General features: G+C 52.6%; 53 protein-coding genes, 2 tRNA genes, 1 rRNA gene, 1 riboswitch and 1 other annotated feature. Of the genes, 54 read left to right on the top strand and 2 right to left on the bottom strand.

What is annotated here, in order from left to right:
* From rrf to JOD24_RS10125, 11 genes are all read left to right on the top strand, one after another.
* A 5S ribosomal RNA gene (gene rrf / locus JOD24_RS10075) occupies positions 1-95 on the top strand; the annotation flags it as partial.
* Positions 96-622: 527 nt separating this feature from the next.
* Entirely contained in the window at positions 623-826 is a 204-nt protein-coding gene (locus tag JOD24_RS10080) for a sigma factor G inhibitor Gin (protein WP_380166464.1), read from the top strand.
* A gap of 34 nt (positions 827-860) precedes the next feature.
* Positions 861-2,276 carry an aminotransferase class I/II-fold pyridoxal phosphate-dependent enzyme gene (locus JOD24_RS10085; protein WP_380166462.1) on the top strand — a complete coding sequence of 472 codons (1,416 nt, stop codon included), beginning with the start codon at positions 861-863 and terminating at the stop codon, positions 2,274-2,276.
* A gap of 317 nt (positions 2,277-2,593) precedes the next feature.
* Positions 2,594-3,250 carry a dTMP kinase gene (tmk, locus tag JOD24_RS10090; RefSeq protein WP_429246866.1) on the top strand — a complete coding sequence of 219 codons (657 nt, stop codon included), beginning with the start codon at positions 2,594-2,596 and terminating at the stop codon, positions 3,248-3,250.
* Positions 3,247-3,576 carry a cyclic-di-AMP receptor gene (locus JOD24_RS10095; RefSeq protein ID WP_380166458.1) on the top strand — a complete coding sequence of 110 codons (330 nt, stop codon included), beginning with the start codon at positions 3,247-3,249 and terminating at the stop codon, positions 3,574-3,576. The genes tmk and JOD24_RS10095 overlap by 4 nt, the downstream gene beginning before the upstream one ends.
* 21 nt (positions 3,577-3,597) lie before the next feature.
* Positions 3,598-4,620 carry a DNA polymerase III subunit delta' gene (gene holB, locus JOD24_RS10100; RefSeq protein ID WP_429246867.1) on the top strand — a complete coding sequence of 341 codons (1,023 nt, stop codon included), beginning with the start codon at positions 3,598-3,600 and terminating at the stop codon, positions 4,618-4,620.
* Entirely contained in the window at positions 4,580-5,383 is an 804-nt protein-coding gene (locus JOD24_RS10105) for a PSP1 domain-containing protein (protein ID WP_380166454.1), read from the top strand. Before holB ends, JOD24_RS10105 begins: the two co-directional genes overlap by 41 nt.
* Positions 5,384-5,472: 89 nt before the next feature.
* Positions 5,473-5,817, top strand: a complete 345-nt coding sequence (gene yabA, locus JOD24_RS10110; protein WP_380166452.1) for a DNA replication initiation control protein YabA — start codon at positions 5,473-5,475, stop codon at positions 5,815-5,817.
* A gap of 54 nt (positions 5,818-5,871) precedes the next feature.
* Positions 5,872-6,150 carry a GIY-YIG nuclease family protein gene (locus JOD24_RS10115; protein ID WP_429246868.1) on the top strand — a complete coding sequence of 93 codons (279 nt, stop codon included), beginning with the start codon at positions 5,872-5,874 and terminating at the stop codon, positions 6,148-6,150.
* Positions 6,128-7,015 (top strand): 16S rRNA (cytidine(1402)-2'-O)-methyltransferase, encoded by an 888-nt coding sequence (rsmI, locus tag JOD24_RS10120; protein WP_429246869.1) that lies wholly within the window; start codon positions 6,128-6,130, stop codon positions 7,013-7,015. Before JOD24_RS10115 ends, rsmI begins: the two co-directional genes overlap by 23 nt.
* A gap of 167 nt (positions 7,016-7,182) precedes the next feature.
* Positions 7,183-8,685, top strand: a complete 1,503-nt coding sequence (locus tag JOD24_RS10125; protein ID WP_429246870.1) for a PTS transporter subunit EIIC — start codon at positions 7,183-7,185, stop codon at positions 8,683-8,685.
* Positions 8,686-8,829: 144 nt separating this feature from the next.
* On the opposite strand, the gene JOD24_RS10130 is transcribed toward JOD24_RS10125, so the two are convergent.
* On the bottom strand, positions 8,830-9,102 hold the full coding sequence (locus JOD24_RS10130; RefSeq protein ID WP_380166444.1) for an AbrB/MazE/SpoVT family DNA-binding domain-containing protein: 273 nt from the start codon (positions 9,100-9,102) through the stop codon (positions 8,830-8,832).
* Between the two features lie 286 nt (positions 9,103-9,388).
* Between JOD24_RS10130 and JOD24_RS10135 the strand changes: the two genes are divergently transcribed.
* The 31 genes from JOD24_RS10135 (at position 9,389) to JOD24_RS10285 (ending at position 41,666) form a co-directional block, all read left to right on the top strand.
* On the top strand, positions 9,389-10,348 hold the full coding sequence (locus JOD24_RS10135) for a DNA double-strand break repair nuclease NurA (RefSeq protein ID WP_380166442.1): 960 nt from the start codon (positions 9,389-9,391) through the stop codon (positions 10,346-10,348).
* Between the two features lie 29 nt (positions 10,349-10,377).
* On the top strand, positions 10,378-12,210 hold the full coding sequence (locus tag JOD24_RS10140; RefSeq protein ID WP_380166470.1) for an ATP-binding protein: 1,833 nt from the start codon (positions 10,378-10,380) through the stop codon (positions 12,208-12,210).
* Between the two features lie 76 nt (positions 12,211-12,286).
* Positions 12,287-12,534: a binding site (T-box leader), on the top strand.
* Between the two features lie 256 nt (positions 12,535-12,790).
* Positions 12,791-14,773: a methionine--tRNA ligase gene (gene metG, locus JOD24_RS10145; protein WP_380166440.1), complete on the top strand. Its 1,983-nt coding sequence runs from the start codon at positions 12,791-12,793 to the stop codon at positions 14,771-14,773.
* 347 nt (positions 14,774-15,120) lie between these two features.
* Complete coding sequence (gene lepB, locus JOD24_RS10150) at positions 15,121-15,672, top strand: signal peptidase I (protein WP_380166438.1); 552 nt, start codon at positions 15,121-15,123, stop codon at positions 15,670-15,672.
* A 574-nt stretch (positions 15,673-16,246) separates the two neighbouring features.
* Entirely contained in the window at positions 16,247-17,023 is a 777-nt protein-coding gene (locus tag JOD24_RS10155) for a TatD family hydrolase (RefSeq protein WP_380166436.1), read from the top strand.
* Positions 17,024-17,046: 23 nt separating this feature from the next.
* Positions 17,047-17,643 (top strand): ribonuclease M5, encoded by a 597-nt coding sequence (rnmV, locus tag JOD24_RS10160; RefSeq protein ID WP_380166434.1) that lies wholly within the window; start codon positions 17,047-17,049, stop codon positions 17,641-17,643.
* A complete protein-coding gene (rsmA, locus tag JOD24_RS10165; protein ID WP_380166432.1) occupies positions 17,627-18,511 on the top strand; it encodes a 16S rRNA (adenine(1518)-N(6)/adenine(1519)-N(6))-dimethyltransferase RsmA in 885 nt (294 codons plus the stop codon). The genes rnmV and rsmA overlap by 17 nt, the downstream gene beginning before the upstream one ends.
* Positions 18,512-18,565: 54 nt before the next feature.
* Entirely contained in the window at positions 18,566-19,039 is a 474-nt protein-coding gene (locus tag JOD24_RS10170) for a ribonuclease H-like YkuK family protein (protein ID WP_380166430.1), read from the top strand.
* 173 nt (positions 19,040-19,212) lie between these two features.
* Positions 19,213-19,500, top strand: a complete 288-nt coding sequence (gene veg, locus JOD24_RS10175) for a biofilm formation stimulator Veg (protein WP_009710745.1) — start codon at positions 19,213-19,215, stop codon at positions 19,498-19,500.
* A gap of 137 nt (positions 19,501-19,637) precedes the next feature.
* Positions 19,638-19,840, top strand: a riboswitch (cobalamin riboswitch).
* A 226-nt stretch (positions 19,841-20,066) separates the two neighbouring features.
* Positions 20,067-22,316, top strand: coding sequence for a ribonucleoside-diphosphate reductase subunit alpha (locus tag JOD24_RS10180; RefSeq protein ID WP_380166428.1), 2,250 nt, complete (start codon positions 20,067-20,069; stop codon positions 22,314-22,316).
* Positions 22,317-22,329: 13 nt separating this feature from the next.
* Positions 22,330-23,358: a ribonucleotide-diphosphate reductase subunit beta gene (locus JOD24_RS10185; RefSeq protein ID WP_429246871.1), complete on the top strand. Its 1,029-nt coding sequence runs from the start codon at positions 22,330-22,332 to the stop codon at positions 23,356-23,358.
* Positions 23,359-23,510: 152 nt separating this feature from the next.
* Entirely contained in the window at positions 23,511-23,681 is a 171-nt protein-coding gene (locus tag JOD24_RS10190) for a small, acid-soluble spore protein, alpha/beta type (protein ID WP_009710749.1), read from the top strand.
* Between the two features lie 194 nt (positions 23,682-23,875).
* Entirely contained in the window at positions 23,876-24,766 is an 891-nt protein-coding gene (gene ispE, locus JOD24_RS10195) for a 4-(cytidine 5'-diphospho)-2-C-methyl-D-erythritol kinase (protein WP_380166424.1), read from the top strand.
* 40 nt (positions 24,767-24,806) lie between these two features.
* A complete protein-coding gene (gene purR, locus JOD24_RS10200; protein ID WP_429246872.1) occupies positions 24,807-25,655 on the top strand; it encodes a pur operon repressor in 849 nt (282 codons plus the stop codon).
* Positions 25,636-26,016, top strand: coding sequence for a RidA family protein (locus JOD24_RS10205; protein ID WP_380166420.1), 381 nt, complete (start codon positions 25,636-25,638; stop codon positions 26,014-26,016). Before purR ends, JOD24_RS10205 begins: the two co-directional genes overlap by 20 nt.
* 97 nt (positions 26,017-26,113) lie before the next feature.
* The gene (gene spoVG / locus JOD24_RS10210) at positions 26,114-26,401 is read left to right on the top strand and encodes a septation regulator SpoVG (RefSeq protein ID WP_380166418.1); all 288 of its coding nucleotides are present in this window, start codon (positions 26,114-26,116) and stop codon (positions 26,399-26,401) included.
* 198 nt (positions 26,402-26,599) lie between these two features.
* A complete protein-coding gene (gene glmU, locus JOD24_RS10215) occupies positions 26,600-27,973 on the top strand; it encodes a bifunctional UDP-N-acetylglucosamine diphosphorylase/glucosamine-1-phosphate N-acetyltransferase GlmU (RefSeq protein WP_429246873.1) in 1,374 nt (457 codons plus the stop codon).
* A gap of 44 nt (positions 27,974-28,017) precedes the next feature.
* On the top strand, positions 28,018-28,968 hold the full coding sequence (locus JOD24_RS10220; RefSeq protein WP_380166414.1) for a ribose-phosphate diphosphokinase: 951 nt from the start codon (positions 28,018-28,020) through the stop codon (positions 28,966-28,968).
* A gap of 395 nt (positions 28,969-29,363) precedes the next feature.
* A complete protein-coding gene (locus JOD24_RS10225) occupies positions 29,364-29,969 on the top strand; it encodes a 50S ribosomal protein L25/general stress protein Ctc (RefSeq protein WP_380166412.1) in 606 nt (201 codons plus the stop codon).
* Between the two features lie 105 nt (positions 29,970-30,074).
* The gene (gene pth / locus JOD24_RS10230; protein WP_380166410.1) at positions 30,075-30,653 is read left to right on the top strand and encodes an aminoacyl-tRNA hydrolase; all 579 of its coding nucleotides are present in this window, start codon (positions 30,075-30,077) and stop codon (positions 30,651-30,653) included.
* A gap of 69 nt (positions 30,654-30,722) precedes the next feature.
* A complete protein-coding gene (locus JOD24_RS10235) occupies positions 30,723-30,953 on the top strand; it encodes an anti-sigma-F factor Fin (RefSeq protein ID WP_380166408.1) in 231 nt (76 codons plus the stop codon).
* A 154-nt stretch (positions 30,954-31,107) separates the two neighbouring features.
* Positions 31,108-34,653 carry a transcription-repair coupling factor gene (mfd, locus tag JOD24_RS10240; protein WP_380166406.1) on the top strand — a complete coding sequence of 1,182 codons (3,546 nt, stop codon included), beginning with the start codon at positions 31,108-31,110 and terminating at the stop codon, positions 34,651-34,653.
* Complete coding sequence (locus JOD24_RS10245) at positions 34,637-35,668, top strand: peptidylprolyl isomerase (protein WP_380166404.1); 1,032 nt, start codon at positions 34,637-34,639, stop codon at positions 35,666-35,668. Before mfd ends, JOD24_RS10245 begins: the two co-directional genes overlap by 17 nt.
* Positions 35,669-35,818: 150 nt before the next feature.
* Complete coding sequence (gene spoVT / locus JOD24_RS10250) at positions 35,819-36,361, top strand: stage V sporulation protein T (protein ID WP_380166402.1); 543 nt, start codon at positions 35,819-35,821, stop codon at positions 36,359-36,361.
* 200 nt (positions 36,362-36,561) lie between these two features.
* Positions 36,562-38,184: a putative polysaccharide biosynthesis protein gene (locus JOD24_RS10255; protein ID WP_380166400.1), complete on the top strand. Its 1,623-nt coding sequence runs from the start codon at positions 36,562-36,564 to the stop codon at positions 38,182-38,184.
* 17 nt (positions 38,185-38,201) lie between these two features.
* Positions 38,202-39,668 carry a bifunctional methyltransferase/pyrophosphohydrolase YabN gene (yabN, locus tag JOD24_RS10260; RefSeq protein WP_429246874.1) on the top strand — a complete coding sequence of 489 codons (1,467 nt, stop codon included), beginning with the start codon at positions 38,202-38,204 and terminating at the stop codon, positions 39,666-39,668.
* Between the two features lie 78 nt (positions 39,669-39,746).
* Positions 39,747-40,019 (top strand): HU family DNA-binding protein, encoded by a 273-nt coding sequence (locus JOD24_RS10265; protein ID WP_380166396.1) that lies wholly within the window; start codon positions 39,747-39,749, stop codon positions 40,017-40,019.
* Position 40,020: 1 nt separating this feature from the next.
* Complete coding sequence (locus JOD24_RS10270; protein WP_380166394.1) at positions 40,021-40,299, top strand: RNA-binding S4 domain-containing protein; 279 nt, start codon at positions 40,021-40,023, stop codon at positions 40,297-40,299.
* A 62-nt stretch (positions 40,300-40,361) separates the two neighbouring features.
* Entirely contained in the window at positions 40,362-40,658 is a 297-nt protein-coding gene (gene yabP, locus JOD24_RS10275; protein ID WP_380166392.1) for a sporulation protein YabP, read from the top strand.
* Positions 40,658-41,242, top strand: a complete 585-nt coding sequence (yabQ, locus tag JOD24_RS10280) for a spore cortex biosynthesis protein YabQ (protein ID WP_380166468.1) — start codon at positions 40,658-40,660, stop codon at positions 41,240-41,242. The genes yabP and yabQ overlap by 1 nt, the downstream gene beginning before the upstream one ends.
* A 46-nt stretch (positions 41,243-41,288) precedes the next feature.
* Entirely contained in the window at positions 41,289-41,666 is a 378-nt protein-coding gene (locus JOD24_RS10285; protein WP_380166390.1) for an FtsB family cell division protein, read from the top strand.
* A 56-nt stretch (positions 41,667-41,722) separates the two neighbouring features.
* On the opposite strand, the gene JOD24_RS10290 is transcribed toward JOD24_RS10285, so the two are convergent.
* A complete protein-coding gene (locus tag JOD24_RS10290; RefSeq protein ID WP_429246875.1) occupies positions 41,723-43,063 on the bottom strand; it encodes a TrkH family potassium uptake protein in 1,341 nt (446 codons plus the stop codon).
* A 286-nt stretch (positions 43,064-43,349) separates the two neighbouring features.
* Between JOD24_RS10290 and JOD24_RS10295 the strand changes: the two genes are divergently transcribed.
* The 12 genes from JOD24_RS10295 (at position 43,350) to cysK (ending at position 57,609) form a co-directional block, all read left to right on the top strand.
* Complete coding sequence (locus JOD24_RS10295; protein WP_380166386.1) at positions 43,350-44,618, top strand: exo-beta-N-acetylmuramidase NamZ family protein; 1,269 nt, start codon at positions 43,350-43,352, stop codon at positions 44,616-44,618.
* Between the two features lie 40 nt (positions 44,619-44,658).
* A tRNA-Met gene (locus tag JOD24_RS10300) sits at positions 44,659-44,734 on the top strand.
* Positions 44,735-44,811: 77 nt separating this feature from the next.
* Positions 44,812-44,888 (top strand) — tRNA-Met (locus tag JOD24_RS10305).
* 177 nt (positions 44,889-45,065) lie between these two features.
* A complete protein-coding gene (locus tag JOD24_RS10310; RefSeq protein WP_380166384.1) occupies positions 45,066-45,551 on the top strand; it encodes a DUF402 domain-containing protein in 486 nt (161 codons plus the stop codon).
* Between the two features lie 454 nt (positions 45,552-46,005).
* On the top strand, positions 46,006-48,474 hold the full coding sequence (spoIIE, locus tag JOD24_RS10315; RefSeq protein ID WP_380166382.1) for a stage II sporulation protein E: 2,469 nt from the start codon (positions 46,006-46,008) through the stop codon (positions 48,472-48,474).
* A 179-nt stretch (positions 48,475-48,653) separates the two neighbouring features.
* The gene (gene tilS, locus JOD24_RS10320) at positions 48,654-50,081 is read left to right on the top strand and encodes a tRNA lysidine(34) synthetase TilS (RefSeq protein ID WP_429246876.1); all 1,428 of its coding nucleotides are present in this window, start codon (positions 48,654-48,656) and stop codon (positions 50,079-50,081) included.
* Positions 50,082-50,129: 48 nt separating this feature from the next.
* Positions 50,130-50,669, top strand: coding sequence for a hypoxanthine phosphoribosyltransferase (gene hpt / locus JOD24_RS10325; RefSeq protein WP_380166378.1), 540 nt, complete (start codon positions 50,130-50,132; stop codon positions 50,667-50,669).
* A gap of 150 nt (positions 50,670-50,819) precedes the next feature.
* A complete protein-coding gene (gene ftsH, locus JOD24_RS10330; RefSeq protein ID WP_380166376.1) occupies positions 50,820-52,721 on the top strand; it encodes an ATP-dependent zinc metalloprotease FtsH in 1,902 nt (633 codons plus the stop codon).
* A 304-nt stretch (positions 52,722-53,025) separates the two neighbouring features.
* Complete coding sequence (locus tag JOD24_RS10335) at positions 53,026-54,723, top strand: formate--tetrahydrofolate ligase (protein ID WP_380166374.1); 1,698 nt, start codon at positions 53,026-53,028, stop codon at positions 54,721-54,723.
* Between the two features lie 54 nt (positions 54,724-54,777).
* Positions 54,778-55,545 carry a type III pantothenate kinase gene (locus JOD24_RS10340; protein WP_429246877.1) on the top strand — a complete coding sequence of 256 codons (768 nt, stop codon included), beginning with the start codon at positions 54,778-54,780 and terminating at the stop codon, positions 55,543-55,545.
* Positions 55,546-55,605: 60 nt separating this feature from the next.
* Positions 55,606-56,490, top strand: coding sequence for an Hsp33 family molecular chaperone HslO (hslO, locus tag JOD24_RS10345; RefSeq protein WP_429246878.1), 885 nt, complete (start codon positions 55,606-55,608; stop codon positions 56,488-56,490).
* Positions 56,491-56,682: 192 nt separating this feature from the next.
* Entirely contained in the window at positions 56,683-57,609 is a 927-nt protein-coding gene (gene cysK / locus JOD24_RS10350; protein ID WP_429246879.1) for a cysteine synthase A, read from the top strand.
* Positions 57,610-57,671: the final 62 nt, after the last annotated feature.

Consider the following 57,671-nt stretch of genomic DNA (forward strand, 5'->3'; position numbering starts at 1 on the left):
AACCACCCGTTCCCATCTCGAACACGGAAGTTAAGCCCTCCAGCGCCGATGGTACTTAGGGCGCAGGCCCTTGGGAGAGTAGGACGTTGCCAGGCCATACATAAACAGCCCTTGGATTCCACAAAATCCAAGGGCTGTTTGCTATGTTGGCGATCGTAGCCATTTTTTTGTTTTCACTCTTGAGGAGAGCGAATATAATAAATTACCCCTTTGATAATGGCCAAAACGGGGATATATCCCTGTAGAATCCATTGTGCCATCTGTTCAGCCATAGTCTTGCACTTGCCTTTCTTCTATCGTGGATGGACTTGGGTAATCTTGTTTTTCCCCGGTTCGCCTCATGGTATACTTGCCATGTGATCACTGGCCCTGCTCCACTTCCATGGGATACTTCTCCCCGACTTTGTCCCCCTGCTCGACGGTCGATTTGGAGTGGCCTCACCTGGGGCATCGGAGCAATCAACACACCTGCTCCAGGACGTACCTGGTCATTCAATGAAGGAGAAGAAGATCCTTTGCGCTTTTTGCAGGAGATCGGTGTCCATGTGAATGCATGGGATCTGTATAAATGGGGAGCAACCGGGGAACAATGAATTAAAAAATTGAAAAGGGTGGGTCGATCTTGGATAAAAATGATCAGATCCGCTGCATCGTGTGTAATGAATGGCACGAACAAGGAATCGGAGTTCTGGATGGATTTATCTGCGAAACATGTGAACAAGAAATCGTTCAAACCGATGTGAAGGATCAAAAGTATCCACACTTTGTGACGCGCTTAAAGTTGTTATGGATGGATGGGAAGAACCAGATCGAACGGGGACTGTAAACAGTTCCCGTCTCTTTTTTTGGGGGGGAGACATATGAATCAGAAAGAGGCTCCGCTGTTTGAAGCTCTCTGCTTTCATAAAGGTCAGAAACGGGGAAACTACCATGTCCCAGGACATAAGCAGGGACAGGCTTTTGATCCTTTGGGGCGGGATCTCTTCGGGGAGTTACTTACCATCGATCTGACGGAGATCGCGGAGTTGGATGACTTGCATCAACCTGAAGGTGTGATTCAGCAGGCCCAGGAATTAGCTGCGGCGGCCTTTGGTGCCGATCAGACTTTTTTTCTGGTGGGAGGGAGTACAGCGGGGAATATCAGTCTGATCTTGGCCTCCTGTCAACCGAAGGATCAGTTAATCATCCATCGAGCCTCCCACCAATCTGTCTTCAATGGCTGCCACCTGGCCGGGGTTCGTCCGGTTTTTCTGTCTGGAAGGGGAGATGTTCCCTTGGGGGGAGAAATCACCGGAGAAGACCTGGAGGAAGCGCTCCTGCGTCACCCTGGAGTGAAGGGGGTGTTTCTTACAAGTCCCGATTACTTTGGCAGGTTGCAACCGATTTCTTCATTAGCAGAAATATGTCATCATCACGGGGTGCCACTGATGGTGGATGAGGCCCATGGTGCTCACTTCCAATTCCATCCCCAGCTGCCGCCCTCGGCATTGACCCAAGGAGCGGATGGGGTGGTTCAGTCGACTCACAAAATGTTGACAGCCATGACCATGGGGTCCATGCTCCACCTGAAGGGAAGACGGCTGGACTGGGACCGGGTGGCCAAAGCTTTAGGAATGATTCAATCAAGTAGTCCGTCCTATCCTTTGATGGCTTCTCTGGACTTGGCACGGCGTTGGATGGTGATGGAAGGATCCGAGCAACTGCAAAAAACCCTGCACCAGGTAGCACTGATTCGGGAAGAAGTGGCAGGGATGAGACATTTACAAGAAGAGTTGCAACCGGGAAGCGACCCTTTGAAAATGAGCATCAAGGCGGATCGGAGCGTCTCAGGGTACAGAATGCTGAGCTGGTTGGAGAAAAGAGGGATTGACGCGGAATTGGCGGATGATAAGAAGGTGTTATTCGTTCTCTCTCCTGGGATGGAAGAGGGCGAGTCGCTTCGGTTGATCGAGATTCTGCGTCGGTTGGACCAAGTGGTTCCAGAATGGGAGGAAGATCCCTGCCCACCGGTCCCCGAGATCCCGGTGCTGAGTGAAAGTCATATGTCCTGGGAACGTCTCCGGTGGGTGACTGGGGAAACCGTGTCGTTTCCGCAAGCGGAAGGGAGGATCGCCGGGGAGATGGTGGTTCCTTATCCGCCTGGGGTTCCAGCGGTGTTGCCCGGTGAGATATTAAGTACAGAACAGATCCGACACATTCTTCACACACTTGACAAAGGTGGGCGGGTCCGAGGCTTGACCCCCGGTTTCCCCCCAGGTCTGCACGTGATAAAATAATAGTAAATATCAGGGCTGTTGATAAACCATAAAATGGGTGATGGAAGGCGGTTCCTCCCAAGGGATCCTTGATTCGAAGTGAAGATTGACCCTCGGCATTACCATTTCAATGGAGGTCGTGCCCCAGGCACCACCCTTCCGATGGGCTGAAGCTCTGGAATGAGAGCGGGTCGACGTAAATTACAGCACTTCTAGGATGCTAGTTCCCTGGTTGCTTTCGTCACTTGGTGTATCGGAGCGGATCGAATAGGATCTTTCCGCTTAAATAGGGCGAATCAACACGCTCGGCTTAGATTAATAAACTATGGAGGAGCGCTGTGAAAGGTTGCTTTATTACGCTTGAGGGACCTGAAGGTGCGGGGAAGTCCACGCAGGTCACACGGCTTCAATCTTATCTGGAAAAATGCAGAATCCCCTGTGTAACCACTCGTGAACCAGGGGGGACTTCGATAGGGGATCGGATTCGGGAGATCCTGTTGGACCCTGGAGCAAGGGAGATGTCTCTGCGGGCAGAGATGCTCCTGTATGCCGCTTCCCGGGCACAATTGGTGGAGGAAGTTATTCAGCCCGCCCTTGCAAAGGGGGAGACGGTACTCTGTGACCGGTATGTGGATTCCAGTATGGTATATCAGGCATACAGTGCCGGTGCAAACCCGCAGGATGTGCTACAGGTCAACGAGGTGGCCATCCAGGGGCTGATTCCCGATCGGACTTATTTGCTGGACCTCCCTTTGCAAGAGAGTATTCGCCGTTTGGAAAACAGGGGAATTTCGAGGGACCGCATCGAATTAAAAGGACAAGCTTATCATCAAAAGGTGAGAGACGGGTTCCATCATCTGGCCACTCTTCACCCGGAGCGGTTTTGTATCATCGATGGTACCCTTTCCGCCGCCGAGGTTTTCCGCCGAATCGTGGTGGATCTTCAGAAAACGCTGGGTGACAAAATTCCCTTGCGGGAGGATGGTTCAGGATGAGGATGGTAATTGCGGTGGTTCAGGATCAAGACAGCAACCGCTTGTCCGATGCCTTGGTGAAAAATAATATCCGGGCTACCAAACTGGCCAGTACCGGGGGCTTCCTCAAATCCGGCAACACCACCTTTTTGATTGGAATCGAAGATGATCGGGTGGATGGGGTTTTACAAATTATCAAGGAGAATTGTAGCTCCCGGAAACAGCTGATGTCACCGATCTCTTCCATAGGGGGAAATCCGGACTCCTATGTTCCTTATCCGGTGGAAGTGGAGGTGGGCGGTGCCACCGTCTTTATCCTTCCCGTTGATCGGTTTGCGCAGTTTTGAAGGAGAAAACGGGGGCTGAACATGTCTTTTGCAGAGATTCGTGGACAGGACCAGGTGATGCAGTTACTGAAAAACGCTTTGAAGAATGAAAGGGTTGCCCACGCCTATTGTTTTGCGGGTCCGGAAGGCGTTGGAAAGAAAAAGGCTGCCATCGAATGGGCCAAGGCACTCAATTGTGAAAATCAGGATCAAGCACCTTGTGATCATTGCCGATCCTGCAGAAGGATCGGCAACGGAAATCATCCTGATATCACCATACTGGAACCCGATGGATCCTCTATCAAAATCGGACAAGTTCGGGAACTGCAACGGAGGTTTTCCTTCTCCCCACCTGATGAGGTCACCCGAGTGGTGATTCTGCATCAGGCAGAGACACTCACCCTGCAGGCGGCCAATAGTCTTTTGAAGTTTTTGGAGGAACCTGTGACCCGGATGGTGGCTGTTCTCATCACGGAACAGATTCATTCCCTCCTTCCCACGATCCTCTCGCGTTGTCAATTGCTCCGCTTTCGTCCTCTGCCTCCGGCATGGATTGAATCTTCGTTGGTAGATACTGGAGTTGACCCGGCCTATGCGCGGATTGCGGCCCACTTGGTCTCCGGGGTGGAGGCTGCGGAAAGATTAGCAAGGGGCGACAAATTTGCTCCTGTTTGCGAGCGAATGATAAGATGGATGGGGGAGATCCCCTCCGGCAAATCGAATCCACTGGTGGAGATCCAGACGGTTTGGTTGGCTGACTTTGACTCGGGAGAGATGAATCTTTTGTTGGATCTGTCTCTTTTGTGGTTGAGAGACTTGCTACATGAGCGTTTGGGTGTCATCGGAGATTCGGTCTTCGCCGGATGGAAGGAATCTCGTCAGCACCAAGCGTCCCGCTGGACTCTCTCTAGCTTGCTCAATGGGATGGACGCGGTGATTCAGGCTAGGCAAGCTTTGGCTGGACCCGTTCAACCCCAAGCAGTTTTGGAGAGGATGGTGCTGTCTATGCAAGGGGGACCCAAACATGTTGTCAGTCGTAGGCGTCCGTTTCAGACAAGCGGGTAAAATATATTATTTTGATCCTGGCGATTTGGCGATCCAGAGGAATCAATCTGTGATCGTCGAAACCGTTCGTGGTATCGAATTTGGGACGGTGGTCATCGGCATCCGCCACGTGAGCGAAGAAGAGGTGGTTTTGCCTTTAAGGCCGGTACTCCGGACGGCCACTCCAGAAGATGTGGAACAGATGGAGACCAACCTGAAGGCGGCGGGGGAGGCTTTATCCATCTGTGAAGAAAAGATACAAAACCACGGGTTGGAGATGAAACTCGTGGATGCGGAGTACACCTTCGACCGGAACAAAATCATCTTCTACTTCACCGCAGATGGCCGGGTTGATTTTAGAGAGCTGGTCCGTGATTTGGCATCAGTATTCCGGACTCGAATCGAATTACGTCAAATCGGGGTTCGGGACGAAGCCAAAATGCTTGGTGGAATTGGACCCTGTGGCCGGGTTTTGTGCTGTTCGTCCTTTTTGGGGGATTTTGAACCGGTATCGATTAAAATGGCGAAGGATCAGAATCTCTCCTTGAACCCGGCTAAGATCTCCGGTTTATGCGGTCGCTTGATGTGTTGTCTCAAATTTGAAAATGACACCTATGTAGAGGCCAAGCAGTTGATGCCGGATGTCGGTACCCGGGTCACCACTCCGGAAGGTGACGGTCGGGTGGTGGTATTAAATCTGTTGGAACGTCGGGTACAGGTCGAGCTGGCCGAATCGGGCCGGAGGGTGGAACATCCGGCAGAAGTCGTGAAAGCCCAGGTTTAGATGAACCAACCATCCTTGGGGACCTGACGGAGAGAGCCTCATGTTCCTGGGCGATCCTGAACAGACAGCGGGTGATTGAGGTGGGGGGCTTGGACAAGCGGGCCATTTTATCCCGGATGACCCGGATTGAAGACCAAATCGGAGAATTGTATAAAGAACTGGGTGGTTTGAAGCTGGAAATTGTTCAAATGCTGGAGGAAAATACACGGTTGGTTTTGGAAAATGAGGCATTGAAGGAACAAATGGAACAGAAACAAACAGGGAAACCGGAATCCGATTCCCAGGAGATCGCCGGTGAGGGACATGACAATTTGGCACGTCTCTATCACGAGGGATTTCATATTTGCAATGTCCATTACGGGAGCATGCGCGAAGATGGTGACTGCTTGTTTTGCCTCTCCTTCTTGAACAAAACATCTCAGGAGGATGACTGAAGTGCCGGTGCTACCGGCACTTTCTTTCTGCTTCAGATGGAGTTGAGGAGATCATTGGAAAGAAACTATGTGGTCTACATACTGGAATGTGGCGATGGCACACTCTATACCGGAATCACCAACAATCTAAAACAACGGCTTAGGCAACATCGACAGGGAACCGGAGCAAAATACACACGGGGCAGAGGGCCTTTCACTCTGAAATGGTTAGAAACAGGAATCACCCGTTCCCAAGCTCTGCGGCGGGAGTGGGAGATCAAACAGTTGAGCAGGGCACAAAAGATGGAACTGATTCAAAGGAGGACGCAGGGTGAAGGGACAAAAGAGTTTTGAATTTGAGGGCGGCGTGTTGTATGTGGTGGGCACACCGATCGGCAATCTGGGAGATTTGAGTGAACGGGCCAAGCAGATACTGACGGAAGTGGATCTGATCGCCTGCGAGGATACACGGCATACACGGAAACTTTTATCCCATCTGGGGATTTCGAAGGCGATGACCAGTTATCACGAACATAATCGTTTGGCCCGTCTTTCCTCACTTCTCAACCGGTTACAGGAGGGAGAAAACATCGCATTGGTGAGTGATGCGGGGATGCCCGGGATTTCCGATCCGGGAGAGGAGCTGATTCGCGAGGTGGTACAGGCGGGAATGCCTGTAATCCCTGTTCCGGGTCCAAATGCGGCTCTGAGTGCCTTGGTCGCCTCGGGGATTAAGCCGCAACCTTTTCTGTTTATCGGATTTCTCCCCAGAAATGCAAAAGAACGGAGGGCAGAATTGAACAAATGGAAAGAAACGCCCGCCACCTTGATCTTCTACGAGGCACCCCATCGAATTCAGCCGATGTTGAAGGATGTGTTGGAGGTGTTGGGCGATCGCCAAGCCGCCCTGGCCCGCGAACTGACGAAAAGGCACGAAGAGTGGATGAGAGCCCCTCTTTCTGTATGTCTCCGACTGTTGGAAGAGAGAAAGCCTCGGGGAGAGTGGACGGTGGTGGTGGAGGGGGCGCCTGCCGGTGGGAACCAGGTGGAAGAAGAACCGAATGTCACCTGGTGGCGAGCTTTGACGGTAAGGGAACATGTCGATTGGCATATTCACCGGGGAAAAAGCAAAAAAGAGGGCATCCAAGCGACGGCGGCAGAACGCTCTCTTCCCAAGCGGGAAGTGTACAATGAGTATCACCGGGAGATGGATTCATGATCGAGGGGAGGTCTTTTTCCTTCTCTCGATTTCATTTTTCCCAAAAGGAATGAGGCCCTTGGATATAAAATGTATAAAAGGTATGAAGTCCTGTCTAGTTCATTATGTATAATGCAGGACGAATCATAAATATTTGCAATACTAAATTCCTGGGGGTGTACAAAAAAATGAAAGCGCTATTGGGGAAACTGCAGCAGATTGGTAAGGCATTGATGTTGCCCATCGCGGTGATGCCAGCAGCGGCCTTGTTGATGTCATTGGGTGTATTGATCAACACTTTTTCCGAACAGTTGTCCATGCCTTGGCTAGCCGAGGTGGGAAACACCATGACTACCGGTGCTGACGGGATTCTGGGCTTTCTTCCGATCCTGTTCGCCGTAGGTGTGGCCATCGGTTTAAGTAACAGCGCCGGGGCTGCTGGCCTGGCAGCAGTGGTCGGTTATATGGTGCTTAATTCCATCGTGGGGATGAATGCCCCGGCTCCGGACAATCCGGCGTGGCAGGTCAAAATCGACCAGATGGGGGTCCTGGGTGGGATTATCACCGGCTTGGTTACGGCCTATCTATACAAACGATTTCATGATATCCGACTACCGGATTGGCTGCAGTTTTTCGGGGGGAGCCGTTTTGTTCCCATCATCACAGCATTCGTCATGTTTTTGTTGGGGATCCTGTTTCGTTTTATCTGGCCGCCTATCCAGGATGTGATCGAAGCAGCCGGTAACGGGGTGATCGGTGCCGGTGCAGTGGGAATGTTCGGTTACGGATTGTTGAATCGACTCCTGATTCCCTTGGGTCTTCATCACATTATCAATACTCTGGTCTGGTTCCAGCTGGGTAAATTTGAGAACTCCGCCGGGGATATAGTGACAGGGGATCTTTATCGTTTCTTTGCCGGGGATCCCACAGCGGGTACCTTTATGGCTGGCTTCTTCCCAATCATGATGTTTGCCTTGCCGGCAGCCTGTCTGGCTATGGTTCACGAAGCCAAACCTTCTCGGAAGGCAGCGGTAGCCGGGGTGCTTGGAAGTGTGGCGCTCACCTCCTTCTTGACGGGGATCACGGAGCCGATTGAATTTCTTTTCATGTTCCTGGCCCCCGTTCTCTATCTGATTCATGCGATATTGATGGGGACGTCCATGGCTTTGATGTATTTGCTGGATGTGAAACACGGTTTTGGATTTTCTGCCGGATTGATCGATTATGTGGTCAATTTCCATCTTTCCACTAAGGGCTGGCTCATCATTCCAGTCGGTTTGGGTTTTGCCCTGCTTTACTACATCATATTCCGCTTCGCCATCCGCAAATTCAACCTGCCCACTCCGGGAAGGGAAGAGGAGGAAGATGATAAGGGAGAAGCGGAAAGCTCAAAGGATCCGAAGGAAGTGGAAATCTCAAATAAAGCAGATGCTTCCGATGATCTGGAGGTTTTGGCCGGAGAGGTATTAGAGGCCATCGGCGGCAAGGAGAATATTGAGGATTTGGATGCTTGCATCACCCGGCTTCGGATGACCCTGAAAGATGACAGCAAATTGGATCAGAACCGACTGAAGAAATTGGGGGCATCAGGAGTGATCCGTGTGGGAGCAGGAAATTATCAGGCAGTATTCGGCACTCGCTCTGAGTTGCTCAAAGAACGAATTTTGAGTCAAATAGGACGTGAGGGCTGATCGTCGCAGGAATTGTCGAAAATATAAAATGTATATAATTTCAAAAGGGACCTCTCTCTAGGAGGTCCCTTTTGAAATGGAGCACCACACCGTATGTTTTGGCAAAATCATCTGTGGGAAGAACGCTTTATACTAACAGAAATATCAGGCTTTGACGCCTTCTTCCTCTTTCAGCAGTTCAAACATTTCTTCGATACATTTCTTGCTGACCACCTTGTTTTTATAACGGACGGTCTCATCCACTTCACCTGTAAAAATGCATGCCGGTTCGTATTTTTTCAACACGATTCGTTCGCCGTCGACATAAATCTCCAGGGCGTCTTTTTCTCCGATTCCCAGGGTACGTCGCAGTTCGATGGGGATGACGACACGACCTAACTCATCAACTTTGCGGACAATTCCGGTAGATTTGAGCATTGCGAATTTCCCCTCTCAGTTTTTAGTCTATATTTGGTCTTGGTCTCGCAACCGTCAAAATTCGACAGTAACGACATCAAAATTATCATACCAGCGATTCCCATAACAGTCAATATAACAGACCGCAATGATATAGATTTTTTTTGGAACTTTGTTTTCTGTCAGATCCGGGGGGTTTTAACTGCCCTTTGCCGTTTGCGGGGGAGGCTTTTTCAAGTAGAATGAGAAAAGAAAGGAATGGCGGATGGATAATATCCGTGTGTATGGATCAGAGGGGGGAGTGGAATTGCTTTTGCTGTCTGAGGTGTTGAAGCAAAAGCTGGAGGAGACCAACAGGGATCTACGACGGGTGTATCCCCCAGATGTATTCAATCGAGATCAAATTCGAGAACGGTTGCAGTCAATCGGTCACATGGATCTGGCAGGGCGATGGGATGGAGAGCAGCTAAAAAAGTGGCTGGGCCAGGAGACCCTGGTAGGGGTGGACGGCTCAGTCAATACCACCCCTGGGACCCATCCTCATACTCTCTCTGTATTCCAGGCTTTGGCCAAAGGAACCCGAGGAGAGGAAAAATGGTCTGCCGATCTGTATACTCCCTTGTTGGAAAAAGAGGAGGAAGAGGGGGAGGAAGGTCAACTGGCCCGGGAGGCGAAACACCGGGGCAGATTGTTAGCCGGGTTGGAGATCCAGGTAGCTCTTTATGCTATCCGTAACTGGACTCCGCGGGTGGTGATGATGGATGGCTCACTCCTCCATTTTTTGATCGACCATGCCGAAGGGTGGGATGAGTTGGTAGAGGTGGCGGAACAAGCGGGTGTTTTGTTGGTAGGGGTCACCGAAGAGATCGGCACCAAGAGCTTGGCTCGCGCCTTGTTCCCGGAACAAGGCAATTACTCCGATCGTGAGATTCTGTTCGGGGTGATGAAACCAGGAGAGGCTTATATTTCCCCTGAGATGGATCCTGCTGGGACCGGTTTGTGGAAAACGGTTCTCTCTCCTGCAAAACACCCGCAACCAGTGGGCGTGGATGGTCTATTAAGCCAGTCAGATGCCCGAGAGGATTTGGTTCGACTGGTTCATACGCTCACGCCGGCTCAAGGGCGGGGTATTCCTCTCTGGCTGGATATCGTCGATCAAGAAGTGAGAGTGACAGATGCTCTGGTACAAGCCATGGTGGAGCAATACATCGATCCGGATCTTCGTCACCGGCTGTTGGTTCCCAAACGAAGCGACCGGATCTTGTGATATGGAGAGGAGGACTGGATCCCTTGCAAGTGGTGGGCGTGACGACGCAACAGGAAGTCTATGTGGCATCCAAAGACCGCAAATTTCGCATCAATGAAATCTTGGTGATCGAGGATGAGAATTTGGGGGACCCCCAGGGAGAAGTGGTGGAGACCCTGTCCTATAATCGCTTGATCCCCATGGGGTTGGACAAGTCCATCATCGATACAGAAGTGATTCGCTCCTTGGAGCAAATCGGATATGATATCGGATCCGATGAGGTGAATCTGGCCAAACTGCGGCTGTTTTCCGAGGCCCCCCATCCGGTCCGAACGGGGTGTGCCGTACGGGCGCCGCTGTTTGATGAAGTGCGCCACCTATTGGTGAAGACCACTCCCGATCAAGGCTTGGTGTTGGGGGAGATCCGGGGGACGGAATCCTTGGGCGAAAGCGTGGACGATGACCTGCGGGACCGTGTGTATCTGTTGGAGGAAGGAGGTCTTCGTCCCCAAAGGGGGGTTCCTTTCCTCTTTGATATTCAATCGATGCAGCAATATCCCCATATCGGGGTCTTCGGAGGTTCTGGTTCGGGGAAATCCTTCGGGCTGCGGGTTGTGCTAGAGGAAATGATGAAGCTGGCGATTCCCACCCTAGTGTTCGATCCTCATTTTGAAATGCAATTCGGGGACATCGCCTCTGACTTTGCAGAGAGGGCACCTTCCTTTGGAGAGCGGTGGCGGGCGGTGCAAGTGGGAAAGGAGGTGGGGATTCGTTTTACCGATCTGAATACCCGGGATGTGGTGAGTCTGGTCGGGGCCGCCGGTGGACACCTGTCGGAATCGATGGTCAACGTGGTGCAAAGCTTGCACCGGCGTCGAGATGATTTCACTACCTTCAGTGATCGGCTCAACAATGTGGCCCAAGCGATTGAAGAGGGGGCTCAGGGATTGAACCGGCGGCTTCGGGAGGAGGATTTAACCCCGACAGATGTAGAGCGAACCAAAGACCTCCTCGACTTGCATCAACAGTATGGAAGCCTCCCTCTGGCCTCCCTGAAGGGGGTTCAGTGGCGTCTTAACCGTTTGGAGAAGGCGGGTCTGTTTCAGAAGGATATTCATCCCATCGAGGAAGGGCTGGAGCAGGGACGACTGGTTGTCGTCCAAGGAGATTCCTGGATATTGCAAGTGTTCTCCACCTATGTGATCGGATCTCTCTATCGGAAGCGGAGGGAGTACAAAGATGCCCGGATGAATGGAGAGGAGGGAACCTTTTTCCCGCCTTTTGTTATTGTGACCGACGAAGCTCACAATTTTGCCCCCAAAGGGGTGGATTCTCCTCCCAAAGCGGTTTTGAAAGAGATTGCACAGGAAGGGCGGAAATACGGTGCATTTCTGATCTTGGCCACACAGCGGCCCACCCTCTTGGATGAAACGATCACTGCCCAGCTCAACACCAAGTTTGTCTTTCGTACTGTCAGAGGAACGGATATCGCCACCTTGCGAGAAGAGACAGATCTGACTGCTGAGGAGGGAAAACGTCTCCCTTATTTGCGGTCCGGGGATGCGTTCATCTCTTCCGCTGTTTTTGGCCGGACGGTCTTTGTCCGAATTCGGGCGGCTTATACCCGCAGTCCTCATGTGACCAATCCCTTTGACGAATTAAAACAGGTCCATGCAGAGCGGGAAGAGCGCATTCTCGATACGATTGAGGATCGCTTGCCCTTCTTCGACACCGATTTGGTGGAGACGGTGGGGCTGATCAACCGGGAGTGCGGTCTCGATTGGGGTGTGAATCGATTGAAGCAAGAACTGAACGATTTGGTGGAAGCCGGCCGGATTCGGAAGCGGGAGTCCCCTTTGGCCACTTGTTATGACAGAATCTGAAGTGAGGGTGGAGGCTTTGGATTTCTATTGATCAAATGTCCCCGATTTGTCTATAATGGATATTAAATCTGAATTCAAACATTCGCAGACGGGGAAGAGTAACCCGTAAGCACTCATGACAGAGAGCCGGGACAGGTGAAAGCCGGTATGGGAGCGAAGGGTGAAGATGGCCCCTGAGAACTTGTCCCCAAGCCTCAACCGGGTGTGTAAGGACGAGTGTATCCGGCATTAACGGACCAGTGTGATCACTGATGGAGGGCGCCTGCCGCGAGGGGGTGCCAAATGTTGGGTGGTAACGCGTGAGGAAAACCTCTCGCCCCATAACGGGTGGAGGTTTTTTAATTTGTATCAGGGCTGTTGATTAACCATCAAGTGGATGATGGGAACGAAACGACCCTTTCGCTCTTCCCCTTGCCCCATCCCAAAATATTGTTTGAGGGGACGGGGAGGGTGAGACGGCTACGATCTCTTGCCAAGAGCGCAAAGGCTCTTCACCGTCCCACCATCCCGGCCTGATTTCCTGCCTAAAATGTGGCTAATCAACACGCCTCAATTTGTATATCAAGGGAGTGATTCTTCAATGAGCCAGCCTTCTTTTTACATTACGACCCCGATTTATTACCCCAATGACAAATTGCACATCGGACATGCCTATACGACGGTGGCGGGGGATGCTATGGCCCGTTACAAAAGGTTGAGAGGCTATGATGTCCTCTATCTGACCGGAACGGATGAGCACGGCCAGAAAATTGAGCGTCGGGCGAAGGAGCAGGGGATGGACCCTCAGGAATTTGTAGATGGAATCGTCCAGGACATCCGCAAATTGTGGGATGCCTTGGAGATCTCCTACGACGATTTTATCCGGACGACTCAGGATCGGCATAAAAAAGTGGCTCAACAGCTGTTTCAGCGCCTATTGGATCAGGGGGATATCTATTTGGATGAGTACGAGGGTTGGTACTGCACCCCCTGTGAATCCTTCTGGACGGAGCGTCAGCTGGTGGACGGAAAATGCCCCGATTGTCATCGTCCCGTAGAAAAGGTTCGGGAGCAATCCTACTTTTTCCGATTGGGCAAATATGCGGATCGCCTTCTCCAGTATTACGAGGAGAATCCGGAATTTATCCAGCCGGAATCCCGGAAAAACGAGATGATCCAAAACTTCATCAAACCTGGGCTTGAAGATCTGGCTGTTTCCCGAACGACCTTTGATTGGGGGATTCCGGTGCCGGGCCATCCCGAACATGTGATGTATGTTTGGATCGATGCTCTGACCAATTACATCTCGGCTCTGGGTTACGGAACGGAGGAGGATTCCAAATACCAAACCTATTGGCCTGCCGATGTCCACTTGGTGGGCAAAGATATTATCCGCTTCCATACGGTGATCTGGCCCATTCTACTAATGGCTCTGGATCTGCCGCTTCCCAAAAAAGTGTTCGGACATGGATTCTTCCAGATGAAGGACGGAAAAATGTCCAAATCCAAGGGAAATGTGGTGGACCCGCTTCCCCTCATCGACCGCTATGGGCTGGATGTATTGCGTTATTATCTGCTGCGAGAGGTTCCCTTCGGTTCTGATGGCGTCTTTACACCGGAAGGCTTTATCGAACGGGTCAACGCCGATCTGGCCAATGATCTGGGAAATCTGTTGCACCGCACCCTCACGATGGTGCAAAAGTACTCTGATGGAGTGGTGCCTTCGCGCCAGGCAGAGTCGACCCAGGAGGATAAAAAACTGGAACAATTGGCCCAAACAACGGTGCAGAAGGTGGAAGCAGCCATGGAAAAACTGCAGTTCTCCGTGGCGATGATGGCGATCTGGGAACTGGTTCATGGAATCAACCGTTACCTGGAGGAGACCATGCCTTGGGAATTGGCTAAGGATCCTGCCAATCAACCCCGGTTGGAATCGGTTCTGTATCATGGGGTGGAGGGCTTGCGCATGGCAAGTATTCTCATCCAACCTTTTCTGGTGCAGACACCGGCCCGGATGTGGGAGCAACTGGGGATCTCTGCCGGTGAGTTTACTTCCTGGGACAGCCTGTACCGCTTCGGATCCTTCCCAGCCGGTACCCACATCAATAAACAGAAACCTCTCTTTCCTCGACTCGATGTGGAAGAAGAGGCCAAGGAGATTGTGCGGATGATGGGGGGAGTCCCTGTAAATACTGTTAACGATGGAAATGAAGAACCTCCCGCTCAGAAAAGGAAAGAAAGGAAACAAGCCGAGGAGTCGTCTGTGATTTCCATTGAGGATTTCAATCAAGTCGACCTCCGGGTGGCGCAAGTCCGGAGTGCGGAGAAGATCCAGGGTGCCGATCGACTTTTAAAACTGCAATTGGATCTCGGTACCGAAACCCGTCAAGTGGTGGCTGGAGTGGCCCAGCACTATGAACCGCAAGAACTGGAAGGGAAGAAGGTAATCATCGTTGCCAACCTGAAGCCAGTCAAGCTTCGGGGAGAGCTCTCTCAAGGCATGGTGCTAGCCGCCAAGGAGGGGGATCATCTCGTATTGTCCACGGTATCCGGTGACATTCCCAATGGGACCCGGGTGAAATGATGTACCACCCCGCCGAGCTTCCGGCGGGGATCTTTTTCTTCTTAATGGGGATTCTGTGACACAAATTTCCGAGAGCTGGGAGATGTCGGCAGGTACTGGATTGCCGGGAGTCGAAGAAAAGAGAGATCAGGCGTGTTGACTATCCATATTTTGGGTGAAAAATAAGGTTGGGGTGGTGGGACGGTGAAGAGCCTTTGCGCTCTTGGCAAGAGATCGGAGCCGTCCCACCACCCTCGTCCCCTCAAGCATTTACGATGGGGGTAAGGGGAGGAGCGAAAGGGTCGTCGCTTTATGGTTAATCAACAGCCCTGAAGAGAGATCTATAAGAGAGTTTGGAGGGGGTCGGGTTGGGAAAGAAAGCGAGAAAAGCGGTCAATGAATGGTTGACTGCGATCTTGGTAGCAGCGATCTTGATGCTCGTGGTCCGGGTGTTCCTGTTTGCCCCTTATGAGGTACATGGGGAATCGATGTATCCTACCTTCAAAGGGGAAGAACTGTTAATCGTCAATATGTGGATTTATCACGTGTCCGAACCGGAATATGGAGATATTGTGGTTTTTCACACCGATGAGAATCGGGATTTTATCAAACGGGTCGTCGGAAAACCGGGGGATCGCATCACCTTGGAAGGGGGGCGGGTGATTCGAAACGGCAAACCCCTGACAGAACCATATATTCCCAAGGACTCCTTTGCAGGTCCGCAAGTCAAGAGTCGGATGCCGGAGACGGTCGTTCCAAAGGGGCATCTGTTCGTTCTGGGGGATAATCGGCCTAACAGCCGGGACAGCCGAGACCTTGGGGCGATCAAAGTCTCGGAAGTGGTGGGGCGAGCGGATATAAAAGTGAAGCCTTTGAATGATTTCAAGCTCCTATTCGCTGATCCACAAAACAGCTTGTGATAAAGTGGTTATAGGGAGAGTTGTCGATAAACCAGAAAATGGGTGGTGGAAGGGAGTCGTGTGCTGCCCAAACGATCCCTGGAATAGAGGTAGCGCCCAGGCACTACAATCCAAAGGAGCTGAAGCTCTAGATTAAGGAAGCACCTAGGCACTACAATCCAAAGGAGCTGAAGCTCTAGATTAAGGAAGCACCTAGGCACTACAATCCAAAGGAGCTGAAGCCCTGGAATAAAGGTAGCCATCCGACCCGGCGGAGAGTCTTACAAGAGGGTGCCTGAAGTGTTGTGAAAAAACCCTTGACAGGGAGGGTGGGGTTTCACATGGAGGGATTTTGGATCATCAGAAATTTGATGCCGGAATGTGAAACCTCATCCCGAAAACGCGGGTACCACAACGTTTCTAGGGACAACATTCATTTTGTGTTGCTTCCCTCCTGCCCGCCAATGGTCCGAATTGGAGCGGCATGTCTTCACTTCCTTGTAGGAGGGCACAATCTCCCCACCCTAAAATAGGGCTAATCAACAGGCCTGACCATATACAACGATTTCCGTACAAAAGAGACAGGAGGGAGACCGTGCTTTTTGACAGTCATACCCACTTGAATGATGAACAATTTAACTCAGATCGGGAAGAAGTGATCCGACGGGCCCAGGAGCAGGGAGTCACCCGGATCCTCAATGTCGGTTTTAACCGTGAGACCATTGAAGAGACTTTGAAGCTAGTGGAAACTTATGATTTTATGTATGCAGCTGTAGGCTGGCATCCTGTGGATGCTATTCACTGTACAGAGGAGGATCTGGACTGGATCGAATCCTTAACGAATCATCCCAAGGTCGTGGCACTGGGTGAGATGGGTTTGGACTACCACTGGGACGAATCACCGAAGGGAGTGCAAGAGAGTGTCTTCCGCCAACAGATCCGTCTGGCCCGGGAGCTGGACATGCCCATCATTATCCATAACCGGGAAGCGGATGCGGATGTGATCCAGATCCTGCGGGAGGAAAAGGCGGAAGAGGTGGGCGGAGTCATGCATTGTTTCAGTGGGAACTGGGAGATCGCCAGCCAATGTCTGGATATGAATTTTTATATCGGACTGGGAGGCCCCGTCACCTTTAAAAACGCCAAACTCCCCAAAGAGATCGCCGTCCAGGTTCCCCTGGACCGTCTGGTGGTGGAGACTGATGCTCCATACCTTGCACCGCACCCCTATCGGGGCAAGCGAAACGAGTCCGGCTATGTCCGGCTGGTGGCGGAGAAAATTGCAGAGCTGCGGCAGATGCCTTTGGAAGAACTGGCCCGTCAGACTTTTGCAAACGCCAACCGTCTGTTTCGGATCGAGGATGCAGGCTGAACAACGGGGGTGGGTAATCTCCGTTGTGGTTACATAGGAAAAGGGTGGGAATTATTCAACAGCTATCGGTTAAAGAAGTGATTGTCGTAGAGGGACGGAATGATACAGAAGCTCTCCGTCGGGCAGTTCGTGCAGATACCATTGAGACCCGGGGATCGGCAGTAGGTTCCGATGTGATCGCCGAGGTGAAGCGGGCCCTGGATGCGCGGGGGGTGATTATCCTGACCGATCCCGACGGAGCCGGAGAGCGAATCCGACGCATCGTCTCCCGGGAGGTGCCTGGTTGCAAACATGCCTTCATCTCCCAGGAGGAAGCGAGGGGTGCTCACGGACTCGGAGTGGAACATGCCGCTCCGGAAGTGATTCGTCAGGCGTTGGCAAAGGCTCGTCATGAAGCAGGAGAACCGTTTGCCACCGGCGTTTCCTGGGAAAGATATCGGGAGGCGGGGCTGGTCGGTCATCCAAAATCCCGGCTGCTCCGGGAAAAGCTTGCTGTAGCCCTGGGGATTGGATACGGAAACGCCAAGCAATTCTTTCGCCGTCTTCATCTCTTGCACATCACAGCAAAGGAATTTGAAGAAGCGTTGCACAGAGTGGGAGAGGATGAAGAGGATGGATGAAGTCAGGATTGCGGAACGGACACGCCAATTGTTGGCAGAAAAGGGATTGCGACTGAAGAAAAGCCTGGGTCAGCATTTTCTTACAGATCCCCGGATACTGGATCAGATGATCGAGGCCGCGGGACTAGACCCGGAAGCCGGAGTGTTGGAGATCGGCCCAGGGATCGGGGCCCTGACCGAACGGTTGGCGATGGCAGCCGGTCAGGTGGTCGCAGTGGAATTGGATGATCGGCTGATTCCGGTTCTCAGCAGTCTGTTCTCAGAACAACCTCATGTCCATATCCTTCACGGCGATGTGATGAATTTGGATCTGACCAGGCTGTTGCGGGATTACCTGGGGGACTGCCATCGGATCAGTGTAGTGGCCAACCTTCCCTATTATGTCACGACTCCGATCCTGATGCGGTTGTTGGAGGAAAAACTTCCGCTGGATCGGATCGTGATCATGATTCAAAAAGAGGTGGCAGAACGTCTCACCGCTTCCCCTGGAAGCAAAGCCTACGGTTCGATTACGGTTGCCGCTCGGTATTATGCGGAAACGGAATGGGTTACCAAGGTCCCGGCCCATGTTTTTGTCCCCCGCCCCCAAGTGGATTCCGCTGTGATCCAACTGAAGATCCGTGAGCAACCACCAGTGGAAGTTCGGGATGAAGCTTTGTTATTCCGTGTGATCCGGGCGGCTTTCGGCCAGCGGCGCAAGACACTCCTAAATGCCCTGAGTACAGGAGCTGTGCTTGGACAGGAAAAAGCGATTCTCTCTCGGGTGTTGCTGGAGGCGGGGATTGACCCCAAGCGGCGAGGAGAAACCCTATCGCTGGAGGAATTTGCTTTCTTAAGCAACCGACTGGATGAAGTGACGGGGAACTGAACCCACAGGGGAAAACTAGCCGGCAACGCCCGGAACTTCGGAGGCGAATGGAAGTTGCAGTTCTATCATCCACGCAGGGGTCGGATCCGTCTGGAGCAAATGATCTCCGAGATTTATGCCTATATCGATGAAGATCGAAATGCCATTTATAAAATGGTGATCGGGACAGACTCCCAGACCGATCACAAAGAGACACTGTTCGTAACCGCCATCATTATACACCGGGTGGGAAAAGGAGCTCTCTTTTTCTACTCCAAAAAGAAAAGTCGCCCTTTGCTGGATCTCCGTTATCGGATCTACAAAGAGACGGAGTACAGCCTGGATCTGATGGAACGATTGAAAGAAGAAGGTTTTCTGGGGGCTTCTCTGGAGTTGCCGGTGGAAGTTCACCTGGATGTGGGGCGGAAGGGAGAGACCCGAAAACTGATTCAGGAGGTAGTGGGTTGGGTCACCTCGGTGGGATATACCGCCAAGATCAAGCCTGACGCCTACGCCGCTAGCTCTGTGGCGGATCGTTTTACCAAATGAAGCGGTTCAGCGAAGGTTTGTCGATCATGACAAAGTTTTGTCGGGAAGGAACTTTTATTGACAATTACCGGTTTTACCCGTTGACATAGGGCTTAGACCCTTGCTATAATTCACGTTTTGACAATTGCACCTGACTCATGGTATAATCTCTGTGAGTGAGGTGGTCGAGCTAAATGGGTAGGAATGCGCTGTCTGAAATAAAACGGACCTTGGATGGCTATATCGGTCAAAAAATCCGGTTGAAAGCCAACAGTGGACGTCGCAAAACGATTGAACGCAGCGGGGTGCTCGAAGAGACATACCCTTCCGTGTTTATCGTCAAACTGGACGAGGATCAACACTCCTTTGAACGCGTTTCTTACAGTTACGCCGACATCCTGACAGAGACGGTGGAATTGACCGTTTTCCAAGATGAAGGACAAGTCCCCGTTAAATATGTGAAAGATCCCCAACAACAATAATATCTGATATAAATCCGGGCTGACTCATGGCTTGCATGAGTTTCTCATAATCCGATCCCACAGGGTTCGGATTTTTTGTTTACATCTGCTCCGTTTTTCGATATGATGGGGTTGTACATCTTCGGAAACTCAATATGTTGTGTTTATGGGATGCAGGTGCTTCCTTTGGGAAGCTGAAAAGGGAATTCGGTGTAAAGCCGGAGCTGTCCCCGCAACTGTAAATGTGGACGAAACGGTGTGACCACTGCCCTGTCGGGTCCCTGAGGGGGCTGACTGGGCGGGAAGGACCGGACTAGGGTGAAGCATGAGCCAGTAGACCTGCCTGCGTTGTCCTGTATGTTTCCAGTCTTCGGGGGTTGGGACTTGGAAACGGCGGATTCGGTCAAAGAAGACTGATCAGGGGCTTCTGCTGTAAGCCTGCTTATTTCGCCGTGTTCCAAACCTACCAACACCTGGAATAAGGGTGTTTTTTTATTTGCCCTGGAAGAGCTCCCTAGAAGTGTTACCAAAGGATTTGATTCCAACGCTTCTGGCGGAAGATCACTCCAGAGGAAGGCGGAGATGAAATGATCGGAACGCTGTTGTCGACAGAAACGATTCCCCGTGACAGGCAGGCCATGGAAAATTTTCTCCAACCTTTGGTGAGCGACTTTCCCAAACTGGATCTTCAAGAGTACATCGCTCAACAGTTGCGCTCCTTTCGGGAAGGAGATTCTGCGGATCAAATTTCTGACCGGATGATCCTAGACGCCTTGGAACGGGTCAGCAGTGAGGAACCAGATTGGACTTTTGTAGCCTCGCGGATCTATTTGGCGCGGCTTTACGAGGAGGCCTCGCGCCATCCATTCCGTCAAGGGGAACCCTACGGAGATTTTTATGAGTTAATCCAAGTGCTGACAAAATCCAGCGTCTACTCTCCTTTACTGTTGGAAGGCTATACTCGAGGGGAAATCGAGGAATTGGCGACGATCATCCGTCCGGAGCGGGATCGTCTGTTCACCTATGCGGGACTGAGAACCTTGGCTGACCGTTACTTGGCCCGCTCCCAGGCAGGAGAATTGTACGAGCTTCCCCAGGAGCGATTTCTTATCATCGCGATGGTGCTGATGTCCCAGGAAGAAAGAGAGCATCGGATGCATTGGGTACGGGAAGCCTACTGGGCTCTCTCCCATCTGTATATGACTGTAGCCACACCTACCCTGTCCAATGCCGGCAAAAATTTTGGCCAATTATCTTCCTGTTTTGTGGACACGGTGGATGACAGTCTACAGGGGATTTATGACAGCAACACCGATGTGGCCAAGGTTTCCAAAGGAGGAGGGGGTCTGGGTGTCTACCTGGGCAAAATCCGGTCCCGTGGGAGCGATATCAAAGGATACAAAGGGATCAGCTCAGGGGTAATCCCTTGGATGAAACAATTGAACAACACCGCGGTAAGTGTGGATCAGTTGGGACAACGAAAAGGGTCGATCGCGGTCTACCTGGATATCTGGCATCAAGATATTCTCTCCTTTCTCGATGCCAAGCTGAACAATGGAGATGAACGGCTGCGGACCCATGATCTCTTCACCGGCGTGTGTATTCCTGACCTTTTTATGGAGGCAGTGGAGGCCCGGGAAGATTGGCATCTGTTTGATCCGCACCAAGTCCGAAGGGTGATGGGCTGGTCGCTGGAAGATTTTTATGATGAGGAACCGGGAGAAGGCAGTTTCCGGGAGAGATACGCAGCCTGTGTACAGCATCCGGGTTTGGACCGGACTACGGTCCCGGCAATTGAATTGATGAAGCGGATCATGGTTTCCCAGTTGGAAACAGGTACGCCCTATATGTTTTATCGAGATGAAGCGAACCGCAAAAACCCCAACAGTCATGCTGGGCTGGTCTACTGCTCCAACTTGTGTACTGAGATCATGCAGAATATGAGTCCGACACTGTTGCGGGAGGAGCGCGTGGAAGACGGGAAGATCCTGATCACCAAGGAACCCGGCGATTTTGTTGTCTGTAACCTCTCCTCCATCAATCTGGGGCGGGCGGTGACTGACGGAGTGTTGAAACGATTGATTCCGGTTCAGGTGCGGATGTTGGACAATGTGATCGATCTGAACACGATCGAAGTTCCCCAGGCGAGAATCACTAACCAAAAATATCGGGCGATCGGATTAGGTACCTTTGGATGGCATCATTTGTTGGCTCTCAAAGGGATCCGCTGGGAATCGGAGGAGGCGGTCCACTATGGGGAAGAGCTATACGGAGAGATCGCTCAGCTCACGATTCGAGCCTCCATGGAATTGGCCCGGGAGAAAGGTGCTTATTCGCTCTTTGAAGGGAGCGACTGGCAGACCGGAGCCTATTTTGCAAAAAGGGGATTGCAGGAGGAGCCCTGGCGCAGCTTGGCGGAGGAGGTCCGCCGTTATGGACTGCGCAACGCTTGGCTGATGGCGGTGGCTCCCAATGCGAGCACTTCTCTGATCGCTGGTAGTACCGCTTCCATCGATCCTGTGTTTCGCCGGGAATACAGCGAAGAGAAGAAAAATTACAAAATACCGGTTACTGCGCCGGATCTCACCCCGGAGACCAGCTGGTATTATAAACCGGCCCATGAGATGGACCAACGCTGGAGCCTACGACAGGCAGCGGCCCGTCAACGCTATATCGATCAGTCTCAATCCCTGAATCTGTATGTGCGTCATGACATCAAAGCCCGAGATCTGCTGGATCTGCACCTGACCGCCTGGAAGTTGGGTCTGAAAACCACCTACTACTTACGGTCCACAGCGACGGATTATGTAGACGATTGTGAGAGCTGTTCCAGCTGAGGAGGGAAAAACCATGAAAAAACGTAAACTGTATGATCCGATCGCACCCAATGCCAGCACTGGGATCATCAATGGGCAATCTTCCAATGTATTGAACTGGGATGATTGCCGCTTCCCTTGGGCGTATCCTCTGTACAAGAACATGCTGTCCAATTTTTGGACTCCTTTTGAAATCAATATGTCGGAAGACATCAAACAGTGGGGGCGATTAACGGAAGAAGAACAAGTCGCCTTTAAAAAAATCATCGGACTGCTGGCTTTTCTCGACTCGATCCAGACCGATTATTCATCAAGGGTGGCCGATTATTTGACTGATTCCAGTCTGTCGGCCTTGATGACGGTGCTTTCTTTTCAGGAAGTCGTCCATAACCAATCTTATTCCTATGTCCTTTCCTCCCTTGTAAACCGGCAGGAACAAGAAGAGGTGTTTGAATACTGGAAGCACGATCAAGTCCTACGGGAACGGAATGAATTTATTGTGGATGGGTATCAGGATTTTGTGGATAATCCTGAACCGCTCACATTACTCCGTTCTATCGTTTTTGATGTGATTCTGGAGGGGCTCAACTTTTATTCTGGGTTCACCTTTTTCTACAATCTGGCCCGTCACCAGAAGATGGTTTCCACCTCCACCATGATCAACTATATCAACCGGGATGAGCAACTTCACGTCCGACTGTTTGTTCAGATTTACCAGCAACTGTTACAGGAGTTTCCCGAATTGGACACGGAGGAAAGCCGGAACTTTGTGACCGAAGCTTTTCGGCGGGCGGCGGAATTGGAGATTCGGTGGGGGGAAACGGTTCTCGGTGATCGCTTCGACGGGATTCGGCCGGATGAGCTCCGGGCCTATATCCGTTTTATGGCGAACAAACGCGCTCATGAACTGGGGGCGGAACGGCCCTTCGAAGGATATCGCAAGAATCCCATGCGATGGGTGATCGCCTATCAGGATGTCAACCGGGGGAAACAGGACTTTTTTGAAGGGAAATCCCGCCAGTACAGCAAGGTTTCCTCTGACAACGGGTTTGACGATTTGTAAGTCTTTAGTCAGGATGTAAAGAGTAGATCACATCAGGGGTGCGTCCTTCCCGAATCCAATCGAGCGAGGAAAGGAAGGCATTGGATGGGCAGAGATCATCAGTTGAGTCCATACTAAGGTTGCCCGGCCGGAGAAGGAAAGGGAGGAGTCAGATGGCACGGCGGGGAATCATGTCGGAAGACTTGAAGATCGAATTGGCCAAAGAACTAGGCTTTTATGATGTGGTTCAGCGCGAAGGCTGGGGCGGAATCAAGGCTCGAGATGCGGGGAATATGGTGAAACGGGCCATTGAGCTGGCCGAAGAGCGTATGGCGAATCGATGAACCTGCAACTGACATTCACTGGATTCTGACACGGAGTCAGGATACCTCAACGGATCCGGTTATGGGCACGGGCGGGGAACTTTCCCCGCCCGTTTTCTTTGCTTTTATGGGATATATGCACATGATACAATAGTAAAGCCAACTTACCTTCTTTTTTTGGGTTGGAACAGGGTGCGGAAAGGGGGGGCGAAATATTGGATGTCTCTGTAAAGGCACCGGCCAAAATCAATTTGACGCTGGATGTCTTACATAAGCGAGCGGATGATTATCACGAATTGGAGATGTTGATGACCACCATCGACCTTTACGATCGCATCGATTTAACCGAAACTCGGAGCGGGATCACATTGGATAGCACATCAGGCTTTGTGCCCTTCGATGACCGAAACCTGGCTTACCGAGCGGTGGCGTTGGTGAAGAAGCGGTTTGGGGTTCAAAAGGGGATCCATATCGGTATCCGAAAAAATATCCCGGTAGCGGCGGGGCTGGCCGGTGGTAGTAGCGATGCAGCGGCCACTTTAAAAGGGCTGAACCAGTTATGGGACTTGGGCTTGACCGTGGAGGAGATGGCGAAGCTGGGTTTGGGGCTGGGTTCAGATGTTCCCTTTTGTGTCTATGGCGGAACCGCAATCGCCCGGGGACGGGGGGAAGAGATCACCCCTGTGGCTCCGCCGCCGCCCTGCTGGGTGATTTTGGCCAAACCTCCCCACGGGGTGTCTACGGCGGAAGTATTTGCAGCGTTTCAACTGGAGCGGGTAGAGGAACGTCCCCAGTTGGATCGAATGTTGAAAGCTTTGGAGCAGAGGGATTTTAACGGTGTCTGTCATGAATTGAGCAATGTGTTGGAAAGTGTAACGCTGGTTCAATATCCCAAAGTTCACCGATTGAAGGAAAAGATGATCGCCTTCGGAGCCCAGGGTGTTTTGATGTCCGGCAGTGGACCGACAGTCTTTGCTCTCGTTCAGAAGGAAAATCTAGCCCGGCGGGTAGTTAACGGTCTCCGTGGATTTTGTCGGCAAGTGATCGCAGTTCGGCTACTGGGCGGCCTGGAGCGGTCTTCCCTTGATAAAAAGCGGTTGAAGTGATATGTTTCACATCAAATATTCGGATTTTGCGGAGGGTAGCATGAAGAAGTGGAAGCGTAGTGCACGCTTGGTGGATATGAGCCATCGATTGCTCCGGAATCCCCATCGTCTGATCCCTCTGACCTATTTTGCGGATCGATACCAGGCGGCCAAATCTTCCATCAGCGAAGATTTGGGGATCATCCAAGAGGTTTTTCAAAGTGAAGGCTCCGGTGAACTGGAGACAGTTGCCGGCGCCGCCGGTGGCGTCCGGTTTCTTCCCCGGGTGAATCGCGGGGTGGCGGGGGAACTGGTGGATACGCTCTGCCAGCAATTGTCTGATCCGGGGCGGATCCTTCCGGGAGGCTATTTATATCTGTCCGACTTGTTGGGGAACACGGCAATGGTCCGGGAAATCGGGCGCGTCTTCGCTTCCGTTTTTTGTGACAGTGGGGCAGAAGTGGTCGTGACGGTGGAGACCAAGGGGATCCCGCTGGCTTATGCCACAGCGGATCATCTGGGTTTGCCGGTGGCGATCGTTCGTCGGGATAGTCGAATCACGGAGGGTTCCGTCGTTACCATCAATACCGTCTCCGGCTCCAGCAAACGCTTGGGAAGTCTGTCACTGTCCCGGCGCAGCCTGAATGAAGGGGTGCGGGTGCTGATCATTGACGACTTTATGAAAGCGGGGGGAACGGTTCAAGGCATGATCGACCTCATGAATGAATTTCATGCGCAAGTGTCGGGGATTGGTGTGATGACAGACACGCTACTGGAAGAGCGGTTGGTGGAAAATTATATTTCCCTGACGACAGTGGCGGAGGTGGATGTGAAGAAAAGAGAAATCAAAGTGGTACCTGGAAATCTCTTGGAACAGGGAGGATGGACTTATGGACAAAATACAGACTGATCGTGCGCCCCAAGCCATCGGACCTTATTCTCAGGCTGTCCGGACGGGGGGCTTTGTCTTTGTTTCAGGACAGATCCCGCTGACGCCAGAGGGGGAGCAGGTGACAGGCGACGTGGAAGAACAGACCCGACAGGTATTGACCAATCTAGAAGAGATATTAGTTGCGTCGGGAAGCGGTTTAGAGCAAGTGGTGAAAACTACGATTTTCCTGAAGGATATGAATCATTTTCAACAGGTGAACGAAGTTTATGCCCAGTTTTTCGGTGAGTTTCGTCCGGCGCGGGCCTGTGTCGAGGTTTCTCGACTGCCAAAGGATGTGTCCGTAGAGATCGAAGCGGTAGCCCTCGTAAAAAATTCGTGATTTTTCAGCGAAATTCTTGGCATTAACTTGCAGGGAAACCACCATCCATGTGGAATATGTGAAGTACATCATCTCTGGAAATGGGTGGTGAAGAAGGTTGGAAATTACGGATGTTCGACTTCGCCGGGTCACTCGTGAAGGAAGAATGCGGGCGATCGCTTCGATTACGATCGACGGCGAGTTTGTGGTGCATGATATCCGGGTGATTGACGGCAACAATGGCATGTTTGTGGCCATGCCGAGCAAGAGAAGGCCGGACGGGGAATTCAGGGATATCGCACACCCCATCTCGCCGGATTCCCGGGAAAAAATCGAAATGGCTGTCCTGAGTGAATACCACCGGGCCGGTGAAGAGGTAGATCCTGCGGTGGAGGGGAGTGCATAGTCCGCCACCGGAATCTATCGCCCGGCCGGAGTTGGATTCAGACAGAAGAAGAAAAGCATGACGACGACAGGGAGATCCGGCTGATCCCTGTCGCTTTTTTTGTTTACCCCTTGGCTACTTGTGGTTCTTGCAATGACGGTACCTTTGGGATATAGTCGGATGTGGAGTTTTGATAGAATATCGGGGGGCTTCTCTCTGATGGAAAATTTATTTGCCGTCGTTTTGGCTGCGGGCAAAGGAACCCGCATGAAGTCCAAGAAGCACAAAGTGTTGCATCCGGTTTGCGGGAAGCCGATCATCGATCATATTATCGAACTGTTGATCGACCTCGGAACCGACGAACGCGTCGTCATTGTAGGGTATCAAGGGGAAACCGTTGCGAATCACTTAGAAGGGCGAGCCTCTTTGGTCCGTCAGGATCAACAGTTAGGCACTGCCCATGCTGTCATGCAGTCAGCGCCGTTGCTGGCGGACAAGGACGGGGTGACCTTGGTGATGAACGGAGACCATCCGCTGTTTACCCGGAGGACCCTGGCCCAACTGGTTCAGTCACACCGGGAAAGCGGTGCCGCTGCCACGATCTTGACGGCGGTGCTCCCAGATGCTACCGGGTACGGTCGCGTGATCCGCAGAAGTGACGGGACCGTGGACCGGGTGGTGGAACACAAGGATGCAACTGCAGAAGAACGGAAGGTGCAGGAGATCAGCACAGGAACATTTTGCTTCGATAACCGACTTTTGTGGGATGCGCTTTCAAAAGTGAGCAATGATAATAAGCAAGGAGAGTATTACCTGCCGGATGTGATTGGTATCCTGAATCAGGAAGGCCATCCGATTGGAGCCCAGGCGATGGCGGATCCGGCAGAGGCCGGGGGAGTCAACGATCGGATCCAACTGGCGGCGGCGGAAAAAGTGATGCAAAGACGCATTCTCCATGAACATATGATGGAGGGTGTCACCATCACAGACCCGGACAACACCTATATTGAGGCGGGTGTGGTAATCGGTGAAGATACGGTGATCCACCCAGGAAGTATTCTCCGGGGGCGAACCCGGATCGGCACCGATTGCGTCATCGGCCCTTATGCGGAGTTGACGGATTTAGAAGTAGAGGATGGAGGAATCATCCGCCATTCTGTCCTGCAAGGAAGCCAAGTGAAAAAGCAAGCTACAGTGGGCCCTTACACTTATGTGCGCCCCGGCTCCACTCTTGGGGAAGAGAGCAAGGTGGGCTGTTTTGTGGACGTGAAGAACACATCCCTCGGTAGAAAAAGCAAGATTTCCCATTTGGGATATGTGGGGGATGCCCAGGTGGGGGAAGAGGTCAACATCGGCTGTGGTGCCATAACTGTGAACTATGATGGAAAGAATAAACACCAGACGGTGATCGAAGACGGCGCCTTTGTCGGATGCAATGTCAACATGGTGGCACCAGTTACGATTGGCAAGGGAGCCTATGTCGCAGCAGGCTCCACCATCCACCGAGACGTTCCGGAAGATGCACTGGCCATTGCCCGGGAACGCCAGACCAATAAACCCGAATACGCAAAAAAACTTCGTCAAAAAGGCTGAACATGAACTGATATTTCTTAATATGGCTGGAGGGTTGGGGGAAGATGTCCACAGAAACACAGAGGCGTTTGCAAGTTTTCAGCTGTAATTCCAATCCGGTGTTAGCTCAGGAGATTGCCGAGCATGTGGGGGTTCCCTTGGGTAAAGCAGTTATCGGCAGTTTCAGCGATGGGGAGATTCATGTCCGACTGGATGAAAGTGTTAGGGGTTCCGATGTCTATGTGATCCAATCCACCTGTCATCCGGTCAACCAGAATCTCATGGAGCTGTTGGTGATGGTGGATGCATTGAAACGGGCATCGGCTCGGACGATCAATGTGGTAATCCCTTATTACGGTTATGCCCGCCAAGATCGGAAAACCCGGGCTCGGGATCCGATTACAGCCAAATTGGTGGCCAACCTGATTGAAACAGCCGGTGCAGACCGGATGATCACAATGGATCTGCACGCCACCCAGATTCAAGGTTTTTTCGATATTCCTGTGGACCATCTGCTGGGTGTGCCAATCTTGGGTGATTATTTCATTCAGAAGAAATTAGAAGATCCGGTAGTGGTTTCCCCCGACCATGGCGGGGTGATCCGGGCTCGCAAACTAGCAGAGCGACTAGAAAGCCCGATTGCCATTATTGACAAGCGCCGTCCGGAGCCCAATGTGGCCGAAGTGATGAATATTGTCGGTGATGTGAAAGGAAAGCGTTGTATTATTATCGATGATATTATCGATACGGCAGGAACGATTGCACTGGCAGCCAATGCCCTGATTGACTATGGTGCCAAGGAAGTGTACGCCTGCTGTACTCACCCGGTTTTCTCCGGCCCGGCCATCCAACGGATCCGGGATTCCCAGATCACCGAGATGGTGGTAGCCAATACCATCCCCCTTCCTGAAGAAAAGCAGTTGGACAAGATCTCCGTGCTGTCTGTCGCTTCCCTGATTGGTGAGGCGATCATTCGGGTGCACGAAGAGCTGTCTGTGAGCAAACTTTTCGACTGAATGAACCGACCGGTGTTTATCCTCCTTGATTAAAGGGAATGAATGTTACAGGTCAGGGCTGTTGATTAACAAGGAAGGGACCGTGTGCTGCCAAAGCGTTCTCATGCGTTACAATCTCGATGGGCTGAAGCCCTGAGATAGAAGGTGCCATCCTACTTAGCGTAGAAGTCTGACGAGAGGACGGGGCGTTAGGGGAAACATTCATCCGATGTTGCTGACCTCCTGGTTTTGCCCCTGCCCGAGGGTCAGATACGGAACGGACCATCTCTACTTCTTTGGGGGATGGCATCAGAGAGCCTGGTAGAATACGATCTCCCTGCCTGAAATATGGATAATCAACACGCCTGGTTACAGGTATGTATCACGTTCATTTCCATGAAGGAGGAAATCTGTCCATGGCCTATCCAATCGCCGTAACTTTTCGGGAGAAAGACCCACGTTCTGTGCTGACGAAACTACGTCGGGAAGGACGGGTACCAGCTGTTGTGTACGGCAAAGGAATGGAAAATGAGCTGATTCAACTAGAAGCTGGTCAGGTAATTAAGATGCTGCAACAGGAAGGAACCTCGGCGATTTACGAACTTCAATACCCTGGTGGTAAATCCCGGCAGGTCATGATTCGTGAACTGCAACAGGATCGAATCAAAGACAAAATCATTCATATCGATTTCAACGAAGTAAAGTTGGACCAACCTTTCGATACAGAAATTTATATTGAATTGACCGGCGAGCCGATCGGGGTGAAAGAGGGGGGAGTGCTGCAACATCAGCTCCGCAACGTGCAAATCCGTTGCCTTCCCGCTGATCTCCCCGACAGACTGGAAGGGGATATCACCCAGCTCAACATCGGTGACACCCTAACGGTCGGGGAGTTGCCGATCCCAGATCGAGTGGAATTGCTCACGGATCCCGAAGAGACGGTGGTTTCCATACTCCCTCCCCGGATGGAACAGAGTACGGAGGAAGAAGAGGAGACAACAGATACTCCGACGGAGGAATAGGAGAAGAAACATTCCCGTCAGTGAAGAAATAAGATGAAAGCATGAAGGGGAAAGGGCGCAACGTGGAATCGTTGCGCCTTCCCTGTGTTGGTGAGGAGGAGCGATGTGAAAGTGATCGTTGGCCTGGGAAATCCAGGTATCAGGTATGCACTGACCCGACATAACATCGGTTTTTGGGTGGTGGACCACCTGGCTGAGGAATGGAAGATTCCCGTTCAGAAAGAAAAGTGGAAAGCCCTGGTGGGCGAAGGACAGGTGAACGGAGAGAAAGTCATCCTGCTCAAGCCGGAAACCTATATGAATCTGTCCGGAGAATCGGTTCGTCCTGCCCTGAAGTGGCTGAAATGCGGTGTCGAAAACCTGCTGGTCATCTATGATGACCTGGATCTGCCTCCGGGCCGGATCCGGTTGCGGATGAAGGGAAGCGCCGGTGGGCACCGGGGAGTCCAATCCTTGATCGACCATCTGGGAACTCAGGAGTTTAAACGGATCAAAATCGGGATCGGAAGGCCAAAGGTTCCGATTCCGGTCCCGGATTATGTGCTGGGCCGCTTTGGGCGAGAGGAGGAAGAGCCGATCGCCGGGGCAGTTGACCGATCTGCCGCTGCGGTGCAACAGTGGCTGGAGCGTCCATTCCCTGAGGTGATGAACCAATTCAATAGGGATCTGTCCGCCGATCAGTGAATGAAAAATGCCTCTACAGGTGATACTAAGGCAAAATATCCAGAATATCCCCTGGGCAGGAGGCATAAGATGGCTGTAACTTATCTTTGCCGATATTGTGACACATGGATCGGACAGATTGAGGATGAACAGGTGACAGAGATGCAACTGGGGTTTCATTTGTTGACCCCGGAAGAACGGAAAGATATAATATCCTATGATTCAGACGGTCAAACAACCGTTCGAGTGATCTGCGAATCATGTCAGGACATGTTGAATCGAAATCCGGAAATATCCTTGCTGGCCCGCCCTTTCCAGTGATTCTTAAATCGGAGTTGATCCAGACCGGGGAAGGCGCCGGGCAGTGATGGATGCGGGGTTTTTTACAATACAGCCTTAGCTGTCCCCAGCTGAGGCTTCTTTTTTGTATGATCGGTGGATTCTCTTTCTTTTGCGGAGAGGAGGATGAGAGAACTTGGAGACTTTGTTACGCTTATATCAGAAAGATGAAGAATTTCAATCTACTGTCGTTTCCTTAAAAGAAGGACTGAAAGAACAAATGGTGGCGGGGTTGACCGGTTCAGCGCGCATGCTCTATGTAGCCTCCCTGTACAGGGAAACCCGTCGGCCGATCCTGCTGGTCACTCATAACCTGAACCAAGCCCAAAAAGCGGTAGAAGACTTGTATGAACTATTGCCCAAGGACCAAGTATTGCTCTATCCAGCCAATGAATTGATGGCGACGGAGATCGCTTTGGACGGTCATGAGACCCTGGGAGAGAGGGTTCAGGTTCTTTCTCGATTATCCAAAGGATTTTCCGGGGTTTTTGTGGTGCCCTTTGCCGGGTTGAGAAAATTGGTTCCGCCTGCCCATGTATTTGCCGCCAACCATCGGACCTTGAAGGTGGGTGAAGTGCATCCTATCGGATCCTTGATGGAGCATTTGATCAAAGTGGGTTTCGAACGGGTGGAGATGGTGGAAAAACGAGGGGAGTTTAGTGTAAGGGGAGGTATTCTCGATGTTTTCCCCGTCACTTATTCCCACCCTGTTCGGGTGGAATGGTTCGATGACGAAGTCGATTCGATCCGTCCCTTCTCCGTCGCGGATCAGCGCTCCCAGAATAAATGGGATCAAGTGGAGATCCCACCGGCAAGGGAGTTGTTTGCCGATTCAGACTCTCTGTATCGGGCCGGGGATGAGGTAGTCAACCTCCTACAAGAGAGATTGTCTCAGGTGAAGGATCCTGAATTGAGCCAAAAGCTGACCGAGAAAATCACTTGGGAGATTGAACAGTTAAAATCCGGCGCTCTCTTTACGGGGATCTACAAATATATCAGTCGCATCTATCCTGAGAATCATACGCTGTTGGACTATCTTGCCAAAGAGACGGTCTGGGTGTTAGACGAGCCTGCACGGATACAGGAGTCCGCTCGCCAGATGGAGAATGAAGAAGGAGAGTGGCAGACCGCTTTGCTTCAGGAAGGGGAATTTCTCCCCCAACTGAAGGTTTCCCACAACTATGAGGATCTGTTTTCGCGACGGGAACATCCACGGATCTATCTCTCGCTGTTCATGCGACAGGTCGGCGGGATCCAACCACAGAATATCGTGCAATTCATCTGCCGAGGCATGCAGCAGTTTCACGGCCAGATGCATGTGCTCAAAACGGAATGGGATCGCTGGGTGAAATCCAAATACAGGGTCCTGTTTTTGGCCAGTACCGAAGAGCGGGCGGCTCGGTTGGAACGAGTTCTGGCCGACTATGGGATGGAGGTGTTCCGGGCAGGGGAGGGGAGTCCCTTGCAGCCAGGTCAACCCGCGATCCGGGTCGCCTCTCTCGCAGGCGGGTTTGAGATGGGTGGCGCACGACTGGCCGTGGTGACGGAAGGAGAGGTTTTCACACAAAAACGGCGGCGAATCCGTCGGACCGCGAAGCTGGATCATGCAGAGAAGATCAAGGATTATCAGGAGTTGCAGCCTGGGGATTATGTGGTTCATGTCAACCATGGAATCGGTCGTTATGCCGGAACGGAAACTTTGGACGTCGGGGGGATTCACAAGGATTACCTCTTGATCCAATATGCCGGTAATGACAAACTGTACGTACCGATCGAACAGATCGACCAAGTGCAGAAATATTTAGGCAGTGAGGAAAAGACGCCCAAGGTGTACAGTCTGGGCGGCAGTGAATGGAGCAAGGTAAAGAACAAAGTTCGCTCCTCCGTGCAGGATATCGCTGCCGATCTGATCAAACTGTATGCAAAACGCCAGTCGGAACGGGGCTATGCCTTTTCTCCCGACACTCCTTATCAACGGGAGTTTGATGCCTTATTTCCTTACGAGGAGACGGCAGATCAGCTTCGTTCCATCGAAGAGATCAAACAGGATATGGAGAAGACCCAGCCGATGGATCGTCTCCTCTGCGGGGATGTCGGTTACGGGAAAACCGAAGTGGCGATCCGGGCCGCTTTTAAGGCTACGATGGATGGCAAACAGGTAGCTGTGCTGGTGCCTACAACCATCTTGGCTCAGCAACACTTCGAGACATTCCGGGAGCGCTTTTCTGACTTTCCAGTAGAGATCCGGGTATTGTCCCGTTTCCGTTCGCGCAAAGAGCAGCGGGAAACGGTCCAAGGCGTGAATGACGGGACTGTCGATATTGTGATCGGAACCCACCGCATCTTGTCCAAAGATGTCCAATTCAAAGAACTGGGCCTGCTGATTGTGGATGAGGAGCAACGTTTCGGAGTCAAGCACAAAGAGAAAATCAAAAAAATCAAGAGCAATATCGATGTCCTCACCCTGACGGCCACACCGATTCCCCGTACCTTACACATGTCGATGATGGGGGTGCGGGATCTGTCAGTGATTGAAACACCACCGGAAAACCGTTTCCCCGTCCAGACCTATGTATTGGAGTATTCCGCCGCATTGGTGCGGGAAGCGATCGAACGGGAGATGGCACGGGGCGGACAGGTTTACTTTTTGTACAACCAGGTGCAGAACATCGACAAGATGGCAGATCAGATCCGAATGCTGGTACCTGATGCCCGGATCGCGGTAGCCCATGGACAGATGGCGGAGACGGAATTGGAGAAAGTGATGCTGGACTTTCTGGATGGGGAGACCGATGTCCTCGTAAGCACCACCATCATCGAAACCGGGGTGGACATCCCCAATGTCAACACGTTGATCATATACAACGCTGACAAAATGGGACTCTCTCAGCTGTATCAACTGCGGGGGCGGGTAGGTCGCTCCAACCGGATCGCCTATGCATACTTTACCTACCAGCGAAACAAGGTATTGTCTGAGACAGCAGAAAAACGGCTGCAAGCGATCAAGGAATTCACCGAACTGGGTTCCGGCTTTAAAATCGCCATGCGGGACCTGGCGATCCGGGGAGCCGGTAACCTCCTGGGCGCGGAACAGCATGGACATATCGCTACCGTCGGATTTGAGATGTATACTCAGATGTTGAAGGAAGCGATCCAAGATCAACAAGGAACAAAGGAAGAAGAGACTCAAACCGACCCGGTGATCGAATTGAATGTAGATGCCTATATCCCCTCGGACTATATCCAAGACGAAAAGCAAAAGATCGAGATCTACAAAAAAATTAGGGCGATCCGCAGTCTGGATACGGCCCGGGATCTGGAAGAGGAAATCGAGGACCGGTTTGGAGATCTGCCACGTCCGGTGCAAAATCTGCTCCGAGTGGCCCGTCTTCATGCTTATGCGATCCAATATCATATGGAAGAAATCAAACAAAATGGGTTTGATATCGTGATCCGTCTCCATCCCGACCAGAACCAGGTGGTGGACGGGCAACGTTTGTTCCGGGTAATCCAGAATTTTCATGGTCGGATCCGCCTCTCTTCTGGGGAACGGATCGGTATCACCTTTCGTCTTAAAGGGATTCCAATGGCGGAAGGGCTGGAAATGGTGGAACAATTTCTGATACAATATGAAACGGTTCCCAAAACGAAAGGAGCAGTTCGAAATGCAGCCAATGAATAAACGACTGCTTACGGTGCTGAGTGCCTTCCTAGCAGTCTCTCTGTTGGTGGTCGGTTGCGGCAGCAAGGATGACAAGGACGGACAGAAGACGGCTCAGGATGGACAAGCTACCGTCCTCCCGACGGATAGTAAGAAAGTCGTTGCCGAGTATAAAGGCGGCAAGGTGACAGAAGGGGAACTGAATACCTATCTGAACATTATGGGGCTATTTCAACCTCAGATGGCTGCCATGATGGGATCTCCTGAGGTGAAAAAGGAAGTTGTCAAAAGCTATATCGCAGAGGATATGGTCTCCCAACGAGTAAAAGATGAAAAAAAATACAAAAAGCAGGCGGACGAATCCCTGAAACAATTTGAGGAGCAGTTGAAACAGATGCCTGCCGAAGGCAAGGACAAAAAAGAGCAGGATCTGGAGGGTTACCTCAAGGAACACGGGTTTACCAAGGAACAACTAAAGGGCTTTTTGGAAAAGAACAATAAAGTGTCTGCCTACTTTGAGGATAAAGTGAATGAAAAGGATTTGAAGAAGGAATATAGCAAATCCGATAATTTCTATAATATTAAGCTGAGTCACATCCTGATCTCCACTGCTGAGGATCCGGAGGGCAAGAAGAAAAAACGCTCGGACAAGGATGCTAAGGCCTTAGCTGAAAAGGTACAGAAAGAGTTAGAGGACGGGAAGAAATTTAGTGACCTGGCGAAAAAATACTCTGATGATCCCGGCTCCAAAAAGCAGGGCGGAGACATGGAAGGAACTCCTGACCAGTGGGTTCCGGAATTTTCCAAAGCAGCGGTCAAATCCCCCATCGACAAGATCAGCGATCCGATCAAGTCCGATTACGGATACCATATTATCAAGGTGAAGGAACGGAAAAAGCTGTCTTTTGATAAAGTGAAGGAAGAGATGATGGGGCAGAAGGTGACGGAGCTGTATCAAGACTTCATCAAAGATGAGGTCAAGGTGACCAAGCTGGACATCCCCGGGGACCAAAAGAAAAAAGAAGAGAAACAGTGACAGGGCGCGATGCCCTGTCTTTTTTACGGAATTCAATCAGCATAATAATATGGTAAGGGATGAATACTATGGGCGTATCCATCGGCAGAGCAGGAAAGAGACGCGGCCTGATTCGGAGCAAATTATCGTGAAAGTGAGGCAACCAGACCCATGAAGGCAACCGGCATCGTACGTCGGATCGACGATCTCGGACGGGTCGTGATTCCCAAGGAGATTCGCCGAACCCTTCGCATCCGTGAGGGAGACCCACTGGAAATTTTCGTCGATCGAGACGGTGAAGTGATTCTGAAGAAATATTCCCCGATCGGGGAGTTGGGGGACTTTGCCAAGGAATACGCAGAGGCTTTGTTTGAGAGCATTCAGCATATCACCTTGATTTGTGATCGGGACTCGGTGATTGCCGTCGCTGGAGCTTCCAAAAAAGAATATCTGGAAAAGCCCATTGGGGGTGTGGTGGAGACCTCTATGGATCAACGGAGGCCTCAACAGGAAACCACTCCCACGCGAGTGGAGTTGATCCAGGATTCGCCAGAGGAGTATGAATCCTACGTGATTGTTCCCATCAATGCAGGGGGAGACCCGATTGGTGCTGTGATTCTCCTGTCCAAAGAGGAAGGAAACAAGATGGGGGAGTTGGAATTGAAACTGGCCTCCACAGCCGCCTCCTTTCTGGGAAAGCAGATGGAGCAATAGTTCTGTGGAGAGGAAAATATCAATATGATCTGGGGCAGGCGGAATGCCTGCTTTTTTCCGCTTGGAGATGAATCGGACCTTCTGGATGTTGTATTATTTAAATGTGTTGAGAATGGTTGAGGGGTCAGATGAGGGCCCCTGGGTACCCCCTCGACCGATTTACCACCTTCTCAGAGGTAGAGTAGAGAAAGGGGGACATGATGGAGCAGGGGAAACAGTCTTTTATGAAAGGGGCTGCCATCTTGGCAGTCGCCGCTTTTATCACTAAGCTCCTCGGAGCCATCTATAAGATCCCTTATCAGAATATCACCGGCAATGAAGGGATGTTCGTCTATCAACAAGTGTATCCCCTGTACAGCACCTTGTTGACCGTGGCGACTGCCGGTTTTCCCATCGCGGTCTCCAAACTGGTGTCGGAACGACTGGCTTGGGGGGATGAAGAGGGAGCCCAGCGAATTTTTCGTGTCACTTCGGTGATTCTGAGCCTGTCAGGACTGGTTATGTTTTTTCTCCTGTATGGGGGCGCTCCGGTTGTGGCGGGGTGGATGGGCAGTCGGGAACTGCTCACCTTGCCGATTCAAGCTGTCTCTACCGCATTGTTAGTGGTTCCGATCATGTCGGTGATCCGGGGTTATTTTCAGGGACGTCATAATATGACCCCGACTGCTGTATCACAAGTGGTGGAGCAAGGGGTTCGAGTGGTAACCATCCTTACACTGGCCTGGTGGTTCACAGCGGAGGGTTACGGAGTGGTCTTTGCCGGTACTGGTGCAGTATTCGGAGCATTTACCGGTGCGGTGGCGGGACTGCTGGTGCTGTTGTTTTATTGGCATCGCAGCCGGAAGCGGATGGACAAGATCCCTTCCTCTCATTCCTCCGTTTCTCGGGAATCCCCAAGAAATCTGGTGCGGCGTCTGGTGGTGCTGTCTATCCCCATCTCCTTGGGTGCGTTAGTACTGCCCCTTTTCTCGCTGGCGGATTCTTTTACTGTCGCCAATTTATTGGAGGCGGGGGGGTGGAGCTCAACTCAAGCGGTGGAATGGAAGGGGATCTATGACCGGGGGCAACCTTTGATCCAGTTTGCCTCTTTTTTTGCCACGGCCCTGTCCTTGTCCATTGTGCCGGTGATCGCCGAAGCACATACTTTGCGAAACAAGAGAAAAATTGCCGATCGGTCGGCGTTGGCGCTCCGCTTGACCTTACTCATGGGTCTGCCCGCTTCTCTCGGACTTGCCTTAGTGGCTTATCCTACCAATGTGATGCTTTACAAGGACGGTGCCGGTTCGGAAGCATTGGCGATCCTGGCAATGACCACTCTCTTTTCTACGCTGACCATGACCTCCGCTGGCATCCTTCAGGGGATGGACCGGGTGGGGTTGCCCGCCTGTCACCTGGGTATCGGAATCGGAGTGAAGCTGGTGGGGAATGCACTGCTGATTCCAGCGTTGGATATCCGGGGAGCCGCCCTGGCTACGGTTCTGGGTTATGCCTCCGCCGCTCTACTCAACCTGTGGGCCATCCGCAGACGGGTCGGTTTCCTGTTCAGACTGGGATCGGCAAAGGTTCCGCTACTTTTGACCATGTTGGTTATGGGGATTGTGGTCTGGGGGGTGGTAGCGGGAATCGAGTGGTTGACGGCGGGGTGGAATCCCCGTTTGTCCATGACTGTGACTGCTCTGGCGGGTGTGCTAACAGGAGCGGCGGTATATGGAGTGGCGTTGCCTGGATTGGGCGTGGTTCGACGTCAGGACTTGGAGCGGGTTCCTAAAGTCGGCGGCAAATTGATTCCTTGGATGGAGAGGTTTCATTTACTGAAATCATAATCAGGGGGTGATCCGGGTTGGGAAAAATCACAGTGGTCGGTCTCGGGCCGGGAGATGAGGAAGGGCTTTCCCTAGGGGTATTTCGCTTGCTTAGCCAAGCGGAAGATCTATGGTTGCGAACGGGGAGGCACCCTGTCGTCTCCTGGCTGAAAAATGAGGGGATCTCCTACCGAACTTTTGATTCTGTCTATGAACAGCAGACGGATTTCCCTAGTGTTTATCGAGAGATTGCCGATCAGTTGTTTGCGAGAGCTCAAGAAGGGAATGTCGTTTATGCGGTCCCCGGCCACCCGATGGTGGCGGAAAAAACAGTGGAGATTCTCCGGCTGGAAGAGGAACAACATGGGGTTTCGGTGGAGGTGAAAGGGGGCGCCAGCTTTCTGGATGCCGCCTTCACCTGTGTCGGAGTGGACCCGGTGGAAGGCTTTCTCCTCCTGGATGGAACCGCCCTGGAAGCCAGTGCAATCCACCCCCGTGTGCATCAGCTGATCACCCAGGTTTACGATCGGAGGGTCGCCTCAGAGGTGAAACTGACACTGATGGAGGTTTATCCCGATGAGACGCCTGTGACGGTGGTGACAGCGGCGGGGGTGTCCGGGCAGGAGCATGTAGAGGAAATTCCTCTTTATCTTCTCGATCGGGAAGAACGGTTTGGCAATCTGAGTACGATTTATATCCCTCCCTCATCGGATCCGGATGTCCTGCACCGGCAATTCTCTACGCTCGTGGAGATTATTGCCTATCTCCGCTCTCCCGAGGGATGTCCTTGGGATCAGAAGCAGACCCATGAAAGTCTCCGGCCCTATCTGCTGGAAGAAGCTTATGAATTTCTGGAAGCCGTTGCTGCAGGGGACCCAGAGGGGATGGCGGATGAACTGGGGGATGTGTTACTGCAGGTCCTTCTTCACGCTCAGATCGCATCGGAAACCGGAGAGTTTGCGATTGGGGATGTGACAAAAAATCTGGCAGACAAAATGATTCGACGCCATCCTCATGTGTTCGGGGAGGAGTCAGCGGAAGATGAGACGGATGTAAAACAGAAATGGGAAGAGATCAAGGCCCAGGAACGAGGTGGGGAGGAACGATCCCTGTTGGAAGGAGTCCCAGAGGTTTTCCCGGCGCTGGAACGTGCCCTCAAGTTACAGAAAAAGGCGGCCAGAGTTGGCTTTGACTGGGATAGCGCAGCAGAGGTGGGGGAGAAGGTCGAGGAGGAACTGGCAGAGGTGTTAGCGGCGGCTCCCGGGGAACGGGAGGAGGAAGTGGGGGATCTCTTCTTCACAGTGGTCTCCCTGGCCCGATTCCTCCAAGTCGATCCGGAACAGGCTCTGCTGGAGGCCTGTCGCAAGTTTGTTCGCCGTTTCCATCATATCGAGGCCGAGGCCCGTCGCATGGGCCGTCCAGTGGAAGACTTTTCCCTGACGCAACTGGATGCCTGGTGGGAGCAGGCCAAAGAAGCAGAGGGGCGAGGACCGAGGAATATTTGAATGAATCGCGTATAGGGGCAGGAGTTTCACCTTTTTCCCAGAAAGTATAATCCACACTGGTCTGAAGGAGGATTCCAAATGAATAAAAATGATCTGATCCACAGCATTGCGCAAAAAAGTGGAATGACCAAAAAAGACGTGGAAGTCGTTGTTAACGGATTTTTAGAGGAAGTGACCGACGCCCTGGGTTCCGGGGAAAAAGTTCAGTTGATCGGCTTTGGCACCTTTGAAACCCGCAAGCGGTCCAGTCGCAGTGGCCGCAATCCCCAGACCGGAGCCGCCATCGAGATCCCTGAGTCCACTGTGCCGGCTTTTAAGGCGGGAACCCGGCTGAAGGAAGCGGTCAAATAACATGCGTCTGGATAAGTTTCTTAAAGTGTCTCGTTTAGTCAAGCGGCGGACCTTGGCCAAAGAAGTATGCGATCAGGGGCGGGTGGAAGTGAACGGAAAGCCAGCCAAAGCGGGAACGGTTCTGGTGGCGGGGGATGAGGTGGCTATCCGCTTCGGCCATCAGTCCCTTCGAGTACGAGTAGAATCCTTGAAAGAGACCACCCGGAAGTCGGAAGCAGATGAGTTGTATACGGTACTGGAGAGAGTTTCAGATAGTGGGGCCGGTCATACCGGTTCCTGAGCGGGAGCAGTTCTAATCCTTGTCCTCCGTCATACCATGTATCGTAAAGGGGGTACATGCCAATGGCGGAGGAATTGTATCTGTCTGGTACGGCCCATCACGAAGTGGTGCTGGTCGACCGGAACACCCTGGATGTGACTGGCGTTACAGGTGTGGATAGCTTCGATAGCGAGGAGTTCCTGCTACAGACGGAGTGCGGCTATCTCGGGATTCGGGGGACCAATCTCCATATCAAAAACCTGGACTTGGAACAGGGGAAAGTGACGATTGAAGGGGATTTTTATGAGATGAGCTACCTGGATGATGGACATCACCGGTCCGAACGGGGCAAAAGCTTGATGGGCAGGTTATTCCGGTGATGCTTCAAACCCAGTGGCTCACCCTCGGCCTCATGTTGGGGTCGGGCTGGCTGATGGGGTTCATGCTGGACTTGTACCGGGTCCTCTCCCGCCGGTTTCGGCTGGGAGGATGGGCCGTCTCTCTGGTGGATTTGCTCTACTGGGCCGTTTCGGCAGGACTCGTCTTTTCTCTTCTGATGTGGAGTAATTGGGGAGAACTCCGTTTTTATATCTTTGCCGCGATCCTCATCGGTTGGTTGGCCTACCACACTTGGTTTGAAAGTGCGGCCAGGCGTGGGATTGAATGGGGCGTCCATGCTGTGGAACAGATCCTCCGCTTTTTTCTGCGGTTGTTTCTGATGCTGGTATGGCGTCCGGTGGTTGCGGTAGGGGTTCTGCTGAAGAAATTGTTGGTCCTGGGATTCCGCGTGCTCCTATGGATCTTGCGGATTCCACTCTGGATACTCTCTCCCTTGGGTCGATGGTTGCAACCGATCGTAGCCCCTTGGGCCCGCCGATTGGAACCGATTTTTCGGCCTGTTGTCCAATTTTCCCGCACGATCCAGGGGTGGTTTTCGGGAAAAGGTAAGGATGATGAGGAGTAGCTGACCTCTACTGATATCGTGCGGTATAGAAAAGGGATGGATTCAGATGAATTACAGAGGGTCAAAGGAGAATGTGGTTTCTCTCCACTCCACCCCATCTGCTCCGTCGACTCCCCCCTCTTCCTCCCGGCGCCCTCCTCTACCGCGCCGAGTTCGCCTGCGTCGGCGAATCTGGCTGGTCTTGATGCTCATTTTCTTCCTGTGGAGTGGAAGCGAATGGATCATTCAGACTCAGGCGGTTCACTCGAAGGAGGCGGCCTTGGCGGAGAAAAGGCGGGAGCTGGATTCATTAGAGAAGGAGCGGAAGGGGTTGAAGCAGGAGATCCGCCGGCTTCAGGATGAGGACTATCTGTTCGAGCTGGCGCGAAAGATGGGGTATGGCAAGCCGGGTGAGGAAATACTGGATGTGTCGGATCTCCAATAAATGTACAAGCTGTCTGCTCTGATGCAGATGGCTTGTTTTCGGTTATCAGACCTTCTTTAATGGCCGATGATCAGATGTTCCCGGGGGTAGCGGTAGGGGTCCGGTGGGGTCTTGCCCCGAAACAGGAACAGGATGGGCAGGATGCCGATCCGGCCTACGAACATCAACACCATGAGAATTCCTTTGGTGAGGGGAGACAGTTCCGCAGAGATTCCCAGAGAAGCACCAGTGGTACCAAAAGCGGAATTGACTTCAAAGATGATGCTATTCAGGGATTGTTGCGGTTGCAGAGCGGTCACGGCGATGGTGGCCAGCCCGACCAAGAGGATGCCGATGGAAAAGATGATGGCAGCTTTGCGGATATCTTTGTCCATCAATTCCCGATGAAAAATCCGGATATGGTGCTGGCCCCGAGCGTATCCGATAATGGCCAGAATCACCACGGCTAAGGTGGTGGTCCGGATTCCGCCACCGACGCTAGAGGGACTGGCACCGATAAACATCAGAAGAGAGAGGAAGAGTTGGGATGAGACTGTAAAATCATTCAGGTCGAGGATGGTCAACCCACAACTTCGCATCGTGACAGAGAAGAAAAGGGAGTTCCAAAAAGCTTGTCCCCACCCTTGGCCAGCATACAGGTGTTGCCCCTCCAGCAACCACAACCCAACCATTCCCAGGAGGAGCAAACCGATATAAGTGGTAACCGTGATTTTGGTAAACAGGGAGAAATGGAAATTTCGGCGGCTCCGGGAGGCAAACCACTCCTTCAGTTCGATTAGAACAGGGAAGCCGATTCCGCCAGCCACGATCAACCCCATGTTCAGAGCAAGGAAAAAACCATCATTTCGGAATCCCATCAGGGAATCTCCGAAGATATCCAAACCCGCATTGGTATATGCAGACAGCGAACTGAATGCACCATAAGCGATGGCATTCCATCCGTAGCCATACACCAAGTGAAGGTAGATCCCCATAAGTACTGCACCCAGGGCCTCGATCGCCAGGGAGATGATCAGGATATCCCGCATCAATCGAACCAAACCGGCCAGGTCGGAACGGTTTTGGTCCAGCATGATCATCCGCCGCCGCTGGATTCCGATTCTCTGTCCTGTAGCCATCCACAAAAAGGTGCCCACGGTCATGAATCCGACGCCGCCGAACTGGATCATAGCCATAATCAGAATGATGCCTGTCGGGCTGAAGGTATCTGCCGTATTCGCCACCGTCAGGCCGGTCACGCTGATGGCACTCACCGCAGTGAACAGGGAGTCCAGATAACTCAACTCCACTCCCGGCTGGTGGGAGATGGGAAGCCAGAGAAGAAAACTGGACAGGATGGATGCAGAAAAATAAATCAGGATCAAGAGCTGAACAGGTGTCAGCTTTTTCAATTGCATAAGTGACCTACCCCACTCTCAGCCAAAACTAATGTTCATTTTACAATACAGAATTCGGTTTGCAAGAGAGGAAGAGGGATTTTCTTCCCTTCGAAGAAGGAGAATAGGGAAGCGAAAAACCAATCCGGGGGAATGGCGTAGGGAATCCGTACCCATAGGGGCACAGGGGGGATCACATGGAACGTCTGTATCCTGACCGGTCCGGCCTCAGATCCGGGCTTTCGGATGAGCGGGTGACAGCGAAAAAAGAGTCGATGGGACTCCTGGAGGAAAGGGGCGAATGTAGATGTGGAAGAGTGGGTTGTGCACAGGTTTGGCTTTTATCCTCATCTTCGGATTGATCGGCTCCCAGGCCGACGGGAAAAAGGCAAAGCCTCAGCGGGTGAAGACGGGATTGGAGATTCTCTTGCAACATCCGGAACGTCTCAAAGGAAAAAAGGTAGGCCTGATCACCAATCCGACAGGCGTGACCTCGGATTATCGCCACGGCCTAGATGCGATGCTGGATGCGGGGATCCAGGTGGTGAAAGTGTATGGGCCGGAGCATGGGGTTCGGGGCACGGAACAGGCCGGAGACACTCCAGGAACTGAGGAAGACCCTCGGACCGGATTACCCTTTGTCAACCTTTACGGAAAAAAGCCGGAGGAGATGGTTCCCCTTTTTGACGGAGTGGATGTGCTGGTTTTTGATATCCAGGATGTGGGCACCCGTTTTTATACCTATATATACACTCTGGCCTACACCATGGAAGCGGCGGCCCAGGCGGACAAGACCTTGATCGTCCTGGATCGGCCCAATCCCCTTGGGGGCATGAAAGTGGAGGGGCCGGTGTTGAAACCGGAGTACAGCTCCTTTGTCGGTCTGTACCCGATTGCCCAGCGGCACGGAATGACCGTCGGGGAGCTCGCTCGCTTGTTTCACGGGGAGTTTCTAACGGATTCGGGTGATCTCCAAGTGATTCCGATGAAAGGTTGGAAGCGATCGGATCGATTTGAGGATACAGGCCTCCCCTGGGTTCTACCTTCTCCCAACATGCCCACCCTAGAGTCGGCACAGGTCTATCCCGGCACCGGAATGATCGAAGGGACCAACTTGTCCGAGGGGAGAGGCACGACCCGTCCCTTTGAACTGGTGGGAGCCCCTTATATCAAAGGATGGGAACTGGCTGAGGCCCTCAACCAGACCGGCTTGCCCGGTGTCTCCTTTCGGGAAGCCTATTTCAATCCCACTTTCTCTAAATACAAAGGGGAGACCGTAGGTGGGGTTCAGGTGCATGTAGAGGATCCCGATGTTTTTTCCCCGGTATGGACGGGATTGACGATCATTCAGGAGACCCGGCGATTGTATCCGGATCACTTTCAGTGGCGGAGTGACCACTGGATCGACAAACTGACCGGTTCGGATCGGGTGCGCAAACAGATCGACGCAGGGGTCCCAGCTAAAAAAATCGTAGCAGGCTGGAAGAAGGAGCTGAAAGAATTCCGGCAATTGCGTTCCCGATACCTTATCTATCCTCCCCCAGCAGAAAAAAAACTCTCTAAAAACTCCCCTTGACATCACCGCCGCCCGTTAGTATAATAAAATTTGTGATTGACGCGGGGTGGAGCAGCCGGTAGCTCGTCGGGCTCATAACCCGAAGGTCGCAGGTTCAAGTCCTGCCCCCGCAACCAACTGAAAAAATGAGGGTGAGGGGTTCGGGTTCCTTTGGGAACAACCCCCGAAATCCGGATTCCTCCCCTATTGACGTGGCGGCGTAGCTCAACTGGCTAGAGCGTACGGTTCATACCCGTGAGGTTGGGGGTTCGAGACCCTCCGCCGCTACCAGACGAAGGCGAGGTTCAGGCCCTTGATCGGAGGAAAAGGGGGCATTGATTCGCCTTTTTTCTTTTTCTTCAGGAGTCCGGGGTACATCCGACTCCGCGGTACTGCCCGCCAAACCCTTGGGGAATCCTAAGACGGACCCGGGCATTCGGGAGTATCCGGGTATGTAGGAGTGGTATTGTGGATGTTACCATAAAAAAAATCAAATTTACGACGATCAACAAATCGTATACGGAAAAGGTGCGGGATTGGCAAGGGAGGCACTGCTTTGCTACCCAGTATCCCAATCCTGACGGCAAGCGGATCTTTCTGACCTATTATTTTGTGAAGAAAGGCTACACCATCTCCAAAGTGTTCCACCGTTCCGGGGAATTTCTCTATTACTACTGTGATGTGATGGAAATGCGGCAGGTGGGTCGGTTGCGCTATGTGATGGTGGACCTTCTACTCGATTTACTCGTCTACCCCGATGGAAGGTATCATTTGATCGATGTGGATGAATTTGCGACTGCCATTGAGAAGGGACAATTAAAAAGGAAGCAGCAGGTCCATTCCCTGCGGACCTTGGACAAAATGATCCGCCTGCAGACCAAGCGCTCCTTTATTCCGAAATATCTCCATGAGGCCCGGATGTTTCCGCTGCCGGAGTCCCCGAAGGGAAAGTGAGGGGCCCTAGGTTGTCTGGAGGAAGGCCGGATCCGGAGGTGGGGAATTCAGGATCCAGCCCCTGGGTTGTGATGGGAAGCCGCCTTGGATGCCCCCTGGTCAAGCTGACCGGGGGGCTTTTTTTGTCTCCTCCCGGTGTCGCAGGAGGGATTCTTTTTGGAAGTTTTGTCGATTTCCTCGGATCTTCGCCTGCCCTCGACAGAAACAGGCAATGAAAGAGAGCGGTAAATCGACATCGAAATAAGAACGTACGGTCCCCTTTGAAGGAGTGAAAACGAGCTTTTTCTTAATAAGGGAAACAGGTGAATTTCCATCCCGAAAAAATGTCGGAAACTTTTTTCTCAGGTTCAGCAATTGTGACAAACTTATCTGGAAACCCTCGCTATAATGGGTTCCACACGTTCCGGACAAGCCAACCAACCGGACGCTGAACCGACGAAGGGATGGATGAAATATGCAGATGTTGACCGCCGGATTGGGAACTTATCTTTCCCGTACTCTGCAAAAGCTGGTTTTGGATCGAACCGAGCTTCGGACCTGGCAGAGCAGGCTCCTGAACACTTGGAATCTGCCGGTCATCGTGATGGGATTTCTTCTGGGACGGGCGATGATTCTGGATACGATCTCGCCCTTCGCTTTGGCTTATATGGGAGTCGTGATTCATCTGACACGGCGTCAATGGCCGCTTTCCATGATTGCCCTCATCCTTGGTGCTTCCACTCTGGGGACGGGACAGGGGGCCTGGATTGCAGGGGTGTCGATCTGGTTTCTAGTCATGCAAAAGGTGTTTCACCTGATGGGAAAGGGACACCTCAACTTCGCTCCTTTCGTGGTATTGACCACCGCCGCCGGGGCCCACCTCCTCCGCCTCTATCTGGAAGGATGGACCTCGTACACCGGGATGTTGGCGGGAGTGGATGTCCTGCTCTCCTTCATCCTGACGTTTATCTTTGTCCAGTCCTTGCCTTTATTCACCCTGCGTAAAAAGAAATTCTCCCTCCGCCATGAGGAGATCGTCTGCCTCATGATCCTGGCGGGGTCGGTGATCACCGGGATGCTAGGGTGGAAGGTGGCAGATCTGTCTGTGGTTCATGTGGTGTCCCGGTATCTGATCATGATGCTAGCCTGGGTGGGCGGTGGGATGCTGGGAGCCTCGGTGGGGGTTGTCACCGGCATGATTCTCAGTTTGGCGGATCCCAAGGCCATGGCGCAGATCAGTTTGTTAGCCTTTGCCGGACTACTGGCGGGCTTGTTCAAAGAGATGAGGCGGTGGGGGGTGGCGATCGGGTTTGTCTTGGGTACTTTAGTCCTCACGCTCTATGGGGGAGGTACCCAGGATATCTGGATCTCCCTGCAGGAGACGGTCTTGGCGATGCTCCTCTTTCTCCTCACTCCCAAGGCAGTGGTGGATCTCATCGCCCGTCTGGTCCCGGGCACCTCGGAAAACGAATCGGTCCGCCAGGAGTATACCCGGCGACTGCGTGATGTGACTGCAGCCAAAGTGGAGCAATTTACCGAGTTGTTCAGCGAAATGGCTCGCAGCTTCCAGGAAGATGCCACAGGGAGCCTAAATGATGATGAACAACATATGAACCGGTTTATCGATGACGTGATGGATCGCTCCTGCCGCAGCTGCCATCTGTATCGACAATGCTGGGAGAAGAAGTTTGTCTCCACCTACAACGGGATGACGGATCTGATGGCTATGGTGGAGATGAACGGCCCAGAGAAGGCACTGCGTGCCCCCCGAGCCTGGTCTGAGCATTGTGTCAAGGCTGATAAGGTACTCCAGCTGATCCGGGAAGGCTATGGCACCTATGAGCAAGAGATGTTGTGGCGGGACAAACTGAAAGAGACGCGTCGCATCGTCTCGGAACAGTTGGAAGGGGTTTCTGAGGTGATGGAAGGGTTGGCGGCGGAGATCCGAAACGAAACCCATGTGATGGCTGCCCAGGAGGAGCAGATTCACCAGGCGTTGGAGGATCTGGGCTTATCCATTCAGCGGGTAGAAGTGATCAATCTGGAAGAAGGAAAGGTGGAAATCGAGGTTGCCCTACCTCACACCGATGCTCTGGATGAGTGCCGAAAGCTAGTGGCGCCGCTGGTGACGGAAATTGTGGGTGAACCGATCACTGTGCAACGCAAAGTGGTTCAGGGACGTTCCGCAGGAGCGGTCGTCACGCTAGGTTCTGCCCAACGCTTCGAGATGAAGACCGGGGTAGCTGGGGCGGCCAAGGGGGGACATTGGCTGTCGGGTGACAGCTATTGTTACATGAATGTGGGAACCGGGAAATACGCCGTCGCCATCAGTGACGGAATGGGAAACGGAACCCGGGCCCAGCAAGAGTCCAGCGCAGCTCTGCAACTGTTGCGAAAGCTACTCCAATCGGGGATGAAGGAAGATAAGGCTGTGGAGACGATCAATTCCATTTTGAGTTTGCGATCTACAGACGAGATGTTCGCTACCATCGATCTGGCCATGGTCGATCTCAATTCAGCAGGCTCCCGCTTTCTCAAAATCGGATCCACCCCTGGCTTTGTCAAACGGGGGAACGAGGTGATGATGGTCGCCGCTGGAAATCTGCCGCTGGGGATTTTGAACGATATCGATGTGGAGCCAGTAGAGTTTCAGCTGCAACCAGGGGATCTGGTGGTGATGATGACCGACGGCATTTATGATGCTCCTCGGCATGCATCCAACAAGGAGGCATGCATGAAGCGATTGATCGCCGATATCAAAACCAAGGATCCGCAGGGGTTTGCCGATTGCTTGTTGGAGCAAGTGATCCGGCATCATGATGGAGAGATCGAAGATGACATGACCGTGGTCGTGTCCAAGGTGGAAACCTATGTGCCCGAATGGGCCACAATTCGCATTCCGGGAGTGAACCGGGTGGAGCGGGAACCTGTGGCGGGTTTGTGACGGATGTTGCAAAAAAAGCTTTACGGAATTGATTCCGCTTTTACAAATAGGCTACAATGGGCCTCAGGTAGGATTTTTTGAAAGTGGGTTGAACAGGGATATGACCCGGGGAAGACGGTTCCCCGGGATTTCTACTGAATATGTGTTACTGGAGTCGTAAAAATAGCGGGAGGATCACAATGCTGGAGCAGATGAAGAAGACCATCCTGACCCATCACATGCTTCCCGAGGGGAGCTCGGTATTGGTGGGAGTATCTGGCGGACCGGACTCCACCGCGCTTCTGCACGCCCTCTCCCAGATGGCTCCTTCCCACCGTTGGAAAGTGGCGGCGGTTCATGTGAATCATGGCTTGCGGGGGGAAAACAGTCTGGGGGATGAGAAGTATGTTCGAACCTGCTGTGAAGAGTGGAAGATCCCCTGTTACGTTGAATCGGTGCCAGTCCGACAAGTCCTCGCGCAAACTGGTGGTAACAAACAGGCGGTAGCCCGGAGTCTCCGTTACGACGCCTTCCACCGAGTGGCCGAGAAGATCGGTGCGGAGTATTTGGCTCTGGCCCATCAAGCGGATGATCAAGTGGAAACGATGCTGATGCGACTGATCCGGGGAACCGGACCGGCAGGTTTGGCCGGGATCCCGTCTACCCGGGAGTGGCGGGGGCTCCGGATCCTCCGTCCCCTGTTGGAAGTCTGGCGTTCCGATGTGGAAGCTTATTGTACGCGGTACGGACTCACCCCGCGTTTTGATGAAAGCAACCGAGATCTCCGCCACACCCGGAATCGCATCCGGCACCACCTTCTCCCTGAACTGGAAACTTACAATCCCCGAGTCAAAGAAGTGCTTTTCCGCTTGGCGGACCTAGCGGCGGATGAAGAGGAGCACTGGACTCGATTGCTGGAAAAAAAAGCGCAGTCTGTCATCACCGATCACGGGCCAGATGGGGTTGAGGTGGATATTCCGCAATTTCTGGAACTGGGAGTCGCTTTACAAAGAAGGGTGATTAAACTAATATTAAATTGTCTTGTAGAAGATGATGAAAATGAAACAGTCACCCTTGACGGAGTGGAAAGAATTCGGAAACTGGCCCTGTCTTCGGATCCTTCGGGAGAAACTGCCCTTTCCAAAGATGTCCGGGCGCAGCGGAACTATCAACGGCTCCGGATTTTGAAGACAGCGTCGTTCACTCGGGATGAAGCGGGGGAACAAGAGCTTCCCGCCCCACTTCCGATTCCGGGGGAGGTACGCTATCCCGCCGGTCGAATCCGGGTTTGGACCGACTCCCAGCCCCCTTTTTCACCGACGAAAGATCGCGCTGTTTTCGACCTCGATCTACTGGAACAAGCCCCAGTCGTCCGTCCGCGGCGACCTGGGGACCGAGTTCAACCCCTGGGCATGAAAGGGACAAAAAAAGTGAAGGACGCCCTGATCGATGCCAAAGTCCCCCGCCGTCTCCGCGACGAAATTCCCTTGCTCACCTGTGGGGCCGAAGTGATCTGGGTTCCCGGTGTAGTCCGTTCTGGACATGGGAGAGTAACAGAAGAAACTCGTCGTTTTCTGTGTCTGGAGTGGCAGTGGGCCAGTCCTGCTCCAGATCAGAGGGAGCCTTGATGCAAAGGTGAAAAACGGTATACATACTTTTGTTTCCGGGAGGTTTCCATGCACGAAGACATCCGAGATGTACTGTTGTCCGAATCTGAAATCCAGGAAAAAGTGAAAGAACTGGGCGCCCGACTGACCAAGGATTACAGCGGCTTAAACCCCCTCTGCATCTGTGTGCTGAAGGGGGCGGCTCCGTTTATGAGTGATTTGGTCCGGGCGATGGATACCGATCTGGAGATGGATTACATGGCGGTTTCCAGCTATGGGACCTCCACCTCTTCCTCTGGCGTCGTCCGGATTGTAAAGGATTTGGACACGACTGTGGAAGGGCGTCATGTCATCGTGGTGGAGGATATCATCGACAGTGGACTGACTCTGAGTTATTTGCTCGATCTGTTGCGCCGCAGGAATGTAGCTTCCGTCAAAGTGGTAACACTGTTGGATAAACCCGCACGGCGCACTGCCGAGCTAAAACCGGATTATTTCGGTTTTGCGGTCCCTGATGAATTTGTGGTGGGTTACGGCTTGGACTATGCAGAAAAATACCGGAATCTGCCTTATATCGGTGTGCTGAAAGAAAGTGTTTACAGCGATTAGAAGGGTACATTTCGACGCTAAATCTTTGCTGAGGAAACTTCCCGGTCTTTCCTGGCAATACTTTTTCATAACGCTCTCCGCGGGAAGTTGAGAACCCATAATCCAGTGTGGTAAAATAATGAAAGTGGTATTTCTGAGAGGAGGCCAAGGATGAAAACCATCTTCCGGAATTCCGGATTGTATATACTACTCATCCTTGTCACCGTCGGGATCGCAAACCTATTTTGGAACCCCGGTACGGAGACGGAAACGTTAACCTATACCAAGTACCAGCAAAAGCTGGAACAGGGCAAGATCTCAGAAGCGACCGTGCGCCCGGAAGGGGGCACCTACCATATTGAAGGGAAATACAGCAAAGGGGTCAACAAGACATTTACGACCAATGGTCCTTACGGAGAAGGCAGTACCGTTATTCAGGACCTGAAAAAGGCTGGCGTCAATACAACGGTCGAGAAGGCGAAGAGCGACTCCATCTGGCTTACGCTGTTCACTTCGATTATTCCCTTTGCCATCATGCTTCTTCTTTTCTTTGTTCTATTCAGCAATGCCCAGGGTGGCGGCAACCGGGTAATGAACTTCGGCAAGAGCAAAGCCAAGATGTACAACGAGGAGAAGAAGAAAGTCACCTTTGGAGACGTGGCTGGAGCCGATGAAGAGAAGACCGAGTTGGTGGAAGTGGTCGACTTCCTCAAGGACCCCCGCAAATTTGCCGCTGTGGGTGCCCGTATTCCCAAGGGAGTGCTGTTGGTAGGCCCTCCGGGAACAGGTAAAACTCTCTTGGCCCGGGCTGTGGCCGGTGAAGCCGGCGTTCCCTTCTTCAGCATCAGTGGTTCCGACTTCGTTGAAATGTTTGTCGGGGTAGGAGCCTCTCGCGTTCGCGACTTGTTTGAACAAGCGAAGAAAAATGCTCCTTGTATTATCTTTATCGATGAGATCGACGCCGTCGGACGCCAACGGGGTGCCGGACTGGGTGGCGGTCACGATGAGCGGGAGCAGACTTTGAACCAATTGCTGGTGGAGATGGATGGGTTTGGGGCCAACGAAGGAATTATTATGATGGCGGCCACCAACCGCCCGGATATCCTCGATCCGGCTCTCCTTCGTCCTGGACGCTTTGACCGTCAAATCACGGTCAATCGTCCGGATGTTAAGGGTCGTGAAGAAGTGCTCAAAGTTCATGCCCGGAACAAGCCTTTGTCTGATGATGTCAAGCTGAAAACCATCGCCCAACGCACTACTGGGTTTACCGGGGCTGATCTGGAAAACTTGCTCAACGAAGCAGCACTGCTGGCGGCTCGTCGTAGTAAGCGGAAAGTGACGATGGCCGAGGTGGATGAAGCAATCGACCGCGTGATCGCCGGACCGGAGAAGAAGAGCCGCCTGATCAGCGAGAAGGAAAAGAAGACGATCATTTACCACGAAGGCGGTCACGCCGTAGTGGGGTACTTCCTGGAGCACGCGGAGACAGTTCATAAAATCACCGTCGTCCCTCGGGGACAGGCAGGGGGATACGTGGTGATGTTGCCTAAGGAAGACCGGATGCTGTTGACCAAAAGTGAGTTGCTGGATCGGGTGACCGGTCTGTTGGGGGGGCGGGCGGCTGAAGAAGTGGTCTTCAACGAAGTGAGCACCGGCGCTTCCAATGACTTCGAAAAGGCGACCAGTATCGTGCGTAGCATGATCACCGAGTACGGGATGAGTGAACGATTGGCTCCGATGCAATTTGGGCGCAGTCAGGGTCAGGTCTTCCTGGGTCGGGACCTTGGTCATGAGCAGAATTATTCCGATGCCGTCGCCCACGAAATCGATATGGAAATGCAGGAAATGATCAGCAGTTGTTATCAGAAGGCGAAGGATATCCTGATTGAAAAACGGGATAAACTGGAACTGCTCGCTGAGACTCTCTACAAGAAAGAGACCTTGGATGCTGACGAGATCCGTCAATTGATGGACAACGGGAAGTTGGATCAACCCATCGACGTTCATATTCAGAGTCAGTCCGATGAGGAGAAGTCCGCAGACGAAAAGGATTCCGAGGATGAGCAGAAATAAATGATTTTACCCAGAGATGCCCCCACGGGGGCGTCTTTTTTATCCTGGAATATTGTCAGGGCAGGCGACCCGGTTGATCGACCCTATGGAAATGGATATGCTAAAATAGCCATGATGATCAGGGCAGGAGGGCCGTTGAAACCAGGGTGAATCGCAATGTTCCGGCAATCCGTTTTTCCATGTACAGGAAGAGGCAGAGGTTTAAACTGGCGCGGATATGGTGTAAAAGTGGCAGCATCCGTATAACCTATCTCAGAGAGCTACCGGCCAGCCGTTGAATCAGGAATGGGAGGAGCATGCTGAATTGGTGACCAAAAAAACGGAGAAGAAGATCCCCAGTGACATTGAAATCGCCCAAGAGGCAATGATGCAACCGATTGGAGAGATCGCTGCTCGCTTAGGGCTGGAGGAAGAGGACCTGGAGCTGTTCGGTAAGTACAAAGCCAAGATTTCCTCGGCAGTCTGGGACCGGATTCAATCTCGTCCTGACGGACGGTTGATCCTGGTTACCGCCATCAGTCCCACTCCTGCTGGGGAAGGGAAGTCCACCGTCACAGTCGGTCTCGGTCAGGGACTCAACCGGATTGGGAAAAAAGCCGCTGTCGCCCTGCGGGAACCCTCCCTTGGCCCCAGTATGGGGATTAAAGGGGGAGCTGCTGGCGGCGGGTACTCGCAAGTGTTGCCCATGGAGGAGATCAATCTTCACTTTACCGGGGATTTTCATGCGATTACCTCCGCTCATAACGCCATATCTGCGGTGATCGACAACCATCTTCATCAGGGGAATTCTCTGGGGATCGATCCTCGGCGCATTCTCTGGAAACGGGTGTTGGATCTGAACGACCGGGCTCTGCGCCATATTGTGGTAGGACTGGGAGGTAAAGCCCATGGGATGCCACGGGAGGACGGGTTTGACATCACTGTGGCTTCGGAGCTGATGGCTATCCTGTGCCTGGCTCGGGATCTGGAAGACCTGAAGGAACGGATCAGTCGGATTCTAGTCGCCTATCGTTGGGACGGTTCCCCGGTGACTGTAGCCGACCTGGGCGTGCAGGGAGCAGCGGCACTCCTTCTAAAAGATGCGATTCGTCCCAACCTGGTTCAGACATTGGAGAACACACCGGCATTTGTCCACGGAGGCCCATTCGCCAACATCGCTCATGGCTGTAACAGTCTGGTCGCTACTCGTCATGCCCTGAAACTCTCGGAGTACACCGTGACGGAGGCGGGATTCGGGGCGGACCTGGGGGCGGAGAAGTTTCTCCACATCAAAAGTCGCATCGGCGATCTCCAGCCGGATGTGGCCGTGATTGTAGCTACGGTCCGAGCTTTGAAAATGCATGGCGGAATGGCGAAGAAGGATCTGCAAACCCCAAATCTCGCTGCTTTACGCCAGGGGCTGCCCAACCTGGAACGCCACCTGGAGACGATGCGGAACTTCGGTCTGGCCCATGTGGTGGCGATCAACCGATTTCCCACGGATACGGAGGAAGAATTGGAATTGATCCGTCAATGGTGCGAAGAGCGAGGGGTGCCTGTCTCCCTAACGGAAGTCTGGGAGCACGGGGGTGCCGGCGGAGAGGACCTCGCCAAAAAAGTAGTTCAGTTGGCGGAGTCAGGTACCTCCCATCTGCAATTTCAATATGATCTGGACCAACCCATTCGGACCAAGATCGCGGCGATCGCTCGCCAGGTTTACGGAGCCGAGGGGGTGGAATACAGTCCCCAGGCGGAGAAACAGATGGAGGAGATTGAAGCCAATGGATGGGAGCAATTACCGATCTGTATGGCCAAGACCCAGTATTCCCTCTCTGATGACCCGGCGTTACTGGGGCGGCCGGAGCATTTCACTCTCCATGTGAGGGAGTTGCGCCCTTCTGTGGGAGCAGGTTTTCTAGTTGCGCTAACGGGGAATATGTTGACCATGCCGGGTCTGCCCAAACAACCTGCCGCCCTGGGTATGGACGTGGATGCTGCGGGAAGGGTATCGGGATTGTTTTGACAGGATCCGGGATGGACTCCTGTGACCTGGATCCCAAAAGCGGGGGACTGCTGAATGCTTCTGGCGATGGATGTCGGTAATACCAACATTGATTTTGGCATATACAGAGGGGATGAACTGCTCTATCATTGGCGAGTCCAAACGGATAAGCAGTCTACAGAAGATGAGTACGGCATGCGGCTGAAAAATTTGTTTGGGCATGTGGGGATCCGATTGGAGGAGATTGACGGGATCATTATCTGTTCTGTGGTCCCTCCTCTCACCCATGTCCTGAAATTGCTCACGCGAAAATATTTTCAGGTCCAGCCGTTGATTGTCGGGCCTGGGGTGAAGACGGGACTCAATATCCAGTATGAAAATCCCCGGGAGGTTGGCACCGACCGCATCGTCAACGCCGTTGCTGCCATCGGTCGGTTTGGGGCGCCAGTGATCGTGGTCGATTTCGGGACAGCGACCACGTTCTGCTTTATCGATGAGAGAGGACATTATGTCGGAGGGGCGATCACCCCTGGGATCACCATCTCTGCAGAGGCCTTGTATCAACGGGCTTCCCAGCTCACCCGGGTGGAAATCGTCCAACCTGAGAGCGTGATCGGACGGAACACCATCAAGGCGGTTCAAGCCGGCGTTTACTACGGCTATGTGGGGACCGTGGATGGGATTGTCACCCGGATGAAAGCCTTGATGAAGAAACCACCGACCGTGGTTGCCACCGGGGGACTGGCGGAGCTGATCTGTGCAGAGACCCGCACCATTGATGTAGTGGATCCCTTGCTTACACTGAAGGGATTGAAAATGATCTACGATCGGAATTCCAATTGAGGTGAACGGGACTCTGCATGGCGTGTTTTTTCACAGTCGACGGAAAGTGAGGATGTCAAAATGACCGCAGTACAGGATTACGCGATCCGGGGCACCGCATATCAGGGGTTTGTACGGGCTTTTGCCTGTGTGACCACCGACATGATGAATGAGATGCAAAAGCGTCATCAAACCTGGCCTATCGCCAGCGCCGCCTTGGGACGAACGGTGTCGGCGGGAGCGATGATGGGGATGGCGATGAAAAATGACTCCGACAAAATGACGATCCGAGTCCAAGGGGATGGCCCCTTAGGGCAGATCCTGGTCGATGTGGAGTCTGGGGGAAGGGTTCGGGGCTACGTGCAAAATCCGGTGGTGGATCTGCCTCACAATGCCCAGGGAAAGTTGAATGTGGGTGGGGGCGTGGGCCAAGGAACCCTGAGTGTGGTTCAAGATCTGGGTCTAAAGGAGCCCTATCAAGGGAGCGTCGACTTGGTCTCCGGAGAGCTGGGGGATGATTTCACCTATTACCTGACGGTCTCGGAACAGATTCCCTCCTCTGTGGGAGTGGGGGTCCTGGTGGCTCCCGATGGAGGGATCCTCCATTCCGGCGGCTTTATCGTTCAGCTGATGCCCGGTGCTGAAGAACAATTGATCGCAGACTTGGAACAACGGATCCAGCACATGCCTTCCGTCACGCAATTGATGGAAAAAGGAGACCGTCCCGAGGATCTTCTCTACCGAATCCTGGGGGACAGTCTGAAAATCAACGAACAGCAACCCCTCAGCTTCCACTGTCACTGCTCCCGAGAGCGGGTGGAAAATACCTTGCGCAGTCTGGGCAAGGATGAATTACAACAATTGATCGAGGAGCAGGGATCAGCGGAAGTGATCTGTCATTTTTGTAATGAAGTTTACCAGGTGCCCAAACCGGATCTGGAGAAATTGGTGCAAGAGGCCAATTGAAAAGTACGATGCAGTCCGATCCACATCCAGTGGACTCGGGCTGTTTTCTTTTTGGGGGCATGAGTGGGGCTGGGGAGGAAGAAAATAGAGAGGAAAACCCGTTGCTAACTTGAAATTGACAGAGCGAGGGCGGATTGGTACGATAAAACCATAAATACCAACCGAACTACTTGGTAAAAAGGGGAGGCCATTATGCGCGTTGCCAACAGCATTACTGATCTCATCGGGGAAACCCCTATTGTGAAGTTGAATCGCATTGTAGGCAAATCAGACGCTGACATCTATCTGAAACTGGAATATTTCAACCCTGGGAGCAGTGTGAAAGACCGGATCGCCCTTAGCATGATCGAAGACGCAGAGGAACGGGGGGAATTGAAGCCAGGGGATACGATCCTGGAGCCTACCAGTGGAAACACGGGAATCGGGTTGGCTATGGTCGCAGCGGCCAAGGGGTATCGAGCGATTCTGGTGATGCCGGATACTATGAGTATGGAACGGCGCAACCTCCTACGGGCCTATGGGGCGGAACTGGTGCTTACACCTGGAGCCGAGGGGATGAAGGGAGCCATCGCCAAAGCAGAAGAGTTGGCCGCTACCCGCCAGGATGTGTTCATGCCGCAACAGTTTAACAATCCGGCCAACGTGAAGATTCATGCAGAGACGACGGGGCCGGAGCTCATCAAACAGATGGGCGGCCAGGTGGATGCCTTTGTAGCTGGGGTGGGCACCGGCGGAACCATTACCGGTGTCGGGAAAGTTCTGAAAGAGCAGATTCCCGATATTCATATCGTCGCAGTGGAACCCACCGCTTCTCCTGTCCTCTCCGGTGGCCAACCCAGTCCCCATAAGATCCAGGGGATTGGAGCCGGGTTTGTCCCGGAGATTCTGGATCGGGAGATCTATGATGAAGTGATCACCATCGACAACGAAGAAGCTTTTACATGGGCTCGCCGGCTGGCCCGGGAAGAAGGGATCCTCGGGGGGATCTCCTCTGGAGCTGCTGTCGCCGCCTCTATGAAGGTGGCTCGCCGGTTGGGAGAAGGCAAACGGGTGTTGACAGTGATCCCCAGCAATGGGGAGCGCTACTTGACCACTCAGCTGTACCAATTTGAAGAGTGAGGCTGGATCTGGCCCCGCGTGAGCGGGGCTTTTTTCCTGTTGAAAGGGGCGAGGGGAAGGGG

Origin of the sequence: Kroppenstedtia sanguinis (assembly GCF_050433445.1) — a bacterium.
Lineage (GTDB): Bacteria > Bacillota > Bacilli > Thermoactinomycetales > DSM-45169 > Kroppenstedtia > Kroppenstedtia sanguinis.

What these genes read in the sequence shown, in the direction of transcription:
- JOD24_RS10220 (WP_380166414.1), top strand. Translation starts at nt 28,018, where the DNA reads ATGTCCACAGAAACACAGAGGCGTTTGCAAGTTTTCAGCTGTAATTCC.
- JOD24_RS10190 (WP_009710749.1), top strand. Translation starts at nt 23,511, where the DNA reads ATGGCACGGCGGGGAATCATGTCGGAAGACTTGAAGATCGAATTGGCC.
- spoIIE (WP_380166382.1), top strand. Translation starts at nt 46,006, where the DNA reads ATGCAGATGTTGACCGCCGGATTGGGAACTTATCTTTCCCGTACTCTG.
- ftsH (WP_380166376.1), top strand. Translation starts at nt 50,820, where the DNA reads ATGAAAACCATCTTCCGGAATTCCGGATTGTATATACTACTCATCCTT.
- JOD24_RS10270 (WP_380166394.1), top strand. Translation starts at nt 40,021, where the DNA reads ATGCGTCTGGATAAGTTTCTTAAAGTGTCTCGTTTAGTCAAGCGGCGG.
- JOD24_RS10235 (WP_380166408.1), top strand. Translation starts at nt 30,723, where the DNA reads ATGGCTGTAACTTATCTTTGCCGATATTGTGACACATGGATCGGACAG.
- glmU (WP_429246873.1), top strand. Translation starts at nt 26,600, where the DNA reads ATGGAAAATTTATTTGCCGTCGTTTTGGCTGCGGGCAAAGGAACCCGC.
- JOD24_RS10130 (WP_380166444.1), bottom strand. Translation starts at nt 9,102, where the DNA reads ATGCTCAAATCTACCGGAATTGTCCGCAAAGTTGATGAGTTAGGTCGT.
- JOD24_RS10295 (WP_380166386.1), top strand. Translation starts at nt 43,350, where the DNA reads ATGTGGAAGAGTGGGTTGTGCACAGGTTTGGCTTTTATCCTCATCTTC.
- veg (WP_009710745.1), top strand. Translation starts at nt 19,213, where the DNA reads ATGGGTAGGAATGCGCTGTCTGAAATAAAACGGACCTTGGATGGCTAT.
- JOD24_RS10245 (WP_380166404.1), top strand. Translation starts at nt 34,637, where the DNA reads ATGCAGCCAATGAATAAACGACTGCTTACGGTGCTGAGTGCCTTCCTA.
- JOD24_RS10340 (WP_429246877.1), top strand. Translation starts at nt 54,778, where the DNA reads ATGCTTCTGGCGATGGATGTCGGTAATACCAACATTGATTTTGGCATA.
- JOD24_RS10225 (WP_380166412.1), top strand. Translation starts at nt 29,364, where the DNA reads ATGGCCTATCCAATCGCCGTAACTTTTCGGGAGAAAGACCCACGTTCT.
- hpt (WP_380166378.1), top strand. Translation starts at nt 50,130, where the DNA reads ATGCACGAAGACATCCGAGATGTACTGTTGTCCGAATCTGAAATCCAG.
- JOD24_RS10290 (WP_429246875.1), bottom strand. Translation starts at nt 43,063, where the DNA reads ATGCAATTGAAAAAGCTGACACCTGTTCAGCTCTTGATCCTGATTTAT.
- JOD24_RS10205 (WP_380166420.1), top strand. Translation starts at nt 25,636, where the DNA reads ATGGACAAAATACAGACTGATCGTGCGCCCCAAGCCATCGGACCTTAT.
- cysK (WP_429246879.1), top strand. Translation starts at nt 56,683, where the DNA reads ATGCGCGTTGCCAACAGCATTACTGATCTCATCGGGGAAACCCCTATT.
- JOD24_RS10255 (WP_380166400.1), top strand. Translation starts at nt 36,562, where the DNA reads ATGGAGCAGGGGAAACAGTCTTTTATGAAAGGGGCTGCCATCTTGGCA.
- JOD24_RS10180 (WP_380166428.1), top strand. Translation starts at nt 20,067, where the DNA reads ATGATCGGAACGCTGTTGTCGACAGAAACGATTCCCCGTGACAGGCAG.
- holB (WP_429246867.1), top strand. Translation starts at nt 3,598, where the DNA reads ATGTCTTTTGCAGAGATTCGTGGACAGGACCAGGTGATGCAGTTACTG.
- JOD24_RS10285 (WP_380166390.1), top strand. Translation starts at nt 41,289, where the DNA reads ATGAATTACAGAGGGTCAAAGGAGAATGTGGTTTCTCTCCACTCCACC.
- yabP (WP_380166392.1), top strand. Translation starts at nt 40,362, where the DNA reads ATGGCGGAGGAATTGTATCTGTCTGGTACGGCCCATCACGAAGTGGTG.
- rsmA (WP_380166432.1), top strand. Translation starts at nt 17,627, where the DNA reads ATGAAGAGGATGGATGAAGTCAGGATTGCGGAACGGACACGCCAATTG.
- JOD24_RS10185 (WP_429246871.1), top strand. Translation starts at nt 22,330, where the DNA reads ATGAAAAAACGTAAACTGTATGATCCGATCGCACCCAATGCCAGCACT.
- yabQ (WP_380166468.1), top strand. Translation starts at nt 40,658, where the DNA reads ATGCTTCAAACCCAGTGGCTCACCCTCGGCCTCATGTTGGGGTCGGGC.
- JOD24_RS10105 (WP_380166454.1), top strand. Translation starts at nt 4,580, where the DNA reads ATGTTGTCAGTCGTAGGCGTCCGTTTCAGACAAGCGGGTAAAATATAT.
- JOD24_RS10095 (WP_380166458.1), top strand. Translation starts at nt 3,247, where the DNA reads ATGAGGATGGTAATTGCGGTGGTTCAGGATCAAGACAGCAACCGCTTG.
- metG (WP_380166440.1), top strand. Translation starts at nt 12,791, where the DNA reads ATGAGCCAGCCTTCTTTTTACATTACGACCCCGATTTATTACCCCAAT.
- JOD24_RS10125 (WP_429246870.1), top strand. Translation starts at nt 7,183, where the DNA reads ATGAAAGCGCTATTGGGGAAACTGCAGCAGATTGGTAAGGCATTGATG.
- tilS (WP_429246876.1), top strand. Translation starts at nt 48,654, where the DNA reads ATGCTGGAGCAGATGAAGAAGACCATCCTGACCCATCACATGCTTCCC.
- JOD24_RS10265 (WP_380166396.1), top strand. Translation starts at nt 39,747, where the DNA reads ATGAATAAAAATGATCTGATCCACAGCATTGCGCAAAAAAGTGGAATG.
- spoVT (WP_380166402.1), top strand. Translation starts at nt 35,819, where the DNA reads ATGAAGGCAACCGGCATCGTACGTCGGATCGACGATCTCGGACGGGTC.
- hslO (WP_429246878.1), top strand. Translation starts at nt 55,606, where the DNA reads ATGACCGCAGTACAGGATTACGCGATCCGGGGCACCGCATATCAGGGG.
- JOD24_RS10085 (WP_380166462.1), top strand. Translation starts at nt 861, where the DNA reads ATGAATCAGAAAGAGGCTCCGCTGTTTGAAGCTCTCTGCTTTCATAAA.
- purR (WP_429246872.1), top strand. Translation starts at nt 24,807, where the DNA reads ATGAAGAAGTGGAAGCGTAGTGCACGCTTGGTGGATATGAGCCATCGA.